Origin of the sequence: Providencia sp. M-27 (assembly GCF_011077905.1) — a bacterium.
Lineage (GTDB): Bacteria > Pseudomonadota > Gammaproteobacteria > Enterobacterales > Enterobacteriaceae > Providencia > Providencia huaxiensis.
The window spans coordinates 115,343-173,013 of record NZ_JAALBT010000009.1 but is presented as its reverse complement, the minus strand read 5'-3'; the positions used below and the strand labels follow the sequence as shown (position 1 = coordinate 173,013).

48 protein-coding genes (2 of these 48 running past the window's edge) are annotated in these 57,671 nt (G+C 41.7%); 29 read left to right on the top strand and 19 right to left on the bottom strand.

The window, feature by feature from the left end; genetic code table 11:
* From G6Q48_RS14440 to dnaA, 5 genes are all read right to left on the bottom strand, one after another.
* On the bottom strand, positions 1-1,145 hold the 5' end (the start) of the coding sequence (locus tag G6Q48_RS14440) for an autotransporter domain-containing protein (protein WP_166267180.1). 1,753 nt of this gene lie to the left of the window's left edge; 1,145 of the gene's 2,898 nt are visible here — the first part of the coding sequence; the start codon lies at positions 1,143-1,145; the stop codon falls past the left edge of the window.
* 301 nt (positions 1,146-1,446) lie between these two features.
* A complete protein-coding gene (gene gyrB / locus G6Q48_RS14435) occupies positions 1,447-3,861 on the bottom strand; it encodes a DNA topoisomerase (ATP-hydrolyzing) subunit B (RefSeq protein WP_102140054.1) in 2,415 nt (804 codons plus the stop codon).
* 18 nt (positions 3,862-3,879) lie between these two features.
* Complete coding sequence (gene recF / locus G6Q48_RS14430; protein ID WP_166267178.1) at positions 3,880-4,974, bottom strand: DNA replication/repair protein RecF; 1,095 nt, start codon at positions 4,972-4,974, stop codon at positions 3,880-3,882.
* Between the two features lie 9 nt (positions 4,975-4,983).
* Entirely contained in the window at positions 4,984-6,084 is a 1,101-nt protein-coding gene (dnaN, locus tag G6Q48_RS14425; RefSeq protein ID WP_102140052.1) for a DNA polymerase III subunit beta, read from the bottom strand.
* A 5-nt stretch (positions 6,085-6,089) separates the two neighbouring features.
* The gene (dnaA, locus tag G6Q48_RS14420; protein WP_102140051.1) at positions 6,090-7,481 is read right to left on the bottom strand and encodes a chromosomal replication initiator protein DnaA; all 1,392 of its coding nucleotides are present in this window, start codon (positions 7,479-7,481) and stop codon (positions 6,090-6,092) included.
* Between the two features lie 761 nt (positions 7,482-8,242).
* Here dnaA and rpmH point away from each other — a divergent pair.
* The 5 genes from rpmH (at position 8,243) to mnmE (ending at position 12,108) form a co-directional block, all read left to right on the top strand.
* Positions 8,243-8,386: a 50S ribosomal protein L34 gene (gene rpmH, locus G6Q48_RS14415; protein ID WP_042846776.1), complete on the top strand. Its 144-nt coding sequence runs from the start codon at positions 8,243-8,245 to the stop codon at positions 8,384-8,386.
* 21 nt (positions 8,387-8,407) lie between these two features.
* Entirely contained in the window at positions 8,408-8,767 is a 360-nt protein-coding gene (gene rnpA / locus G6Q48_RS14410; protein ID WP_102140050.1) for a ribonuclease P protein component, read from the top strand.
* Complete coding sequence (gene yidD, locus G6Q48_RS14405) at positions 8,731-8,991, top strand: membrane protein insertion efficiency factor YidD (RefSeq protein ID WP_102140049.1); 261 nt, start codon at positions 8,731-8,733, stop codon at positions 8,989-8,991. Before rnpA ends, yidD begins: the two co-directional genes overlap by 37 nt.
* 2 nt (positions 8,992-8,993) lie before the next feature.
* A complete protein-coding gene (gene yidC / locus G6Q48_RS14400; protein ID WP_004906225.1) occupies positions 8,994-10,643 on the top strand; it encodes a membrane protein insertase YidC in 1,650 nt (549 codons plus the stop codon).
* A gap of 100 nt (positions 10,644-10,743) precedes the next feature.
* A complete protein-coding gene (mnmE, locus tag G6Q48_RS14395; RefSeq protein WP_102140048.1) occupies positions 10,744-12,108 on the top strand; it encodes a tRNA uridine-5-carboxymethylaminomethyl(34) synthesis GTPase MnmE in 1,365 nt (454 codons plus the stop codon).
* 71 nt (positions 12,109-12,179) lie between these two features.
* Here the strand turns inward: mnmE and G6Q48_RS14390 are convergent, their stop codons facing one another.
* The 3 genes from G6Q48_RS14390 to fdhD all read right to left on the bottom strand — a co-directional run bounded on the left by G6Q48_RS14390 (position 12,180) and on the right by fdhD (position 14,528).
* Positions 12,180-13,145, bottom strand: a complete 966-nt coding sequence (locus tag G6Q48_RS14390; protein ID WP_102140047.1) for a nucleotidyl transferase AbiEii/AbiGii toxin family protein — start codon at positions 13,143-13,145, stop codon at positions 12,180-12,182.
* A complete protein-coding gene (locus G6Q48_RS14385; protein WP_102140046.1) occupies positions 13,132-13,536 on the bottom strand; it encodes a DUF6088 family protein in 405 nt (134 codons plus the stop codon). Before G6Q48_RS14385 ends, G6Q48_RS14390 begins: the two co-directional genes overlap by 14 nt.
* Positions 13,537-13,697: 161 nt before the next feature.
* Positions 13,698-14,528, bottom strand: a complete 831-nt coding sequence (gene fdhD, locus G6Q48_RS14380; RefSeq protein WP_102140045.1) for a formate dehydrogenase accessory sulfurtransferase FdhD — start codon at positions 14,526-14,528, stop codon at positions 13,698-13,700.
* 174 nt (positions 14,529-14,702) lie between these two features.
* Between fdhD and fdnG the strand changes: the two genes are divergently transcribed.
* The 10 genes from fdnG (at position 14,703) to G6Q48_RS14330 (ending at position 28,863) form a co-directional block, all read left to right on the top strand.
* Positions 14,703-17,750 (top strand): formate dehydrogenase-N subunit alpha, encoded by a 3,048-nt coding sequence (fdnG, locus tag G6Q48_RS14375; RefSeq protein ID WP_102140044.1) that lies wholly within the window; start codon positions 14,703-14,705, stop codon positions 17,748-17,750.
* Between the two features lie 11 nt (positions 17,751-17,761).
* Positions 17,762-18,706 (top strand): formate dehydrogenase subunit beta, encoded by a 945-nt coding sequence (fdxH, locus tag G6Q48_RS14370; protein WP_102140043.1) that lies wholly within the window; start codon positions 17,762-17,764, stop codon positions 18,704-18,706.
* Positions 18,703-19,362, top strand: coding sequence for a formate dehydrogenase cytochrome b556 subunit (gene fdoI, locus G6Q48_RS14365; RefSeq protein WP_102140042.1), 660 nt, complete (start codon positions 18,703-18,705; stop codon positions 19,360-19,362). The genes fdxH and fdoI overlap by 4 nt, the downstream gene beginning before the upstream one ends.
* 621 nt (positions 19,363-19,983) lie before the next feature.
* On the top strand, positions 19,984-21,234 hold the full coding sequence (frc, locus tag G6Q48_RS14360; protein WP_102140041.1) for a formyl-CoA transferase: 1,251 nt from the start codon (positions 19,984-19,986) through the stop codon (positions 21,232-21,234).
* 66 nt (positions 21,235-21,300) lie between these two features.
* Entirely contained in the window at positions 21,301-23,004 is a 1,704-nt protein-coding gene (gene oxc / locus G6Q48_RS14355) for an oxalyl-CoA decarboxylase (protein ID WP_166267176.1), read from the top strand.
* Positions 23,005-23,109: 105 nt separating this feature from the next.
* The gene (gene yfdV / locus G6Q48_RS14350; protein ID WP_004906833.1) at positions 23,110-24,054 is read left to right on the top strand and encodes a transporter YfdV; all 945 of its coding nucleotides are present in this window, start codon (positions 23,110-23,112) and stop codon (positions 24,052-24,054) included.
* Between the two features lie 75 nt (positions 24,055-24,129).
* The gene (gene frc / locus G6Q48_RS14345; RefSeq protein ID WP_166267174.1) at positions 24,130-25,386 is read left to right on the top strand and encodes a formyl-CoA transferase; all 1,257 of its coding nucleotides are present in this window, start codon (positions 24,130-24,132) and stop codon (positions 25,384-25,386) included.
* Positions 25,387-25,611: 225 nt separating this feature from the next.
* Complete coding sequence (locus tag G6Q48_RS14340) at positions 25,612-27,345, top strand: nitrilase-related carbon-nitrogen hydrolase (RefSeq protein ID WP_166267172.1); 1,734 nt, start codon at positions 25,612-25,614, stop codon at positions 27,343-27,345.
* Positions 27,346-27,439: 94 nt separating this feature from the next.
* The gene (locus G6Q48_RS14335) at positions 27,440-28,153 is read left to right on the top strand and encodes a potassium channel family protein (protein WP_102140037.1); all 714 of its coding nucleotides are present in this window, start codon (positions 27,440-27,442) and stop codon (positions 28,151-28,153) included.
* Positions 28,150-28,863 carry a YoaK family protein gene (locus G6Q48_RS14330; protein WP_166267170.1) on the top strand — a complete coding sequence of 238 codons (714 nt, stop codon included), beginning with the start codon at positions 28,150-28,152 and terminating at the stop codon, positions 28,861-28,863. Before G6Q48_RS14335 ends, G6Q48_RS14330 begins: the two co-directional genes overlap by 4 nt.
* A gap of 44 nt (positions 28,864-28,907) precedes the next feature.
* Here the strand turns inward: G6Q48_RS14330 and G6Q48_RS14325 are convergent, their stop codons facing one another.
* The 4 genes from G6Q48_RS14325 to manD form a co-directional block, all read right to left on the bottom strand.
* Positions 28,908-30,395 carry a mannitol dehydrogenase family protein gene (locus G6Q48_RS14325; RefSeq protein WP_166267168.1) on the bottom strand — a complete coding sequence of 496 codons (1,488 nt, stop codon included), beginning with the start codon at positions 30,393-30,395 and terminating at the stop codon, positions 28,908-28,910.
* A complete protein-coding gene (locus tag G6Q48_RS14320) occupies positions 30,376-31,785 on the bottom strand; it encodes an MFS transporter (RefSeq protein WP_102140034.1) in 1,410 nt (469 codons plus the stop codon). Before G6Q48_RS14320 ends, G6Q48_RS14325 begins: the two co-directional genes overlap by 20 nt.
* A gap of 62 nt (positions 31,786-31,847) precedes the next feature.
* Positions 31,848-32,870, bottom strand: coding sequence for a Zn-dependent oxidoreductase (locus G6Q48_RS14315; protein ID WP_102140033.1), 1,023 nt, complete (start codon positions 32,868-32,870; stop codon positions 31,848-31,850).
* A 24-nt stretch (positions 32,871-32,894) separates the two neighbouring features.
* Positions 32,895-34,109, bottom strand: a complete 1,215-nt coding sequence (gene manD, locus G6Q48_RS14310; protein WP_102140032.1) for a D-mannonate dehydratase ManD — start codon at positions 34,107-34,109, stop codon at positions 32,895-32,897.
* A gap of 282 nt (positions 34,110-34,391) precedes the next feature.
* On the opposite strand from manD, the gene G6Q48_RS14305 reads away from it, so the two are divergent.
* From G6Q48_RS14305 to G6Q48_RS14265, 9 genes are all read left to right on the top strand, one after another.
* Positions 34,392-35,138, top strand: a complete 747-nt coding sequence (locus G6Q48_RS14305) for an FCD domain-containing protein (RefSeq protein WP_004906196.1) — start codon at positions 34,392-34,394, stop codon at positions 35,136-35,138.
* 17 nt (positions 35,139-35,155) lie between these two features.
* Complete coding sequence (gene uxuA, locus G6Q48_RS14300) at positions 35,156-36,349, top strand: mannonate dehydratase (RefSeq protein WP_102140031.1); 1,194 nt, start codon at positions 35,156-35,158, stop codon at positions 36,347-36,349.
* 604 nt (positions 36,350-36,953) lie between these two features.
* Complete coding sequence (fdhE, locus tag G6Q48_RS14295) at positions 36,954-37,889, top strand: formate dehydrogenase accessory protein FdhE (RefSeq protein ID WP_166267166.1); 936 nt, start codon at positions 36,954-36,956, stop codon at positions 37,887-37,889.
* Positions 37,890-37,911: 22 nt separating this feature from the next.
* Positions 37,912-39,303, top strand: a complete 1,392-nt coding sequence (gene selA / locus G6Q48_RS14290) for an L-seryl-tRNA(Sec) selenium transferase (protein ID WP_102140029.1) — start codon at positions 37,912-37,914, stop codon at positions 39,301-39,303.
* Positions 39,300-41,168 (top strand): selenocysteine-specific translation elongation factor, encoded by a 1,869-nt coding sequence (selB, locus tag G6Q48_RS14285; RefSeq protein ID WP_166267164.1) that lies wholly within the window; start codon positions 39,300-39,302, stop codon positions 41,166-41,168. Before selA ends, selB begins: the two co-directional genes overlap by 4 nt.
* Positions 41,169-41,237: 69 nt before the next feature.
* A complete protein-coding gene (locus tag G6Q48_RS14280) occupies positions 41,238-42,902 on the top strand; it encodes an LTA synthase family protein (RefSeq protein ID WP_166267162.1) in 1,665 nt (554 codons plus the stop codon).
* A gap of 232 nt (positions 42,903-43,134) precedes the next feature.
* On the top strand, positions 43,135-44,136 hold the full coding sequence (locus G6Q48_RS14275; RefSeq protein WP_102140576.1) for an NAD-dependent epimerase: 1,002 nt from the start codon (positions 43,135-43,137) through the stop codon (positions 44,134-44,136).
* A 44-nt stretch (positions 44,137-44,180) separates the two neighbouring features.
* Complete coding sequence (locus G6Q48_RS14270) at positions 44,181-45,347, top strand: nucleotide sugar dehydrogenase (protein WP_166267160.1); 1,167 nt, start codon at positions 44,181-44,183, stop codon at positions 45,345-45,347.
* Between the two features lie 189 nt (positions 45,348-45,536).
* Positions 45,537-46,241, top strand: a complete 705-nt coding sequence (locus G6Q48_RS14265) for a lipopolysaccharide core heptose(II) kinase RfaY (protein ID WP_102140572.1) — start codon at positions 45,537-45,539, stop codon at positions 46,239-46,241.
* Between the two features lie 67 nt (positions 46,242-46,308).
* Here the strand turns inward: G6Q48_RS14265 and thiM are convergent, their stop codons facing one another.
* Together thiM and G6Q48_RS14255 are read right to left on the bottom strand one after the other, a co-directional pair.
* Positions 46,309-47,079 (bottom strand): hydroxyethylthiazole kinase, encoded by a 771-nt coding sequence (gene thiM, locus G6Q48_RS14260; RefSeq protein WP_166267158.1) that lies wholly within the window; start codon positions 47,077-47,079, stop codon positions 46,309-46,311.
* A 77-nt stretch (positions 47,080-47,156) separates the two neighbouring features.
* Complete coding sequence (locus tag G6Q48_RS14255; RefSeq protein WP_242685816.1) at positions 47,157-48,251, bottom strand: ROK family protein; 1,095 nt, start codon at positions 48,249-48,251, stop codon at positions 47,157-47,159.
* 297 nt (positions 48,252-48,548) lie between these two features.
* Here G6Q48_RS14255 and G6Q48_RS14250 point away from each other — a divergent pair, with 297 nt between their 5' ends.
* The 3 genes from G6Q48_RS14250 (at position 48,549) to G6Q48_RS14240 (ending at position 51,606) form a co-directional block, all read left to right on the top strand.
* A complete protein-coding gene (locus G6Q48_RS14250; protein ID WP_125895067.1) occupies positions 48,549-49,367 on the top strand; it encodes a purine-nucleoside phosphorylase in 819 nt (272 codons plus the stop codon).
* 68 nt (positions 49,368-49,435) lie between these two features.
* Positions 49,436-50,353, top strand: coding sequence for an EamA family transporter (locus tag G6Q48_RS14245; RefSeq protein WP_166267154.1), 918 nt, complete (start codon positions 49,436-49,438; stop codon positions 50,351-50,353).
* Positions 50,350-51,606, top strand: a complete 1,257-nt coding sequence (locus G6Q48_RS14240; protein ID WP_102140567.1) for a nucleoside permease — start codon at positions 50,350-50,352, stop codon at positions 51,604-51,606. Before G6Q48_RS14245 ends, G6Q48_RS14240 begins: the two co-directional genes overlap by 4 nt.
* Before the next feature lie 75 nt (positions 51,607-51,681).
* On the opposite strand, the gene G6Q48_RS14235 is transcribed toward G6Q48_RS14240, so the two are convergent.
* The 5 genes from G6Q48_RS14235 to G6Q48_RS14215 form a co-directional block, all read right to left on the bottom strand.
* Positions 51,682-52,305, bottom strand: a complete 624-nt coding sequence (locus tag G6Q48_RS14235; RefSeq protein WP_102140566.1) for a GntR family transcriptional regulator — start codon at positions 52,303-52,305, stop codon at positions 51,682-51,684.
* Positions 52,306-52,466: 161 nt separating this feature from the next.
* Positions 52,467-53,258, bottom strand: coding sequence for a carbon-nitrogen hydrolase family protein (locus tag G6Q48_RS14230; RefSeq protein WP_166267152.1), 792 nt, complete (start codon positions 53,256-53,258; stop codon positions 52,467-52,469).
* A gap of 9 nt (positions 53,259-53,267) precedes the next feature.
* Positions 53,268-53,915, bottom strand: coding sequence for an RraA family protein (locus tag G6Q48_RS14225; protein ID WP_102140564.1), 648 nt, complete (start codon positions 53,913-53,915; stop codon positions 53,268-53,270).
* Positions 53,916-53,959: 44 nt separating this feature from the next.
* Positions 53,960-55,270: an MFS transporter gene (locus G6Q48_RS14220; RefSeq protein ID WP_166267150.1), complete on the bottom strand. Its 1,311-nt coding sequence runs from the start codon at positions 55,268-55,270 to the stop codon at positions 53,960-53,962.
* Between the two features lie 499 nt (positions 55,271-55,769).
* The gene (locus tag G6Q48_RS14215) at positions 55,770-56,633 is read right to left on the bottom strand and encodes a YicC/YloC family endoribonuclease (protein WP_166267148.1); all 864 of its coding nucleotides are present in this window, start codon (positions 56,631-56,633) and stop codon (positions 55,770-55,772) included.
* Between the two features lie 123 nt (positions 56,634-56,756).
* Here G6Q48_RS14215 and rph point away from each other — a divergent pair, with 123 nt between their 5' ends.
* Complete coding sequence (rph, locus tag G6Q48_RS14210) at positions 56,757-57,470, top strand: ribonuclease PH (protein ID WP_166267146.1); 714 nt, start codon at positions 56,757-56,759, stop codon at positions 57,468-57,470.
* A 112-nt stretch (positions 57,471-57,582) separates the two neighbouring features.
* Positions 57,583-57,671 carry the 5' end (the start) of an orotate phosphoribosyltransferase gene (gene pyrE / locus G6Q48_RS14205; RefSeq protein WP_166267144.1) on the top strand. It continues 556 nt past the right edge of the window, so only the first 89 of its 645 coding nucleotides appear in the window; its start codon is at positions 57,583-57,585; its stop codon lies beyond the right edge, outside the window.

Here is a 57,671-nt window from a genome sequence, read left to right as displayed (position 1 = left end):
TTACCGAAATTGGCAATATCAAAGTCATTAACGTCTTGATAGACGATAAAGTTTTCATATAAATAGGAGGGACCATGATGAGCCGCAGGTAAGTTAATTAACCCCCAATAGCTATTTGGATCATTTTCTTTGATATTCCAACCCGCAATTGATTGGCTTGGATACGCAGTGCTGGCTAAAATATTGTTCCACTGTGTTTTATTCAAGTATGGGAAGCGTAATCGAAGTAAATAACCCGCCGTTTTAGGTATATTTTTAGGCTCGATCATAGATATCTTTTGCGTTTCTTTTTTTCCATAGTAACCAATATGGTCATTGGTTATAGGGTTAGATACGGTTAGACAATTTTGACTGTTATTTGAACATGACGATGAAATATCTGTACGAATATTTTTAGCCGACTCAACAATGAATTTGCTGTTTTTTTCATCGGATAGCAGCTGTGATAATAAATAATAATTACCTACACGAGAAGCGATGGTATCGGTAGCGAAGTGTGCGCCAACAATCACGCGGCTTTCACCGTATTCAATCGCTCGGTTGAACGTTTCACTGCCTTTTTCGGGGAAAATCATCGCCAATACTGCTGCTTGCTTAAAACCATTCCACGTATGGCCGCTAGGGTAAGATGAGCCCTGTATATGTGAATAACCTGCAATATAATGACCTTCGTCATCCAATACTTGGTAAGGACGACCACGCTTAAAATGGTCTTTTAGAATAAAATCAATCGACCTAGTACGTTGTTTTTTTTCATCATAAGCACGAGTGCTTGTATCATGTAACGAACGGATTTCTTTATATTGTTTATGGTCTTTTATATTAATATCCTGTTCGCCAAACAGTATCGTTTGATAACTGTTAAATAAATAATCTGAGCTTTGGGATTTATCTGCGTGTGCTAAATTTTTTCTTTCACCTGTGATATTGATGTATTCATTGCTAATAAGCCTATCTTGCTCAGCAACTTCGCTGCCTTCTTTAGGGGTATTATTAATAACATTGTGTTTTATATCCTCAAGCCATGTATTTCTTGTATCGATAATGTTTTTCTCTAATTCTAAAATATGATTTTTTGCTATTAGAGTATTTGTGAATATGAATGGTAATAAAGTTATTGATACTGATATAAAGGTTTTTCTCATTGTAATCCCGCCGATGCTATTGGTGAAAATTTCATTTGGCGGAGTTTATTTATAATATATTTATCTTTTATGACAGTTTTAAAAATAAAAAATCGTTATTAATTAAAGTGATAAGCTTTATTTTAAATTGTTTTATTTTTTATAATGTGGTTTTCTATTGACGGGTTTTATTTTTTTATTTTTTTACTACTGGTTTGATTAAATGGTGAAAGTAAAATAATAACTATAAAAAAATAATTATAAAAAAATAACCCCAAACTTTCGTATGGGGTTATTAAATATTATTCAGTTAGCTGAATAATTAAATATCAATATTCGCTGCTTTTAGGGCATTTTCTTCGATAAATGCACGACGTGGCTCAACAGCATCACCCATTAATGTGGTGAATAGTAAGTCGGTTGCGATCGCATCTTTCACTGTTACACGCATCATACGGCGCGTCTCAGGGTTCATGGTAGTTTCCCAAAGTTGTTCTGGGTTCATTTCACCAAGACCTTTATAACGCTGTACGTATAGGCCGCGACGTGACTCACGCGTTAACCAAGTCAAAGCTTCTTCAAAGTTATCGATATCTTGACGACGCTCACCACGCTTGATGTAAGCACCTTCTTCAATTAAGCCACTGATTAAGTCACCTAAATGAGTAATGCGACGGTACTCACTGCCATGAACAAAGTCAAAATCGAGATTGTAGTCGGTATCAACACCATGGGTGCGAATACGGATAGTTGGCTCGAATAATTGACGCTCACGGTTTTCGTTAACGGTATAGCTGTAAGTGCTACCGAATTGCTCGTTATCTTCTAAGCGTTTAACCAGTGTTTTTGCCCACTCTTCTACTTTCTCGCTGGCTTTTAAGTCATCTTCAGTTAAGGTTGACTGATAAACCAAGCTGTTAAGTAGAGCTTGAGGGTAAAGGCGCTCGAGGCGACGAATAATACGGTGTGCAGCATTATATTCGACAACCAGTTTTTCGAGTTCTTCGCCTTTCATGGCTGGGGCTTCGGCACTTAAATGCAGTTCCGCGCCATCAAGAGCGATAGAAATCAGGTAATCGTCCATTGCATCGTCATCTTTAATATATTGCTCTTGTTTACCACGTTTCACTTTATACAGTGGTGGTTGAGCGATAAAGATATGACCACGTTCAACGATTTCAGGCATTTGGCGGTAGAAGAAGGTCAATAGTAGTGTACGAATGTGCGAACCATCGACGTCCGCATCCGTCATGATAATGATGCTATGATAACGCAGTTTGTCTGGGTTATATTCATCACGACCAATACCACAGCCTAATGCGGTGATCAGGGTTGCCACTTCTTGTGAAGATAGCATTTTATCAAAACGCGCTTTTTCTACGTTTAGAATTTTACCTTTCAGTGGCAAAATTGCTTGGTTCTTACGGTTACGGCCCTGTTTTGCAGAGCCACCCGCGGAGTCCCCTTCCACAAGGTACAGTTCAGATAGCGCAGGGTCGCGTTCTTGGCAGTCAGCCAATTTACCCGGTAAGCCAGCTAAGTCTAACGCGCCTTTACGACGTGTCATTTCACGGGCTTTACGTGCAGCTTCGCGTGCGCGTGCAGCATCAATGATTTTACCGACAACGATTTTTGCGTCGTTCGGGTTTTCCAGTAAATATTCAACTAATTTCTCATTCATGATTGTTTCAACCGCTGTTTTCACTTCGGAAGAGACCAATTTTTCTTTGGTTTGTGATGAGAATTTAGGATCTGGAACTTTTACTGAAATAACCGCAATCAGGCCTTCACGTGCATCGTCACCGGTTGCGTTGACTTTGCTTTTCTTCTGATAGCCTTCTTTTTCCATGTAGTTATTCAATGTACGCGTCATTGCTGCACGGAAACCAGCGAGGTGAGTCCCCCCATCGCGCTGAGGAATGTTATTGGTGAAGCAGTATACGTTTTCTTGGAAACCATCATTCCACTGCATTGAAACTTCAACGCCAATACCGTCTTTTTCAGTTGAAAAATAAAAGACAGAAGGGTGGATAGGGGTTTTGTTACGGCTTAAATACTCAACAAAGGCTTTAATGCCGCCTTCATAATGGAAATGGTCTTCTTTGCCATCACGTTTATCAATGAGCTTGATAGAAACACCGGAGTTTAAGAATGATAACTCACGTAAGCGTTTTGCTAAGACGTCATATTCAAATTCAGTGACACCTTTAAAAGTGTCCATACTTGGCCAAAAACGAACGCGGGTTCCTGTTTGGTCGGTTTCGCCGACAACAGTCAGAGGCCCTTGAGGCTCACCATGTTTGTAGATTTGCTCATGAACTTTGCCATCGCGACGGATAACTAATTCTAATTTTTCAGATAAGGCGTTAACAACGGAAACCCCAACACCGTGCAAACCACCGGAGACTTTATAGGAGTTGTCATCAAATTTACCCCCTGCGTGCAGAACGGTCATGATAACCTCTGCGGCAGAGACGCCTTCTTCTTCGTGGATACCAGTAGGGATACCACGTCCATCATCCTGTACGGAGATAGAGTTATCGGCATGGATAGTGATCACGATATCATCACAAAAGCCTGCGAGGGCTTCGTCGATAGCGTTGTCGACAACCTCGAAAACCATGTGATGAAGACCTGTTCCATCGTCTGTATCACCGATATACATGCCCGGGCGCTTACGCACCGCATCCAGTCCTTTTAATACCTTGATACTTGAGGAGTCATATGTATTCGACATCAACGTTTCCTGCTCTTTCTATTCCTGAGGTTGAACTTCTATTTTGCCATGTTCTACACTAAACATCTTGCTATTTGCATCTATCATATCATTAACTTGCTCAGATGTAATGGCACTGACAAACACTTGTGCTTGTGTAGCTTTGAGACGGGTTGCCAGTAATTGGCGACGGCCGGCATCAAGTTCAGAAGCAAAATCATCCAGTAGATACAGGCATTGTTGCCCGCTCTGACGGGTGAAAAACTCACCCTGCGCTAACCGTAATGCACACATAAGCAGCTTCAATTGACCCCGCGAAAGCATATCTTCAACAGGGGTTCCATTTGCTCGAATACGCAAATCCGCTTTATGTGGCCCTGAAGCGGTATAGGTTAGTGCTCTATCACGCTCAAATTGGCGCTCTAATTGTTCTGAATAATCAATTTCTTTATCCCAACCACGTTGGAAGGATACCGAGAGTGAAAATTCGGGTAAAAATTGTTGGCAAGTTTGCTCAATATTTTCAGCAATACCTGCAATATAGTCATGGCGCCATTGGCTTATTTGCTCGGAAAGCGGTGCCAGTTGTGTGTCCCAATGACGAATTTGCTCATAACGAGTGACTTGCCGTAAAGCGGCATTGCGTTGCTTTAATAACCGTTTTAAATCTGACCACACTGAAAAAAACAGCGGGTCATTGTGAAAACAACCCCAATCAATAAAAGCACGTCGATATTTAGGGCCGCCATTTAGCAAGGTAAACCCTTCTGGGGTAATCAGTTGCATTGGCAATAATTTTGCTAGTTCTGCAATTTTATGGCCATCAGTGCCGTCTATTCGGACTTTACTATCACCATCGCGGTTTTTGCTTAAACCTAATGAAAGGTCGTTTCGCTGTTCATCTAAATGGCTCAGTTTACCATGAAGAATAAATTGTTCTTGCTCATGGCGAATAACTCGGTTCGCTTGAATGCTGCGAAAGGCACGGCCATGACCGAGTGTATATATGGCTTCCAGTATACTGGTTTTACCGCTCCCATTGGGGCCAATTAAAAAATTGAACCCATTAGCAAGGGAGAGATCCGCGTTTTCAATATTTCGAAAATCACGGATCAATAAACGCGAAAGGATCATAAATACCGATTACAAACGCATTGGCATGACAACATACACCGCTGCTTTACTATCAGCGTCTTCAATCTGCACACTGGAAACAGCGTCGGTTAACAGAAGTTGCACGTTTTCACTTTTTAGCGCATTTAAGACATCTAAGATGTAGCTGACGTTAAAGCCAATTTCCATCTCAGTACCTTGGTAGCTTACATCAACAATTTCTTCGGCTTCTTCTTGTTCTGGGTTATTAGCCGTAATGCGCAATTGGTTTTCACTGAAATACAAGCGCACACCGCGGAATTTCTCATTCGATAAAATAGCCGCGCGAGAAAAAGCTTGTTTGAGTAAATCACAGCGAGCTTCTAAGGTTTTGTCTGGGTTTTTGGGTAATACGCGACGGTAATCAGGGAAACGGCCATCAACCAATTTAGAGGTAAAGATAAAATCCCCAACGTGAGCGCGAATATTATTACTACCAATTTGCAGTTGTAGAGGGGTATCACCGCCATCTAACAAACGCATTAGCTCAATAACCCCTTTACGAGGCACTATCACTGAGTGAGAGGGTAGCGATTGACCAATATCCATCGAACAGACTGCTAGCCTGTGTCCATCGGTTGAAACGGTTCTGAGCATTTGGTCTTCGGTTTCAAATAGCATGCCGTTGAGGTAATAACGGACATCTTGGTGCGCCATTGAAAACTGAGTAGCTTCAATTAAACGTTTCAGTATTGATTGCGGAAGAGAAAATTCCACTTCGCTTTGCCAATCATCCAGGTTTGGAAAATCAGCAGCGGGTAAAGTGGATAATGAGAAGCGGCTACGCCCAGAGCGGACGAGCAGTCTGTCATCATTCAGCTCTACATGAATTTCAGAACCTTCAGGTAACCCACGCCAGATATCAAAAAACTTGCGTGCGGGCACGGTGGTTGCGCCAATTTCATGCTCCCCTGTTAGGGCAACATTGGCCATCATCTCCATTTCAAGGTCGGTTCCAGTGAGTTGGAGGGTGCCTTCTTTTACCTGTAATAAAAGGTTACCTAAAATAGGCAGAGTTGGACGCCCACCTAAAGGACCACTAACCTGTTGTAACGGTTTTAATAACTGCTCGCGTTCTATTGTAAATTTCATAGCAATTAAGATGATAATGTTCTGATTAAATTAGAAAAATCTTCTTTGATGTCATGGCTTTCTTCCCGTAATTGTTCAATTTTACGACAAGCATGTAACACCGTGGTATGGTCACGGCCGCCAAAGGCATCCCCGATTTCAGGTAAACTATGGTTAGTCAGCTCTTTTGCTAGTGCCATTGCCATTTGACGCGGACGTGCGACAGAACGAGAACGGCGCTTAGACAGTAAATCTGCTACCTTAATTTTATAATATTCAGCAACTGTTTTTTGAATATTATCAATAGTTACCAGCTTTTCTTGTAGTGCTAATAAGTCACGCAGTGCTTCTCTGACAAAATCGATAGTAATCGCCCGGCCAGTAAAGTTAGCGTTGGCAATCACGCGGTTTAACGCCCCTTCTAGCTCACGAACGTTCGAGCGAAGGCGTTTGGCGATGAAAAAGGCCACTTCACCCGGAAGTTGAATCTCATTTTCATCTGCTTTTTTCATTAAAATCGCGACTCGAGTTTCTAGCTCTGGTGGTTCGATTGCGACGGTTAGGCCCCAGCCAAAACGCGATTTTAAGCGATCTTCCACACCGTTAATTTCTTTTGGATAACGGTCGGAGGTCAAAATAATTTGTTGATTACCTTCAAGTAGCGCATTAAAAGTATGGAAAAACTCTTCTTGTGAGCGCTCTTTGTTAGCAAAAAACTGGATATCGTCAATAAGCAGTGCATCAACAGAACGATAATAACGTTTAAATTCTTCAATGGCATTGTTCTGTAAAGCTTTGACCATATCTTGAACAAAACGTTCTGAGTGCATATAAACCACGCGAGCGTTGGCTTTATGCTGCATAATACTATTGCCGACAGCATGTAATAAGTGGGTTTTACCTAAACCTGTCCCACCATAAAGAAATAATGGGTTGTAGGCACCACCTGGGTTTTCTGCCACCTGCCTCGCTGCAGCGCGAGCCAATTGGTTCGATTTACCTTCAACAAAGTTATCAAAAGTGTGCTTAGGGTTTACATTAGAACGATAAGCAACATCAGGCTGTACTTTGGCTGAATTGTCCCAACTCGGTTTCATTGGGGCTGACGGAACGGCAAATGCAGGTACTTGTTGAGCTGTACGTGCTTGTGCTGCTGCCGGTGCGACTGTAATCGGTTTATTGCCTACCTCAAAGTGTAGTGCAGGCGCGTCAGTTCCACAAAAGTCATTCAATAATTCATTGATATTATTGATGTACTTGTCTCTAACCCAGTCGAGAACGAAACGATTTGGGGCATAAAGTGCCAGTGTATTGTCGTTTAATTCAGCTTGAAGAGGGCGTATCCACATACTGAATTCTGTGGCAGGTAGTTCATCCTGCAATCGGGCAAGACATTGCTGCCAAAGCGAAAGTGACACGTTGGACTCCCCTAAACAAGGTCAATGGAACAAGAAGTACGGATGTAAACAAAGAATTTTCTCGGGCTTACGTTTAATCGCAATGACCCAAAAATGTTTTAGGTTAACTCTTACTTACTGCATATCGCTGATCGATGGATCAGAAATAGACCTGCGATCATACCGCAAAATTAGTCAGAGATCTCCATTCTTTTACACAGTTTTTATGCTTTTTATCCACAGGTAAATGTGATAAGGAACCTCTTATAAAGAAGAAATAGACTGGGCTACCTTAATTTACTGCCATTTTTCCACATGCTGGGGATAACTTTAGACGATTTACTGGAAATATTCTGTATGATCAAAAAATATTTTTAGATCTCTTGAAGATCCTTGCGCTTTGGGGCGGAGTCCGTATAATCTTCCTCCCTGTGTACAGTACAGATGTGATTTTTACACGAAACTGAGGTAAACTTGTTGGGTCATATCGCTCTATTTTAACGTTAATGTTAGGCGGGGCGGGGCAAAAAGCAGGTTTTCAGTCAGTATACGAATGTAATCATTCGTCGGCTGTCACAACATATGTCGGCAAACCGGTCAGCCAGGCTATAAATAAAAGTGGTTTGATTGCGTCATTTCATTGACGTGACCCCCTATGTTTTATTACAATCCTGCCTCTTTCTATATTGTTGCGATAGAGGCACAGGTGTAAATCAGTTTTCACTGGTTGCCAACGCGTTTACTGAATCAGTAATAAATTTTAAAGTTAGGTAGAAATCGTTATGAAACGCACTTTTCAACCGTCCGTACTGAAACGCAACCGTTCACACGGTTTCCGCGCTCGTATGGCTACTAAAAATGGTCGTCAAGTTCTGGCTCGCCGTCGTGCGAAAGGCCGCTCTAGTCTGACCGTTTCATCTAAGTAATAAAGCTAGCCCTCTATTCAAGTGGTTACGCTCGCTTTTACCCGGGAGTTACGTTTGTTAACTCCCAGGCATTTCGATAATGTCTTTAAGCAGCCGCAGAGGGCGAGTTCCCCAGAGATAACAATCCTTGGTCGCCTAAACGAGCTGGGGCATCCCCGCATCGGTCTTACCATCGCTAAAAAAAATGTTAAACGAGCTCATGAGCGAAATCGTATTAAACGATTAGCGCGTGAATACTTTCGTTTACATCAACACGACTTGCCTCCAATGGATTTTGTGTTATTGGTAAGGAGAGGGGTCGCCAATCTTGACAATCAACAGATCACGGAAGCATTGGATAAGTTATGGCGTCGTCATCGTCGCTTGGCTCAAAAATCCTGATCATGCTGATCAGAGGCTACCAACTGGCTATTAGCCCGTTGTTAGGGCCTCGTTGTCGCTTCAATCCTACTTGTTCAAATTACGGAATTGAGGCATTGCGCAGGTTTGGTATGCTAAAAGGGAGTTGGTTAACGGCGAAACGCGTATTAAAATGCCACCCTTTACACGCTGGTGGAGATGATCCTGTCCCACCTAGAAAAACTGATGATAATAGAGAATTATAACGATGGATTCGCAACGCAATCTTCTACTCATCGCTTTGTTGTTCGTGTCGTTCTTAGTTTGGCAGGCCTGGGAGAGCGATAAAGTTGCTCAGGACGTTAAAACTGTTCAAACTTCGCAACAAGCGGATATGCCAAGCAGTGATGCTCAAGCCGTAACTGGCAGTGGGCAAGGTAAGCTCATCACAGTCAAGACTGATGTACTGGATATACGCATCAATACTCGTGGTGGTGATATCGATGAGGCTGACCTGTTAGCCTATCCTGCGACCCTTCATTCGGAAAGCCCTTTCCGTTTACTGGAAACTAATCCAGGCTTTGTCTACCAGGCACAGAGTGGTTTAATTGGTCTTCATGGTCCAGACAACCCAGCAAATAATAATGGCGAACGTCCGCTGTATAGCGCAGATTCTACAACTTTCACATTAGAGAAAGGCCAAGATGTCTTGCGCGTACCAATGACATTTACTGATAACAACGGTGTTGTGTATCAGAAAACGTACATTGTTAAGCGTGGCCAATATACTGTTGAAGTTGAATACAGTATTCAAAACCCAACCGCTCAACCACTGAGTCTCGCTTTCTTCGGTCAGTTAAAACAAACTATCGAGTTACCGAAAGAGCGTGATACAGGCAGCAGCAATTTTGCTCTGCATACCTATCGTGGTGCGGCGTATTCTTCTGATGAAAACAACTATAAAAAATATAGCTTTGGCGACATCGAAGATAAAAACCTCGACTTAACCACCAAAGGTGGCTGGGTGGCAATGTTGCAACAATATTTTGCAACGGCGTGGATCCCGGCAAGTGCAGAAAAGAGCACTTTCTATACCATCGACCTTGATAAAAAATCTGCCATCATTGGTTATAAGAGTGAACCAATGACTATCGCAGCTAACGGTGCAGGTACTTATTCATCAACATTATGGGTTGGTCCTGAAATTCAGTCTGAAATGGCCGCAGTTGCACCACATTTAGACTTAACCGTTGATTATGGTTGGTTATGGTTTATCTCTCAGCCACTGTTCAAACTGTTGAAATTCATTCACGGTTTCGTGGGTAACTGGGGTATTGCCATCATCGTTATCACCTTTATCGTTCGTGGTATTATGTACCCGCTGACTAAAGCACAGTACACCTCGATGGCGAAAATGCGTTTACTGCAACCTAAACTGGCTGCAATGCGTGAGCGTATTGGTGATGACAAACAACGCATGAGCCAAGAAATGATGGCGATGTATAAAGCAGAGAAAGTAAACCCACTGGGTGGTTGTTTACCGCTGCTTATCCAAATGCCTATCTTCCTTGCACTTTACTATATGTTGATGGGTTCTGTTGAACTGCGTCACGCACCATTCTTCGGTTGGATCCAAGACTTGTCTGCACAAGACCCGTACTATATCCTACCGGTATTGATGGGTGTGACCATGTTCGTTATTCAGAAAATGTCACCAACTGCAGTCACTGACCCAATGCAGCAGAAGATTATGACTTACATGCCAGTCGTGTTCACTATCTTCTTCCTGTGGTTCCCATCAGGTCTGGTTCTGTATTATATCGTGAGTAACTTAGTAACCATTATCCAGCAGCAGGTGATTTACCGTGGTCTGGAAAAACGTGGTCTACACAGTCGCGATAAGAAAGAAAAGAAATAAATTGAATTTTAGGTGAGCCTTCTGCTCAGCTATCGATATAATATTAAGGCGGCCATTTAATGACCGCCTTAATTTTTTATAGGAATGACAGAGAAACATCATGCAAATCAACGATACTATCGTCGCACAGGCAACACCTCCCGGTCGTGGTGGTGTCGGTATTTTACGTGTATCTGGCCCGAAAGCGGCACAAGTTGCTGAAATCGTGCTGGGAAAACTCCCTAAACCGCGCTATGCGGACTACTTGCCATTTCGTGATGTGGACGGTGCTGTTCTTGACCAAGGTATTGCACTTTACTTCCCTGGACCAAATTCATTTACGGGTGAGGATGTGCTTGAATTACAAGGACATGGCGGCCCAGTTATTCTTGATTTATTGCTAAGAAGAATATTAACGATTACTGGTATTCGCATTGCGAATCCGGGAGAGTTCTCTGAGCGTGCATTTTTAAACGATAAGCTGGATTTAGCCCAAGCAGAGGCGATTGCTGACTTGATTGATGCAAGTTCAGAGCAAGCGGCTCGTTCTGCAATGAACTCCCTACAGGGCGCATTTTCTTCCCATATTCACCAATTGGTGGAAGCACTCACTCACTTGCGAATCTATGTAGAAGCAGCGATTGATTTCCCTGATGAAGAAATTGACTTCCTGTCTGACGGTAAAATTGAAGCAAAACTCAATGAAGTCGTGGCAGATTTAGAACAAGTTCGTTCCCAAGCTCGCCAAGGCAGTTTATTACGTGAAGGAATGAAAGTGGTGATTGCCGGGCGCCCAAATGCAGGTAAATCGAGCTTGTTAAATGCATTGGCGGGTCGCGAAGCTGCGATTGTCACGGATATTGCGGGTACGACGCGTGATGTGTTGCGTGAACATATTCATATTGATGGTATGCCTTTGCATATCATTGATACCGCAGGCCTGCGTGAAGCCAGTGATGAAGTTGAGCGAATTGGTATTGAACGGGCGTGGAAAGAGATTGAACAAGCGGACCACGTGCTGTTTATGGTAGATAGCACCACAACCGATGCAACTGAACCACAAGAGATTTGGCCTGAATTTATGGCGCGTTTACCCGATGAACTTCCGGTCACCGTAATTCGTAACAAAGCGGATATGACGGGTGAACCCGTTGAGTTTATTGATAATACGCGTTATCCGTTAATTCGTTTGTCTGCACGCGAAGAAAAAGGCATCGATTTGCTGCGCGATCACCTAAAAGAAGCCATTGGCTTTAACAGCAATACAGAAGGTGGTTTCTTAGCACGTAGCCGCCATTTACAAGCACTAAATGCAGCCGCCGTTCACCTAGAACAGGGTTATGACCAGTTAGTGAATGCTCGCTCCGGTGAGTTATTAGCAGAAGAATTGCGTTTAGCTCAGCAGGAACTTAGTGAAATTACCGGTGAATTTACCTCTGATGATTTATTAGGCCGTATCTTCTCAAGTTTTTGTATTGGGAAGTGATGACTATTAGCTAGTAAGATAAAAGGTACAGTGGTTAGCCAATGGGTAATAAAAATTGGCTAACTTTTAGTTTATTTATTAAGTTCTTGTTCTATATAATCCAATACTTGATGAGCTAAGCTAGTAAAAGCAATAATTGCTTCATCCCATTGAGTAGGAACTTCTGCATAAACCATAGGACTTACATAGTTATTATAACGCTCTATGAATTTTGGGGTTTCTACTAATAATTTTAGCCCATAGCGAAGTTCTGTAATAGGCGAGTCAACCAGTTGTGTATGTTGATTTCCATATCTTGTAATATCTCCATCAAGTGCTTTTTTCAGTAATTGACTTAAGAATTCAATATTAGATGGTTGGGATAGCTGTATATGAAAAGTATCATAAACATGTCGAATAAGTGTCTCATCATCTTCACGTTGGCCATTTCTTGCGACACTCGCTGTTCTTCGTAGCATCGATAGTAACTTTTCAGCTTGAGTGTCAATAATTGCCGAGCAAATCATGTTATAAATTTCGATATCAGATTCTGTAACATTTGAATAAATAGATTGAATATTCCTAGATATGGGTTCACTAAGAAGGTCTGTCTCTATAAATTCTAATTTTATAAAAGGACGTAAACATGGTGCTTGCCTGTGATCTTGAGGATAACGGATATCAAAGGAAAAATAGCGGTATTCATCTTTAACAGAAGGCGCATTATCTAAAGAAAAAATAGAATTTTGGTTAATTATTTCTTCAATAATGTTTTTTATTTCTCTTCGGGCTGTTTTTCTTGCATTTCGAGATGCTAATTCAGAATATCTTTGGTTTGGAATTAGTTTTATATCAATGTCTTCAGACATTCGATAAGTTTTGATATCCGATTTGGCGAGAGCTGTTCCTCCTGAAAAGATAGCTTGGTGATATGTAAACTGAAAGTTAGATAGGAGTTTAAGTAATTGAACAACATAATAATCTTTTTCAACTATCGCTGGGTTGCCGAGCCCTATGGCATCGGCAACATCAATAAATAAAGAGCTATCGAGTTTCATTGATACTTTGTTTCCCTACCTTAATTTTACGAGTAAATTTAGGATTTTTAGGGATGATTTTAATATTAGAAGGAATTTGTGTACTCTCACCAGACAAATTCATCAGAGATAGCTTATCAAAAGTATAATCAACATTGAGTTTTTTCATTACTTCGATAATAACGCCATCAGCACCACTTGGGTTATCTGGCATTAATTTACCAGTGATGCGATTCACTCTGGCTCTTACATAGACACCATAACCAATTCTCATTAATAAACCATTGTCTGTAAGTTTTTTGAGTATACGGCCTACTTGATCATAATCAGCTATTTTTGAAAAGTCAGAGCGTAGGAAAACAGAACGTTTAGAACGCTTTACTTTTTTTTGTATTCTGTCTTGTATTGTCATTATACCTCCTATGCGCGTTGATTATATTATAATCAAAAATACGACATTTCTCAATGGAGAAAATACGACAAAAATAATAAGTTAAAATGACAAATATTTATTATTTTTCAATTTGATATAATTTATATGATATTGCAATTATTAGATTTAATTTTTAAAAATTAGTTCCTGATACGAAAGCTATGCGTAAACACTGTCGCTTTCCCCTGACGACAGAATCCAACTAACGTCAAATTGGCTTTCTCTGCGACCTCGATAGCGAGGGCGGTAGCCGCAGAAACGGCAAATAAGATTTCAGCACCGCAACTGGCGGCTTTTTGCACCATCTCGTAACTCGCGCGGCTGGAAACTAGTACTGCGCCTTGTTGCCATTGGTTGCGATGTTTCATACCCAAAAGTTTATCAAGTGCTACATGACGGCCGACATCTTCACATCCACCGACTAATTGCCCTTCTGGAGAGATCCATGCGGCAGCGTGGGTACAACCCGTCAGTGCGCCAATTTCTTGCACTTTTTTCAATTCATGTAATGCATTATCGAGGTGCGATAAAGAAAAAGTTTGAGTAAAAGGCAGAGGGGCGATCGGTTTGAAAATTTCGTCAAGTTGCTCTGTACCACAAATGCCACAGCCCGTACGCCCTGCTAGATTACGGCGACGTTCTTTGAGTTCCATAAATCGGCGGCTAGATAATTCAACCTGTACTTCAATTCCGCGGTTGCAGCCTTCAACGATATCAATTCCACGAATTTCATCACCTGACTGTATTATTCCTTCCGAAAGGGCAAACCCGACAGCAAAATCCGCCAAATCTTTTGGCGTTGCCATCATCACCACGTGAGATATGCCATTAAAGACTAAAGCGACAGGATATTCTTCCGCAACGTAATCATTAACGGGCAAATCAAGGTTGCCTTTTTGTTGCACAGTTGTGTGGTTTAAGCCAATCATTTTGGTTAATTTGGAGTCATTTGTAGTATTTGTTTCATACATTAGATGAATTCCTAGCATTAATGATACATAATATTAATTATGGGTAAAAAGAATTTACACCATTTGCCAGGCAATGAACCTGGATACGTAAGGATAACGTTGAATAAGAAGAGTTTACCTGATTATCGCGATTGACGTTAGGTAAACATGAGCAATGTAAATGAGGAGATCCCCATGCAAGTCAGCAGAAGGCAGTTCTTTAAGATCTGCGCTGGCGGTATGGCAGGTACGACGGCAGCGGCCTTGGGTTTTGCACCCGCCACCGCGTTAGCGTCAACGCGCCAGTATAAATTACTGCGTGCGAAGGAAACCAGAAATACCTGTACCTACTGTTCTGTCGGCTGTGGGCTGTTGATGTACAGCCTCGGTGATGGCGCGAAAAATGCTAAAGAGAGCATTTTCCATATTGAAGGGGACCCGGATCATCCGGTAAACCGTGGTGCACTTTGTCCGAAAGGTGCTGGACTTATCGATTTTATCCACAGTGAAAGCCGCTTGAAATACCCTGAAGTGCGTGAGCCGGGTACGAATGAGTGGAAACGTATCACTTGGAACGACGCATTTGATCGTATCGCTAAGCTAATGAAAGAAGACCGCGATGCGAACTTTATTGAGAAAAATAAAGATGGTGTGACGGTTAACCGTTGGCTAACCACCGGTATGCTGTGCGCATCGGCTGGTAGTAACGAAAGCGGATTTGTAACGCAAAAATTCACCCGCGCTCTCGGCATGCTTGCCGTTGATAACCAAGCGCGTGTCTGACACGGACCAACGGTAGCAAGTCTTGCTCCAACATTTGGTCGCGGTGCGATGACCAACCACTGGGTTGACATTAAAAATGCAAACCTAGTTGTCGTTATGGGTGGTAATGCGGCAGAAGCGCATCCAGTCGGTTTCCGCTGGGCGATGGAAGCTAAAATCCATAATAAAGCCAAATTAATTGTTATTGACCCACGCTTTACCCGTACAGCGGCTGTGGCGGATTTTTACACGCCTATCCGTTCAGGGACTGATATCGCGTTTTTATCAGGTGTTATCAAATATTTACTGGATAATGAAAAAATTCAGCGTGAATACGTGGAAGCGTATACCAACGCCAGTTTAGTTATTCGTGAAGATTATGGGTTTGATGATGGCCTGTTTACAGGTTATGACGAAGAAAAACGTCAATACGATAAAACCACGTGGAACTATGAGATGGATGAAAACGGCCTTGCGCTGCGTGATCCAACTCTGAAACACCCTCGTTGTGTATTGAACCTATTAAAAGAGCACGTCAGCCGTTATACACCTGAAGTGGTGAATAACATCTGTGGGACGCCAATTAAAGACTTCTTACAAGTCTGTGAATACCTTGCAGAAACCAGTGCTAAAGATAAAACCGCCTCGTTCTTATACGCATTAGGTTGGACTCAACATACCGTGGGTGCGCAAAATATCCGTACCATGGCGATGATCCAATTACTGCTGGGTAATATGGGGATGTTAGGTGGTGGTGTAAATGCCCTGCGTGGACACTCCAATATCCAAGGTTTAACTGACTTAGGATTGTTATCTCAAAGCTTGCCGGGTTATTTAACCTTACCATCAGACAAACAAACGACATTAGAAAGTTACTTAGCTGCAAACACGCCAAAAGCGACGGTTGAAGGCCAGGTAAACTATTGGGGTAACTACCCGAAATTCTTTGTTAGTTTGATGAAGACGTTCTATGGCGATAAAGCGCAGAAAGAAAATAATTGGGGCTTTGATTTATTGCCGAAATGGGATCAAGGCTACGATGTGCTGCGTTATTTCGAGATGATGGATAAGGGTGAAGTGAATGGCTATATCTGCCAAGGCTTTAACCCATTAGCCTCATTCCCGAATAAAAATAAAGTTGTTAAGTCGCTGTCAAAACTGAAATTCTTGATTACCGTTGACCCATTGAATACGGAAACGTCGAATTTCTGGCAAAACCACGGTGAAATGAATGATGTGAACCCGGCAGAAATCCAAACTACTGTATTCCGTCTGCCATCTTGCTGTTTTGCTGAAGAAAATGGTTCGATTGTTAACTCAGCGCGTTGGCTACAGTGGCACTGGAAAGGCGCAGATGCCCCTGGTGAAGCGATTAGTGATGGTGAAATCCTGTCCGGTATTTTCCACCGTTTACGCCAACTGTATGCCTCTGAAGGTGGTGCGGTGCCTGAACAAGTTCTGAGTATGACTTGGAATTACTTCGACCGTGATAACCCAACGCCAGAAGAAGTTGCCCAAGAAAACAATGGCTATGCCTTAGTTGACTTGAAAGATGCTGATGGCAACGTTATTGCGAAAAAAGGCGAACTGCTGAGCTCGTTTGCTCAATTGCGTGATGATGGTACGACCGCAAGTGGTTGCTGGATTTTCGCAGGTAGCTGGACACCAAAAGGTAACCAAATGGCCAACCGTGATAACTCTGACCCAACGGGTCTGGGTAACACATTAGGTTGGGCATGGGCATGGCCTCTGAACCGTCGTGTTATTTATAACCGCGCATCGGCAGACCCAATGGGTAAACCGTGGGATCCAAAACGCCAAATCCTCGAGTGGAATGGCAGCAAATGGATAGGCATGGATATTCCTGACTATAGCAATGCTGCACCGGGTAGTGGTGTTGGTCCGTTTATCATGCAGCCAGAAGGGATGGGGCGTCTATTCGCACTGGATAAAATGGCCGAAGGCCCATTCCCAGAGCACTACGAGCCGATTGAAACGCCACTGGATACGAATCCATTGCATCCAAATGTGGTCTCAAACCCTGCTGCACGCGTGTTTAAAGACGACTGGGCGCAAATGGGTAAAGCGACAGAATTCCCTTACGTGGGAACGACTTATCGCTTAACCGAGCATTTCCACTATTGGACAAAACACGCCTTATTAAATGCCATCATTCAGCCACAGCAGTTCATTGAAATTGGTGAACGTTTAGCGAATGAGAAAGGTATCAAGCAAGGCGATACGGTGAAAGTTAGTTCCAAACGTGGTTACATCAAAGCGAAAGCGGTGGTGACCAAACGTATTCATACGCTGAAAGTGGCTGGAAAAGATATCGATACTATCGGTATTCCAATTCACTGGGGCTTTGAAGGCTTGGCTGTGAAAGGCTTTATTGCCAACACATTAACCCCGTATGTGGGTGATGCGAATACTCAGACACCGGAATTTAAATCATTCCTTGTCAATGTGGAAAAGGTGTAAGGAGATAAATTATGTCAATGCAATCTCAGGACATTATTCGTCGCTCTGCCACCAATTCCCTGACTCCCGCGCCTCAAGTGCGGGACTATAAGGAAGAAGTTGCAAAGCTTATCGATGTGACGACCTGTATCGGCTGTAAAGCTTGTCAGGTCGCGTGTTCCGAATGGAACGACATCCGTGACAAAATCGGCACTAACGTTGGGGTATATGATAACCCAACAGATTTAACCGCTAAGTCATGGACGGTAATGCGCTTCTCTGAAGTGGAAGAGAACGATAAATTTGAATGGCTGATCCGTAAAGATGGCTGTATGCACTGTGCTGACCCGGGCTGTCTGAAGGCGTGTCCTTCAGAAGGCGCAATAGTTCAGTACAAAAACGGTATCGTTGATTTCCAATCAGAGCACTGTATTGGTTGTGGTTATTGTATCGCGGGTTGCCCGTTTGATGTACCGCGTATCAACCCAGAAGATAACCGCGCATACAAATGTACGCTGTGTGTTGACCGCGTTGAAGTCGGTCAAGAACCTGCATGTGTGAAAACCTGTCCAACAGGCGCTATCCATTTTGGTAGCAAAGAGGACATGATTAACATGGCTGGCGAGCGTGTTGATGAGCTGAAAACACGTGGTTATGCAAACGCAGGTTTATATGACCCTGAAGGTGTTGGTGGTACGCACGTGATGTACGTTCTGCACCATGCAGATAAACCTCAGCTGTATCACGGATTGCCGGAGAACCCGACAATCAGCCCAACAGTGACTTTCTGGAAAGGTATCTGGAAGCCGTTAGCAGCGGTTGGTTTTGCTGCAACATTTGCGGCGGCCATCTTCCACTATGTGGGTATTGGTCCGAACCGCGTCTCCAAAAAAGATGAAGAAGAGGCTTTAGAAGATTTGCATAATGCAATGTCATCTGACACTTCGAAATCAAAAGAAGGGGAGGATCAGAAATGATGCCAGATGATAACGACAAAATTATCCGCCATAAACCGATTGAAAGGATCAATCACTGGGCGGTTGTGATTTGCTTTTTGTTCACCGCAATCAGTGGGCTAGGGTTCTTTTTCCCTTCACTAAACTGGTTTATGAACATTTTAGGCACGCCACAGCTGTCGCGAATTTTGCATCCATTCGTGGGGACGGCGATGTTCTTGCTGTTCGTATTTATGTTTTTCCGTTATTTCCACCATAACTTCATTAATAAAGAAGATATCAAGTGGGCAAAAAATATCGGTAAAGTACTGAAAAACGAAGAAGCGGGCGATGTTGGCCAATATAACCTCGGTCAAAAAGGGGTGTATTGGGTGGTGACTATCTGCTTATTGGCGCTGGTGGTCACAGGAGTGATCATGTGGCGTCCTTATTTCGCCGATTACTTCCCAATCCCTGTTTATCGTGCGGCGATCCTTATTCACTCGCTCTCTGCAATTGCGCTGATTATCATGATTGTGGTTCACGCTTATGCGGCGATCTGGGTGAAAGGCTCAGTTCGTGCGATGGTTGAAGGTTGGGTTACCCGTGGCTGGGCAAGAAAGCACCACCCGCTGTGGTACCGCCAACTTCTTGAAAAAGAAAAGCAACAAAAGCAAGAGCAAGAAAAGAATACATAAAGGTATTTAGCAAACGGTATATGTTTGTTAAAAATCTAAAACCCACAAAGTCGACTTTGTGGGTTTTTTTTTACTATAATAGTGCTTATTTTAAGCTGCTACTATTTTTATATTTAATTTCAATATAAAAAACATTTTTTAGAACTAATCGTTTTCAACATTGAACTGATTTTTGCATTTTAATTATTAGAAATAACTCAATAAAATCGCGGTTATTATTGAATTATTTCTAATAATGGTTTTTTTTACATTTTATTTTTCTATCTGTTTGTTATTTATTTGTTTTTTGTGTTTTATTGTTTGTCTTTATTCGATGGGTTAAATAAAGTCTAATTAAGAGCATCTAAATAATACATAGATTATTTGGTTTTATCATTATTCATTTATTGAACAGTAATAAAATTAATTGCTGTATTTTATTTTATTTTAGGGCTATTGAGTTAAAAGTAAATTTAATTAGTTAATTACTGGACATCGATAGTGATATTTAATACAAATAGTTGATAATTATTGAATATAATTTAATGGAGTGAATTGTTATTGTATTTAAAATAATTCAAATTTTCTATTAAATATAATTCATTCCATTCCATATACGATGGCTAAATAAAGAGGTAATACATGGATCTTCCTTTACAAGGTATAAAAGTGCTCGATTTTACTGGAGTACAATCAGGACCATCTTGTACTCAAATGTTAGCATGGTTCGGTGCGGATGTTATTAAGATTGAGCGTCCGGGAGTTGGAGATGTCACGCGTAATCAATTAAGGGATATCCCTGATGTGGATGCGCTGTATTTCACGATGCTTAATAGTAATAAGCGTTCAGTGGAATTAAATACAAAGACACCTGAAGGCAAAGAGGTTATGGAGCGGCTGATTAAGCAGGCCGACGTCCTCGTTGAGAACTTCCACCCAGGTGCGATTGACCATATGGGTTTTACTTGGGAGCACATTCAAGAACTAAACCCTCGCCTGATTTTTGGCTCTATCAAAGGCTTTGATGAAGACTCGCCTTACGCAGATGTTAAAGCTTATGAAAACGTTGCTCAGGCAGCAGGTGGCGCCGCCTCTACTACAGGTTTTTGGGATGGCCCTCCATTAGTGAGTGCCGCTGCGTTAGGTGATAGTAATACGGGTATGCATTTGTTGATTGGCTTACTTGCCGCGCTATTACATCGCGAGAAAACAGGAAAAGGCCAGCGAGTGACTATGTCGATGCAAGATGCTGTTCTTAACTTGTGCCGTGTCAAACTTCGCGACCAGCAACGTTTAGAGAAAATTGGTTACCTTGAAGAATACCCGCAATATCCAAATGGTACGTTTGGTGATGCTGTTCCTCGTGGTGGTAATGCAGGCGGTGGTGGGCAGCCAGGTTGGATCTTAAAATGTAAAGGCTGGGAAACTGACCCAAATGCTTATATTTATTTTACTATCCAAGAACAGGACTGGGAGCAAACCTGTGTCGCTATTGGTAAGCCTGAATGGGCAACTGACCCTGCTTACAATACACCAAAGGCTCGTCAGCCTCATATCTTTGATATTTTTGCTGAAATTGAAAAATTCTTAGCGGATAAAGATAAACATGAAGCGGTCGAATATTTGAGTAAATACGGTGTACCTTGCGCCCCTGTACTCAGTATGCGTGAAATTGCACGAGACCAATCTCTGCGTAAGAGTGGAAGTATTGTTGAAGTTGAGCAGCCAAAACGCGGAACTTACTTGACGGTGGGTTGCCCGATGAAATTCTCTTCCTTTACACCGGATATCAAAAGTGCGCCATTACTGGGTGAGCACACCGAGCAAGTTCTAACTGAACTAGGTTATAGCGCAGATGAAATTGCAGCTATGCGTACAAACAAAGCGATCTAACTTTAAAAATTTGGGAGTGATAAATCGCTCCCTTTAATCTTTCAATCAGTTAATTATGAGGTAGACATGTCTGCTGATCAAACCCAAAACCTGACTGATGGTATGCATATCATTGTCGATGCACTTAAAAAAAATGGCATTGATACAATCTACGGTGTTGTTGGAATTCCAGTAACGGACATGGCAAGGCATGCGCAAGCTGAAGGCATTCGCTATATTGGATTTCGCCATGAACAATCCGCGGGTAATGCTGCTGCAATTAGTGGTTTTATTACCCAGAAACCGGGTATCTGTTTAACAGTTTCAGCGCCGGGTTTTTTAAATGGCATGGTGGCACTCGCGAATGCAACCACCAACGGTTTTCCAATGATCCAAATCAGTGGTTCGAGCGATAGAGCGATAATTGATTTGCAGCAGGGTGATTACGAAGAATTAGACCAAATGAACACGGCAAAACCTTTTGTAAAAGCGTCTTATCGTGTGAATAAACCTGAAGATCTTGGTATCGCACTCGCTCGAGCTATTCGCGTTTCGGTATCAGGCCGCCCGGGTGGGGTTTATCTGGACTTAACAACGGAAGTTTTATCTGCTGTGATGGATAAAGACGCTGCGGATAAAACCATTTTTACCGTTGAAGACCCTGCACCAAGACAAATTCCATCACCTGATTCAGTAAATAAAGCCCTTAAGTTGCTGGCATCGGCTAAGCGGCCATTAATTATTTTGGGTAAAGGCGCAGCTTATGCCCAAGCGGATGACAATATTCGCCAATTTATTGAAACAACCGGTATCCCTTATTTACCGATGTCAATGGCAAAAGGGCTGTTACCAGATACACACCCACAGTCAGCGGCATCTGCTCGCTCATATGCCTTATCCAGTGCGGATGTTGTGGTGTTAATGGGCGCACGCCTTAATTGGTTGCTTGACCATGGTAAAGGTAAGCACTGGTCACCAGAAACGCAATTCATTCAGTTAGATATTGAACCTTCCGAAATTGATAGTAACCGGCCAATAACCGCCCCCGTTGTTGGTGATATTTATTCAAGTATTGAGTCTTTATTGGCAGGGCTTAAATCAACCCCTGTTAAATCCCCAACGGAATGGCTCGCTAGTATTGATGAGCACAAGAAAATTAATGTCGAGAAAATGGCAGTTAAGTTAAACACTGACACTTCTCCGATGAATTACTTCAATGCGTTACGTGCAATCCGAGATGTGCTGGTCGATCACCAAGACGTTTATGTCGTCAATGAAGGCGCTAACACGCTTGATAATGGACGAAATATTATTGATATGTACCAACCGCGCAAACGCTTAGATTGTGGAACATGGGGCGTGATGGGCGTTGGAATGGGTTATGCAGTCGGTGCCGCTGTAACCAGTGGTAAGCCGGTTGTGGCGATTGAAGGCGATAGCGCATTCGGTTTTAGTGGTATGGAAATTGAAACGATTTGTCGCTACAAATTGCCTGTCACTATTTTGATTTTCAATAATGGCGGAATTTACCGTGGTGATGGCGTAAATCTCCATGGTGACCAAGACCCTTCTCCTACCGTTTTAATGGGCGGCGCTCGTTATGACAAAATGATTGAGGCTTTTGGTGGCATTGGCTATCAAGCAACAACGCCTGCAGAAGTACAGGAGGCTTTGAAGGCCGGTTTAACATCGGGTCATCCAACCTTGATAAATGTTGTTATTGACCCTGCAGTTGGAACGGAAAGTGGCCATATTGGTAATTTAAATCCGAAGTCTGTCGTAAAAAATTAACGTAGTATAACGTTAACTAACAAAGATAACCCTACGCGGCTCATTTTTAATGAGTGGCGTACGGGGTCTTATTGCCAAAAATAGGTGGGTCTTATGGCTGATTTTATGTATAAGATTTTTATGAGCGACCTATTACCTATCATTATTATTATGGTATTAGGTTATGTGAGTGGTAAAAGAAATGTGTTTACCAGTGACCAAGCAAAAGCATTTAATAAGTTGGTATTAAATTACGCATTACCTGCTGCATTATTTGTTTCTATCGCTCGCGCAAATCGAGAAATGATATTTGCAGACGCTAAATTGACTATTATTTCATTTGTAGTCTTACTTGTTTGTTTCTTTTTCTCATTCTTTAGCTGTAAATATATTTTTAAACATAGTCGTGGCGAAGCCGCAGTATGTGCATTAATTGCAGGTTCTCCAACAATTGGTTTCTTAGGGTTCGCGGTTTTAGACCCTATTTATGGTGAAACCGTTTCAACGGGGTTAGTTGTTGCCATTATATCCATCATCGTTAATGCCATTACAATTCCGATTGGCTTATTCTTACTGAACCCGTCTGATGCGGAAGGTAAAAAGGGCGGTGGCGGTATGGATGCATTAATATCAGCCTTTAAAGAACCTGTCGTATGGGCCCCAGTACTTGCGACTGCACTGGTACTGGTTGGTGTGAAAATCCCAACGGTTTGGGACCCGACATTTGATTTAATCGCGAAAGCAAACTCAGGTGTTGCGGTATTTGCTGCCGGTCTGACATTAGCCGCGAATAAGTTCGAATTCGATGGTGAGATTGTCTATAACACGTTATTAAAGCTAGTGTTAATGCCAGGATTAATGTTGCTGGCGGGTATGATGTTTAATATGGGAACAGAGCAACTGCAAATGATGGTATTAGCCGGAGCGTTACCACCTGCTTTCTCTGGGATCATTATTGCAAGTCGCTTTAATCTGTATACCCGCACAGGAACAGCGTCGCTGGCGGTGAGTGTACTTGGTTTTATCATTGCTGCTCCAGCGTGGATCTACATCTCTCGACTCGTTTCATAGAAAGAGTCAATGGGGCAAAATGAGTTGCCATGGCGTGAGAGATTACGTCATGGCAGTTTTGTAAAAAGGTGAATTATGACTTCTTCAAAACCGCTTGATGGGATACGCGTTCTTGATTTTACAGGGGTTCAGTCAGGCCCATCTTGTACACAAATGCTTGCCTGGTTCGGTGCCGATGTGATCAAAATTGAACGGCCAGGGGTTGGGGATGTGACGCGTAATCAATTGCGAGATATCCCTGATGTGGATGCACTGTATTTTACGATGTTAAATAGTAACAAACGCTCTTTAGAGCTTAATACCAAAACGCCAGAGGGAAAAGCCGTAATGGAGAAGCTAATACGTCAATCTGATGTATTAGTTGAAAATTTTCATCCGGGGGCTATCGACCATATGGGGTTTACGTGGGAGTACATCCAAGAGCTCAACCCACGGTTAATTTTTGGTTCGATAAAAGGGTTTAATGAGAACTCGCCGTATGCGAATGTGAAAGCCTATGAAAATGTTGCTCAATCTGCTGGTGGTTCAGCATCGACAACGGGTTTTCCTGATGGCCCTCCAACGGTAAGTGCTGCAGCATTGGGCGATAGTAATACGGGCATGCATTTATTGATTGGCATACTGACGGCACTGTTGCACCGAGAAAAAACAGGTAAAGGCCAACGTGTGACGATGTCGATGCAAGATGCGGTACTTAACCTATGCCGTGTGAAACTGCGTGACCAACAACGGCTAGAAAAGCTGGGTTTTCTTGAAGAGTATCCACAGTATCCGAATGGTACATTTGGTGATGCGGTTCCCCGCGGCGGTAATGCGAGTGGGGGAGGACAACCAGGAACGATGCTTAAGTGTAAAGGCAGTGATACCGACCCAAATGCTTATATTTATTTTATTAATCAAGACCATAATTGGGAAAATACCTGTGATGCCATTGGGCGTCCCGAGTGGAAAACTGACCCTGCTTTTGCCACTACACAGGCACGCGCAAGCCATATCCAAGATGTATGGGATGCAATCGAAGAGATCGCCAAAGACAAAGATAAACATGCGCTAACCGATTATTTTGATCAGTTTGATGTGCCATGTTCTGCCGTATTAAGTATGAAAGAAATTATGGATGACCCTTCTTTGCGTCGTAGTGGCTCGATTGTTGAGGTTCAACAACCAAAACGAGGCTCATATTTAACGGTGGGTTGCCCAATGAAGTTTTCAGCCTTTATTCCTGAAATTAAAAGTGCTCCATTGCTAGGGGAACATAATAACGAAGTATTAAAAGAGCTTGGTTATAGCGATGAACAAATTATAGAAATGACAAAAAGTAATGTTATTTAATTAATAACATTAAATCCGCTCTTAATATAATTTTCTAAAAAAAGAAAATAAATATTGGCGGCTATATTTAGATGTTCGATACATTCAAATATAGCCGCTACACTCAGGCTATTATGACCTAAATGACTTGGAATTATAGATATATATTTCCTATTTAATATTTATTTTTATCAATAGCAAAAAATTATTTATTTACTAATAAATTCTTTGAATAAGGATTATTGTATGAGTATTGCTGAAATAAAAAAAAGCAGTAAAGTAGCAGCCGTTGATTTTATTCCTGCATGGGGAGATTTAAATGGAAATATTCAACGTTTAGTCGAAGCGACAGAAAAAGTGGCCGCTCAAGGGGTTAATTACGCTGTATTTCCAGAAACGGCGGTGAGTGGTTATTTATTTTCTGACTCTACGGAATTAGCGCCTTATTTAGATACCATCCCTGGCAAAACGACAGCGGCAATACTGCCTATATTGGCTCGTACAGGGATGTATATGAGTGTCGGTATCGCGGAGCGGGATAGCGAAACAGGGCTAGCCTATAATTCCGCTATTTTGATGGGGCCAGAAGGCATTATTGGTAAATATCGTAAAATAGGCCTGAATTCTCAAGATCAAAAAGTGTTTGCACCAGGTAATACCGGTGTTAAAACCTTTGAAACACCGATTGGCCGTATCGCCCTATTGATTTGTTATGATGATACTTACTGGCAATATGTTCGATTAGCTGCATTAGAAGGGGCGCAAATCATTGGTTGGCATTCCGTATCCGACCGTATGATGCCGAATGCGACTCTTGCCGAAATGCTTGGCGATCACTCAACCGTTGCACATGTGCAGCATATGAGTGCTTTTAACGGTGTCTGGGTAATTTGTGCAACACGTAGTGGAATTGAAACCAATCCAATTACTAAAGGGCAGCTTTATTATAATGGTGGTTCGAGCATATGGGCGCCATCAGGACATAAAGTGGCTCAATCTCCAGTGCTTAGCCCGCTAGAGCTAGAACCCGGGCTAAATGGTATATATAGTGCGACAATTGATTTAGATGAAGCAGATACACAACGCGATGCATTACTGGCGAAGCGTCGCCCTGAATTATATTTCCCAACACTCGCTTTTCATCGCAGCCCAACAGATATCAATGCCACGTCAACAATAACACAAACGACGCTTATTGCAGCGCAGTGGGAAAAATCGGTTTCTAAACTAGACTCAATTCAAGTGGGGGAAAACGAGCTTCTGGTGCTTCCTGAGCTTTCCGCACTACCTTATACCAACGATCCCAACATTGTTTTGTCTTATGCTGAAAAACAAGGTGGCATTTTCGAGCAAACATTGTGTAAAGCCGCTCAAAAAGGGAAAGGGTATATTGTTGGAAGCTACCCTGAAATTGAAACGGATAGATTGTTCCATACGGTAGTACTTGCAGGGCCGTTAGGAGATATATTAGCGCGCTATCGTGTGACACATCTTAATGAGCGGGATAGTGGCTGGGCAACAGCGGGTAGTTCTGTGAGTGTGACAGCAACGCCAATTGGCCGTATTGCGCTGGCAGCCGCACATGAATTAGACGTACCTGAGTTAGGGGGGTTATATAGTACGTTACGCGCCGATATTCTTGCTGCGCCAGCGGGTATGCCGAGTGATTTAAAAGTGGAGATTGATAGCCATCTTTTTTCGGTTGAAGAGCCACCGACAGGGCGTGCCGATTTTATTCCTTATGCTATCGCTACATTAAACCAGTTATGGGTGGTTTGTGGCGGGCGAAACGAACGTGATTCTACGTCAGCCGCGATTTATGGGCCAGAGCCTGTCGTGCTTACTCCAACATTGATAGCACAACGAGGGGCTGAAGATGTACGTTTGCAAGCTCAGGTACCCGCTCCTTTTACTTGGATTAACCAAGAACGGTTGGTGAGTGGTCAGCAAGCTATTTGGTTTCCCCCACTAACACAGTAATGTTTATATCATCCCGTTGTTATTAAAAAGATAGCAACGGGATCTTATCACGAATAAGAGCCCTATTAATGGCTTCAATATTTAGATTATTAATATGCTGACTTTTCGACAGTTTGGTAGTCAAGAAACATGGATTAAAACACTCCACTTTTTAGGGGTTGTTGCCTCGTTGATTTTAATTGCGAGTATTTCTATTGAAACCTTTAATCATGACCCCTTTCTCAAGCGATCAATCTATTTTGATATTCAATTTTGGATCTGCATCTATTTTACCTGTGATTTTTTTATCTTTTTATTTATTTCAAAAAATAAAAAAAAGTTTGTTAAAAAATACGCGATTATTGTTCTGTTATCTATTCCATATTTGACTATATTGGATAACACCGCGATAAAATTTACTGAGGAGCAAATTTATCTTATTCGGTTTATTCCTTTATTTCGTGGTGGTGCAGCGTTTGTCATGCTTATGATGATGGTTGTTAAGCGAAATACGACAGCACTATTTTTATCTTATATGATTTTACTCTTTTCAACGGTTTATTTTATTAGCTTAATTTTTTATATTTTCGAACGGGGTCTTAATGTTGATGTTAAGACGTATGGGGACGCCATTTGGTGGGCCGCAATGACGGTTACCACGCTGGGTTCAAATATTATTCCAGTGACGAGTGCAGGGAAAGTGATTACAACTATTTTGGCAGCCACGGGTATGACCGTTTTTCCTATTTTTACGGTATATATCACTTCGATTATTAGTCGACTAAGTCAGTCAGAAAAAGAATCATCAAGACAGGTAAGTAAACTATGATTTCCTCTCCAAAAGTTCCTTTTATGCAGTTACCTACGATCGCATTTTTATTAGCTATTGCGTCAGGAATGCTCGATGGATATGCCTTCTTTACGACTAAATCATTCGCTACTTTTCAGTCAGGCAATATTATTATGTTAGGTTATGAGTTTGCTAAGCATGGCCTAACCGCAGTGATGCCTTATATTGTTTCCATTATTTCCTTTGGTGCGGGGGCAATGCTGTTGGCATGGATCCGCTACCGCTATAATACCGATGAAAAAACATGGACATTTACATTATTATCACTGGAAATTGTCCTTTTATTATTACTCATTGTTTATATTTTTTTCTTTAATGTTCACTCTAATGGGTTTCATGCTGTTTGGGCTCTTTCTTTTATTGCCGGAATGCAAGGTAATGCGTTTCATAAGATTAATGGCATGCTATATGGCAATATTGCGGTTACTTTGAATGTACAACTAGGCTTTAGTTCATTGGCAGAGTCCATCGCATTTAAAGGCCAAGAAAGAAAAAGTGCGTTATATAAAAGTTATTGTTACTTTTTGACGCTATTGGGTTTTGCTGGCGGGGCTTTCATGATGGTGTTATTGGCTGATTATGTAAAGGAATATGCTTTATTTGCCACATTAATCCCACTATGTTTGATATTTTTCTTTGGCCACCAGTTTTCGAAAGAAAATAAAGGAATGCCAATAGATTCTAACTAGTTTGGGTGAAAGAGGCGGGGAGAGCCCCGCCTGCTAAGATGTTGTTACAAGGCGTGTTGGTGGTTGAGTGCTTCAACCGTTTTCTTGGCACCGTTATCACGTAGTGAAAGGTAGAATGCTGTCACCTTTTCAGTAAACAACGAATTATTAACCAGTTCTTCGGTGAACAAACTGTTGAGAGAAAGCAGTGCGCGAACACGGCTTTCATCATCAGTACTATTTGCAACGAGCTCAGCTAATTTTACTGCCTGTGGGTCGCTGATTTGAATTTCTGCACCATGATCATCTTTTCCGCTGACATAACGCATCCATCCTGCAACCGCTAAGGCTAAATAATCAAATGATCGGCCGTTTTTAAGATGAATTTGGATAGAGTCGAGTAAACGTTGGGATAATTTCAACGTTCCATCCATCGCGATTTGCCAAGTACGATGTTTCAACCCCGTATTTTTGAAACGCTCAATCAGGGCATTGGCATAGGCGGGTAAATCCACATTTTTGATGGATAACGTTGGTGCCTGCTCATTGACCATCAGGTGATAAGCGGCTTTTTCATACGCGCTATCCTGCATGCATTCATTTATGTATTGGTAACCAGCTAAATAACCTAAATAAGCAAGGAAAGAGTGGCTACCATTTAACATGCGTAGCTTCATTTCTTCAAATGGAATGACATCTGTAACTAACTGAGCGCCTGCTTTTTCCCACTCAGGACGACCCGCGACAAAATTATCTTCAATCACCCACTGGCGAAATGGCTCACAGGCAATGGCGACTTTATCGACGATAGGGCCCAGTTGAGATTGAATTTTCTCTGCAGTGTCTGGTGTCATGGCAGGCACAATTCTATCCACCATGGTAGAGGGAAAAGTGACATTGGTTTCAATCCAATTTGCCAGTGCGATATCCTGTTTTGCAGCCATCGCTAAAATGACATTTTTCGTGATATGGCCATTTTCAGGCATATTATCACAGGACATGACTGTAAATGGTGCAATACCCAGTGCTTTACGGCGTTTTAAGGCTTCAACAATCAGGCCCGGTAATGATTTCGGGGCATTTGGTGAGGCTAAATCATGTGCGATTGCGGGGTTAGCAAAATCAATCGAGCCTGTCGCAGGTACATAGCAATAGCCTTTTTCAGTAACCGTCATGGAAACGATGGCAATGTTAGGGTCTAACATACGATTGATAACGGCATCAATTCCATGAATAGTCGGGTGTAATGCTTCTTTTACCACCCCCACCGTACAGGTTTGCCAGTTATCACCTTGCATTTCAACTACGTTATAAAGGCAATCTTGAGCGAGTAAATCCTCAATTTGTTGCTCACCACCGACTAAATTGACCTCACAAAAACCCCAGTCACTCTGCTGTTCTGTGGCTAAGATATCTGCAAAGATGGCTTGGTGGGCGCGATGGAACGCGCCGAAACCTAAGTGAAGCATTTTTACCTTTACCTGTTCCCTATCATAGCTTGGTACTTTGATAGTGGCGGGTAATTGGTTTAGGTTATTGGTTGACAGTTGCATATTTCACTTTACCTTTTTGTTGTTCAGCCTCTTCAACTGCATCCAACGTGCTGGTTAAATCACGATCTTTCACTTCAGGCATGATGATGGCACTGATTAATGAAATGGCGGAGTAAATGATGATCATGATAGCAATCGGCCACCAGCTTCCGGTGATGCTACAGAAAATACCTGCGAGAACTGGGCCTAAACCAGAGGCAATTAAGCCGCCAATTTCTTTGGCCACAGCCATACCGGTGAAGCGGTTACGTGAGTTGAACATTTCAGCCATCGTAATATTTTCTAAGGCAAATAATCCGAGTACTGAACAGTTATGAACGATAATAATACAGATGGTAATCAAGCTAACGCTGTTTGCGCCGTCCACAATGACAGATAACATCGGATAGGCGAGCAACATGGCAGATAAGCTAAGAATAATATAAGGAATACGACGACCAAATTTATCGGATATCAGACCAATAACAGGAATAGTCAGGAAACCGACAACCGAGCTGATCATGATTGCATCAGTTGGAATGCTTTTATCAAACAATAGGCTTTGAACTAAATACCCCGCTAAGAAAGTTTGAATTAACCCAGAGTTACCTGCTTGACCGAAACGAATACCAGTCGCTAACCAAAATGCTTTAGACTTGAACATGGCAAAGAAACTTTCTTTCGGTGGTGCTTGTACTGCAGTTTTGGCTTCTTGTTCTTCCGTATTTTGCACTTTCTCAAATACAGGGCTTTCTTTCAGGTTCAGTCGTAACCATACTGCAAACAGCATTACCACGAAGCTTGCCAAGAATGGTACACGCCAGCCCCACGCCAGTAAGTCTGATTTGTCTAACCAGAAGAACATAACCGCCCAAATCGCAGTGGCGCTTAATGTGCCGCAGTTTGTTCCCAGACCTACTAATGAAGCCACAATACCACGACGGCCTTTTGGCGCATATTCTGCCAGCATGGTTCCTGCACCTGAAATTTCAGCGCCTGCTCCTAAGCCTTGAATTATTCGCAAAAGAACTAATAATAGCGGGGCGAGGATACCTACCTGTGCGTAGGTCGGTAATACCCCGATTAGTGTAGTACACACCCCCATCATGGTGATGGTGATAAAGAGTACTTTTTTACGACCAATCCGGTCGCCCATTTGACCAAAGAAAACCGCACCAACAATACGTGCGACATATCCGGCACCGTAAGTTCCCATCGCAAGAATTAATGCCATTGAAGCGGATTGTTCAGGGAAAAATATTTCATGGAAAACAAGTGCTGCGCCTAACGAGTAAAGCTGGAAATCCATAAACTCTAGAGCGGTTCCTAGCCAGCCTGAAACGGCAGCTTTGGTCAGATCGCCAGAGTTGCGTTCCACTTTCCCTGATGGGTCAATTGACTGAGTATTCATATTATTATCCTATTAATCACGTAGGGTAGTATCCAAAATCGGATTTAGTTTTTTTAATTAAATTAAAAGGTTAAAAGAATTTTACAGCAGGTCTTCTGGTCTTTTTCAAAGGTTAAGATTGCCTCTTGCGCTTCAGTGAATGGGAACTGATGTGTCAAGATTTTCGTTGGGTCAATTTTTTTAGATTCTATCCAGCTAATCACCTCTGGGAATTTTTTGGCATTCAAGCGTGAAGAAAACAATGAAATCTCTTTGCTGGTGATACTTTGCTGTGTAACGGCACTTGCTTCACTTGAAAAGCCCATAATCGAAACTCTTGCTGCGGGGGACGCAATCAAGATGGCTTCTTGTAAGATAGCGGGGTGGCAAGCTGCATCAAGTACTAACGTTGGGCGAAGCCCCAGTGCTTTGAGTTGCTCTGGTAATGGGGTTTGTGAGTTATCAATGACAATATCAGCACCACAATCTTTTGCTCTTGCTAATCGCTCAGCCACGCGGTCAACCATAATTAAGGTTTTGACTTGGTAAACCCCTTTGAGAACCTGCGCACAGGTTAAGCCAATTGTACCTGCACCATAGACTAATGCGACATCATCTTGAGTTGGATGAACATGGGAAGTCACGTTGGCGGCAATAGAGTATGGCTCAACGGTAACAGCACATTCATCGCTGATTGAATCAGGAATGGTATAAGCATTGGCTGCAGGGACATTGACATATTCAGTGAACCCACCATCAGTATGAACACCTAATACTTCTAGTGTTTCACACACATTTGGTTTACCAATTGAGCATGGGTAACAATGACCACAGCTAAGGACCGGGTCGATAGAGACACGTTCACCAACGCGTTTGCTATCTACGTCTGAACCCACTTTTTCAATGACACCAAAAAATTCATGGCCAATCACACGTGGATACTTTGCAAATGGGTTATGGCCACGGTAGATATGGCTGTCAGAACCACAAATACCGGCTAAGCGAACTTTTACTCGTACTTGGTTTTCAGCCGGTTCAGGAACTGAACGTTCTTCAATCAATAACGTATTGGGTTCTTTAATTACTACCGATTTTACAGCTTTCATATTTGACTCCGAATAAAATAAAAATTACCAGTTCCACAACGTGCCGTCTTCGAGACGAGCGACTGGAAGATAAGCTGGGTTGTATGGGTATTTCGCTGCCAGTTTTTCATCAAAATCGATACCTAAACCGGGCTTATCACTTGGGTGCATATAACCATCGTTGAACGTCCAGTTAGTCGTAAATACGGACAACATTTCTTCGGAGTAGCCCATAAACTCTTGAACACCGAAATTGGGTACCCATAGATCAAAGTGTAAGGCGGCAGCATGGCAAATTGGGGATAGGTCAGATGGACCATGAGAACCGGTTCTGACTTGGTAAAGTGAAGCGAAATCAGCAATCCGGCGCATACCTGTGATCCCGCCAGCATGCGTGATTGTGGTGCGGATATAATCGATGAGTTGCTCTTCAATCAATTGTTTACAATCCCAAATGCTATTAAAAACTTCACCTACAGCGATTGGGGTGACGGTATGTTGACGAATTAATCTAAAACAAGCTTGGTTTTCCGCTGGTGTTGGGTCTTCCATCCAAAATAATCGATAATCTTCAATACTTTTACCGAAGCGAGCCGCTTCAATAGGGGTCAAGCGATGGTGCATATCATGTAAAAGGTGCTCATTGAAGCCATATTTGTCCCGTACGGCTTCAAACAGTTTTGGCATAAAGTCGAGATATTTTTCGGTTGACCAAAATTGCTCTTCAGGGTGATGGCCTTTTGTCGCTGGTTCGTAAGCAAGATTTTTCCCTTTGCTTTGCCCATATGTGGTTGCCATTCCTGGGATGCCGCACTGCACACGGATCGCTTTAAAACCTTTTTCTTTATATTTTGCGTAGTTATCTAGTGTTTCGGCAATATCGGTACCCGTGGTGTGGCAATAAACCATCACGCCTTCACGAGAAGCGCCACCGAGTAATTGATAAACCGGAAGGTTGGCAACTTTGCCTTTAATATCCCAAAGTGCCATATCAATCGCAGAAATAGCGGACATCGTAACTGGGCCTCTGCGCCAATAGGCTCCCTTATAGAAAAACTGATAAATATCTTCGATTTTATGTGGATCACGGCCTATCAACTGAGGACAGAGGTGATCTTGAAGATAGGATGCCACTGAGAGTTCTCTCCCGTTAAGGGTGGCATCACCTAGCCCATATACGCCTTCATCGGTGGTAATTTTTAATGTGACAAAATTACGACCGGGGCTACATACAAAGACTTCTGCTTTTATGATTTTCATTTTGGCCTAAATCCCTATTACTTGTTAACCAACTGATCAACCAAATTACCCATAATTACGCAAGCTGGTTTATCCATTGGTTAACCAAATTTTCTTTTTTTCACTCTATCAATCGATAAATTAAAAAACAATGGCTAAAAAGACGACAATAAGTGAATCTGATCACAAATTGGTTAACTAATTTTGCGGAAATAGTGGATAAATTGGTTGACCATTGAGGTGAGGGACGATAATCTACAATGGAAGAACTAAATTTAATTCGACAACGCGTTGTACATATATATGAAAACTCAATACCGCTCGTACCAATACCTAGGTCAGCAGTTAAAAGAGCTCATTGCATCTGGTGAATATCCGATAGGAAGTCGTTTAATGCCGGAGCGTGAGATCGCTAAAAAATATGATGTTAGTCGCTCATTGGTACGTGAAGCACTCATCATGTTGGAAATTGAAAAATTGGTTTCTATCAAGAAAGGTTCTGGTGTTTATGTCATCAACCACCCAGATCTGTTAATTGATGAAGTTAAAAGTTTAGACCATGGCCCTTTTGAAATACTGCAAGCTCGCCAAGTGATTGAAAGTGCGATAGCTGCATGTGCTGCTTTGTCAGCAACAAAAGCCGATATCCAAGAGATCCGCGCATTATTAGAAGATGAGCGAATCAAAGTCGCGAATAATGAAAGTGACGATGCTAATGATCATAAGTTTCATGTGTTGATTGCTCGCGCAAGCAAGAACGACATGATGGCGAAGATTATTGATGATATCTGGGCTGTGCGGTTACAAAGCCCTATGTGGGATAAACTACATGAGCATATCGACAATACGACTTACCGGAAGAAGTGGTTGATTGATCATGAAAATATTTTAAATGCACTACAAAAACGTGATCCTGAATTGGCTAAAAAAGAGATGTGGCAGCATTTAGAGAATGTCAAAAATACGCTAATGCAGCTTTCTGATTTTGATGACCCCAATTTTGATGGTTACCTATTTGAAACAATTCCTTATCAGACTATTTTTGAATAATCGAAGGAGAAGTACTCATGGAGCATACGTGGCGTTGGTACGGCCCTAATGACCCTGTTTCTTTAAGTGATGCTAGGCAAGCAGAGGCGACGGGGATCGTCTCTGCGCTCCACCATATTCCTAATGGTGAAGTTTGGAGTGTCGAGGAGATTTTAAAGCGTAAGGCTATCATTGAAGATGCTGGGTTAGTTTGGTCTGTCGTGGAAAGTATTCCTGTTCATGAAGATATTAAAACTCAACAAGGTAATTTTGATCTCTATATTCAAAATTACCAACAAAGTATTCGTAATTTAGCATCCTGTGGTATTAAAACTATTTGCTATAATTTTATGCCAATTCTAGATTGGACGCGTACTGACCTTGCTTATACCCTACCGGATGGCTCCAAAGCGTTACGGTTTGATAATATTGCTTTTGCTGCGTTTGAAATTCATATTTTAAAACGTGAAAATGCGACGGCGAGTTATTCAGAACAAGAAGTTAAAGAAGCGGCAGAGTATTATGCCAATATGTCATCTGATGATATCGAAAACCTGATTAAAACCATCATTGCAGGGTTACCAGGTGCGGAAGAAGGTTATACATTAGACCAATTCCGTGAGCGCTTGGCGCTGTATAATGATATTGATGAAAATCAGTTACGTGAGAACTTAGGTTATTTCTTGCAGAAAATCGTCCCTGTCTGTGAAGAAGAAAATGTGGTTTTAGCTATTCACCCTGATGACCCTCCACGACCAATTTTAGGTTTGCCTCGTATTGTTTCTACCATTGAAGATATGCGGTTTATTAAGCAAAGCTGCGATAGTATTCATAATGGGTTTACTATGTGCACAGGTTCTTATGGCGTAAGAGCCGATAACGACCTAGTAAAAATGATTAATGAATTTGGTGATCGTATTCATTTCACACACTTACGTTCAACGGTGAGAGAAAACAACCCAAATACCTTCCATGAAGGCAATCATATTGCAGGTGATGTCGATATGTTTGAAGTGGTTAAAGCCATTTTAGCGGTTGAACAAAAACGCCATGCTGCGGGGCTTGCACCGATTCCAATGAGACCAGACCATGGTCACCAAATTTTAGATGATTTGAAAAAAGTGACCAATCCAGGCTATTCCGCCATAGGTCGCTTGAAAGGTTTAGCGGAAGTTAGAGGTTTAGAGCTCGCAATTAAACGTATGTATTACCCTGAATTACTGAAAGTCTAAAGACTATCTCGTTATTAACGATATCTGCTTTTCATTTGGTATTTTGATTGTACCAAAGGGACTGTTATACCCCTAAAGAAGCAAAACTGTTATTTCATTATTACGCGACTAAATAGTATTTGGTCGCGTATTTTATTGACTATAAATGCTTTTTATATTTATCTTTATCTAAAAGACACAGTAGATATGGCATTAAATATATTTATGTTTTTATTTCTTTCTTATTGAACAATGACAATAAAAAACACCTTGAGATAAGGGGGCAATACCCATTCCTGTTGTAAATAAAAGGCTGTTTGCATCATAAGCTTGCAGTCATAATCACTTCAAACGTCAACTTCACTATTTTTATCCTAGTGATAACAATTTATTTATATCAAATAAAACAATCATCATCCTGATTTACATTTACCTTGATCTACTACGGGTTAATGGAATGGATAATTCAGGGGCTAGAGTAGCCTCAAGGTGACTTTTGTTTTATCCTGAACGTTAGAGAACCGCTTTCGCGGATATAAATATGATGAGCAAAAACGCTTTCGAGAAAATAAATAGCCTTTTCTCGGGAATTGTCGTTATAAAAAAATAGAAAAGAGAGAACGCAATGGGTATTCGTATCGTTCCTAAAGAAGAGTTAGGACAAGAAAGATTGAAAGAAAAGGGAATTGGTTTTATTCCACCAGTTCTGTTTCCTAACTTAAAAAGCTTATATCAGCGCCGTGCTGAGCGGCTCAAAGAACTTGGTGCGGGAGAACATCCTTTTGCAGATTATCTGAATTTTGCTGCTGAAGTGGCAACTGCCCAAAATAATGCGCAGCATGATAATCCATTAGAAATGGATATGGCATCTATCCTTGAGCGCTCAACAAATACCAATAATTCGCCATTAGATGCAAAAACATTTCCGCGTACAACACATTGGCACAAACTATTGACGGCAATTATTGCCGAATTAATGCCAGTTGTGCCTGAGTCTGTACGTCCTGCATTAGAAAACCTGAATAAAGCCTCTGAAACCGAACTTGAAGCCATGGCAACTGCGTTGCTAAATGAAGAGTTTGAAAAAGTGCCTGCGGATAAATCGATGTTTATTTGGGCTGCATTATCGGTGTATTGGGCGCAAATGGCTGCAAATATCCCTGGTAAGGCACGTGCGGAACATGGCGATCATCGTCATTTCTGCCCTGTATGTAATAGCATGCCAGTGTCGAGTATTGTGCAAATTGGCACCTCACAAGGTTTACGTTATTTACACTGTAATTTATGTGAAACCGAATGGCATATGGTGCGCGTAAAATGCAGTAACTGTGAGCAAACAGGTAAATTAAATTATTGGTCATTAGATGATGAAAATGCAGCAGTTAAAGCTGAAAGCTGTGGTGATTGTGGTAGCTATCTGAAAATTCTTTATCAAGAAAAAGAAGCCAAAGTTGAAGCTGTTGCTGATGATTTAGCATCAATTATTTTAGATGCTCGCATGGAAGAAGAAGGCTTTGCGCGTAGTAGTATTAATCCGTTCTTGTTCCCTGGTGAAAAATAAGCGGTAAAAGAGAATTGTGACTATGGCTGAATCAGACTTGGCTTTATATCGTCAACTTCCTGCTATTGATAAATTATTGCAGCTCGATGAAGTGCAGATATTGGTTGAACAATCAGGGGCTCATTGGGTCACTGCATGTTTACGTGAGATGCAAGAGCAAGCTCGAACCTGTATTGCACAGGCAGGGAAATTACCTGCTTGGCAAGAAGATTGGGTAAAAGAGTTAGCTCAACGCCATCAAGCTTTAGGGCAAAGCGCGCTAAAAAACGTGTTTAACTTGACCGGTACGGTGCTACATACCAATTTAGGTCGTGCGGTAATGTCAACCACAGCGGTAAATGCAGTTAGCCAAGTGATGAGTTCGCCTGTCACATTAGAATATTCTCTAGATGGTGCGATGCGTGGGCACCGTGACCGTGCGATTGCTGATTTGCTGTGTGAGCTCACTGGCGCCGAAGATGCCTGTATTGTTAATAATAATGCGGCAGCCGTTTTATTATTGCTAGCAACGGTTGCAAATGGTCGACAAGTTATTGTTTCTCGTGGTGAATTAGTTGAGATTGGTGGGGCTTTCCGTGTGCCTGACGTGATGGCGCAGGCTGGCTGCCAATTAGTTGAAGTGGGGACAACGAATCGGACTCACTTACGTGACTATGAGAATGCGATTAATGATCAAACTGCACTATTAATGAAAGTGCATACCAGCAATTACAGCATTGAAGGATTTACGGCTGAAGTTGAAGGTGAAGAACTCGCAGAGTTAGGTCGAAAGTACCAATTACCTACAGCAATTGATTTAGGTAGTGGCTCGATGATTGATATGACGGCTTATGGACTACCCGCAGAACCGATGCCACAAAATTACCTTTCTCAAGGAATTGATTTAGTTTCAATTTCTGGAGATAAACTTCTTGGTGGCCCACAAGCAGGGATCATTTTAGGGAAGAAAAAATGGATTGATGCAATTCAAAAACATCCATTAAAACGTGCTTTACGGGTTGATAAAATGGTTTTAGCTGCGCTTGAAGCGACACTAAAGCTGTATCTAACTCCCGAGAAACTCACAACAGATTTACCCACATTGCGTTGGTTGACCCGAGACCCGGAGACGATCCGTGGTAGTGCAGAAAGCATTGTTGTTGCTCTACAAGCCTTTTACGGTGATAAATTTATTGTTGAAGTGGAGCCTTGCCTCTCACAAATAGGGAGCGGCTCACTTCCCATCGACCGGCTTCCTAGCTTTGCGGTAACATTTACACCGCTAAATGGAAAAGGTAGCACATTAGAGCAACTCGCTACGCAGTGGCGCCAGTTACCTCAACCTGTGATTGGGCGTATGAAAGAAGGTAAATTGTGGCTTGACCTGCGCTGTCTTGATGATGAACACGCATTATTACAGGCCTTACTTTCATGATTTTTGCGACAGCTGGCCATGTTGACCATGGTAAAACTTCTTTAATTCAAGCCATTACTGGCGTAAATACCGCGCACCTTCCTGAGGAAAAAAAGCGCGGTATGACCATTGACCTAGGGTATGCCTACTGGCCACAGCCAGATGGAAGCTCTATTGGTTTTATCGACGTTCCAGGACACGAAAAGTTTTTAGCCAATATGTTGGCTGGGATTGGTGGCATAAACCATGCACTTTTGGTTGTTGCCTGTGATGATGGAATAATGGCGCAAACCCTTGAACACCTTTCTATTTTAAGGCTAGCGGGTTGTGAAAATGTCAGTGTCATATTGACGAAGGCGGACAGAGTCGATCATCTGCGAATTGAACAAGTGATTGAGGAAGTCACCTCAGAGCTGTCTCAGCAAGGTTGGCCTGACGCAAAATTATTTATTACTTCTATCGAAGATGGCCGTGGTATTGATGCGCTGCGGTTATACCTACAACAGCTTCATCAGCAAAGTGGTTCACATCCCAATATCCAACGTCGTTTTCGTTTAGCCATTGACCGCGTGTTTTTGGTAAAAGGCGCAGGGGTTGTGGTGACTGGCACCGCGTTAGCGGGAAAAATTCAGGTTGGCGAGTCACTTTGGGTGACTGGAGCGGATAAGCAAGTTCGTGTCAGAGGTATTCATCGGCAAAACCAAATATCTGAATTCGCTGTTGCAGGTGATCGCGTAGCCTTAAACTTGGCGGGCGACATTGATAAAGAAAATATTACCCGAGGTGATTGGTTACTTGCAGAGCAACCTGCGTTTATTGCAACACGGGTTATTGTCGAATTGGAATGCGATACATTAATTAAGCACTGGCAGCCTGTGCATCTCTATCATGGTGCAAGTCATATCACTGGGCGAGTGTCATTATTAGTGGAGCAAGGGGAAACCCCCGTGCTTGCTGAGTTAATTTTAGATACCCCATTATGGTTAGTAGAGAATGACCGGTTAATCATCCGTGATATTAGTGCTCGGCAAACGTTAGGTGGGGCTCGCGTGATACGTTTGGTTTCCCCACGCCGAGGTAAAAGGCTCCCAGAGTTTTTGGATTGGTTATCTAGGCTTTGCCGAGAACAAGACGAACTGGCTCACTTTAAGTTACAGCTTCCCCAAGGTGAACTTAATTTACGGGATTACAGTTGGGCGCGGCAACTCACCCATGATGCATTAGATAATTTATTGGCACAAATGGATGTGGCGCGTGTGGGCAACTATGTTTTATCCATATTTAAAGCGCAAATAGCGAAAGACCGTATCGTTCAAGCACTTGAACAATTTAATGAAATACACAGTGACCAAATCGGTGTGGGCAAAGCACGTTTGAAACGTATGGCTTTGCCTTCAATGAGTGAGGCGTTAACATTTAAATTCATTAATGACCTAATTGATGAAAACGTTATTAAGCAAACTCGAGGTTGGTTACATATGCCTCAACATGGGCTGGTATTTGATGCGCAACAGCAGTTAATTTGGCAGCAAATACACCCATTATTTTCACGTAATGAGGCGTGGTGGGTTCGTGATTTAGCATTAGAAAGTGGCCATGAAGAAGATACGATACGTCGAGTTCTAAAAAAGGCGGCGCAAATGGGATTAATTACAGCGATAGTTCGTGACCGCTATTATAGCCATGAGCAAATTAACTATTTTGCTTCACTGATTCATCGTTATTGCTTAGAAAATGAGGTCATTTTTGCCGCTGATTTTCGTAACGAACTAGGGATTGGCCGGAAACTCGCCATTCAAATTCTTGAGTTTTTTGATAAAAGCGGTTTTACTCGTCGTAAAGGCGATGGTCACCATTTACGAGACAAAGGTATTTTCGTTGAATAAATTGAGTGTTTGGATCCGTTATAGTAGTGCCTCATAGCAACCTCCAATATTAAACTTGTGGTAAAACTGATGAAGAAAACGTTATTTGCAGGCTTTTATCTGGCATTGATCTTTATTGGCTCCCTTTTCTTAGTTTTTGAAAAAGGCAGCGTAATGTATCCTGCACTCATATCGGTCAGTGTATATGCCGTTTTATTCGGTATTTTAATGGTGTTAACAGCTCGCTGGTTATTTTCTGCGGTGATCACCAGTACATTATTTATCACCATAAAATTCCTGAATCAGTTAAAAGTTCATTATTACAAAGAACAACTCTTCTTTAGTGATATCAACATCATGACGGACACTTCCAATATGGGGACTTTAGGCCACTATTGGTTAGCGGGTGTCGCCTTGGTTGGGTTGCTTATATTATTAGTCATTAATGGGGTTATTAGCTGGCGGTTGCTCAAACCGAGTCAATCAAAAATTACTCGCGTCATTGGTGTTGTTCTTATTGTTGCAGGTTACTTCGGTATTAACTTAACAAGCTCACATTATTATGACAGATGGTCTCAGACGTTGCCAAAAGGCCGTGGGACAGTGACCAATATTATTATGTCGGCACAGAATGCGAGTTATCAATCCCCTGAGTTTGCAGGTTCAGCCGATTATTTTGTGGAAAAAGCAGCGGCAGTTTCCTTAGAAAATAATGCGGTATCAGAAAAACCAGACATCGTTTTATTATTGCAAGAATCTACCGTTGACCCACATGTTTATGATTTACCTGAAGGAACCAAGCTTCCTGATTTATTCATGTTCCAGCAAGATAGTGGCGTGAGTGCGCATAGTCAGATGCGGGTGCAAACTTTTGGCGGTGGGACTTGGTTATCTGAATTCTCAGCGCTAACTGGTTTAAATAGCGATGATTTCGGTGCGCAAAAAAGTGGTGTATTTTATTTTATCGTTGACCACCTTAAAAATAGCCTATTCAAAGAAATGAAGGCTAATGGCTATTATACAGTGGTACTTACCCCCTTTAATAAAGGTGCTTACCACTCAGGCCATGCTTATGAAACGCTTGGGGTTGATCGAATTATTCAACCACAAGAACTCGGCTATCCAGGTAAACTACAAGATAACTTATGGACGATCAGCACCGATGACATGCTGAAATACGTGAAAGAAATCTTATCTAAAGAAACAGATAAACCCGTATTTATTTTCTCTCTTACAATGTATGAGCATGGCCCTTACAAAGAGAGTCACAGTGATGACTATGGCATAAAAGACAAAATTAAAAACCCCGATGCTGCAGGCGAATTTAGCCATTATATGGACAAAATCGTAACCTCAGATACATCAATACGTGATTTTGCTGAATTTATTGAAAAACGTGAGCGCCCGTTGATGTTTTTATACTTTGGTGACCATCAGCCAGGCATTAGTTTAAATCAGTATAATTCTTCATTTTCATCACCTGCTTATCTAACACAATTTACTTTGCGAGATAATTTGAAATCAGGGGCTGCGATAAAAACGGGCCAGTTAACGGATATTTCCTTCTTAGGCGGAATTTTATTAGAAAGGGCAAATCTAAAAATCTCCCCATTTTATGAGGCCAACATCAAAATGCGTCACTTATGTGACGGTAAGTTGAATGATTGTGAAGATCAAAAGCTACTTGATAGCTACCGTAACTATGTTTATGGAACTTTAGACGCAGCCAATGCGAATAAAGGTGATATTCAATAGAATGTTATTATCAGCCGTAGGTATTTATGATATTTACGGCTGATCCCCTCTTTTTTGCTATTCCCTACCTTAAATCTTAATATTTTCTTAAAAACTATTATTTTTTTACGCTTTCTAGTTTTAATAATAAAACCATTCGTTGTTTTTTTTGTCTTAATTTTAGTTAATTTTTCTGTGAAATTAGGTGCTCATTTAGAGCTTTAGAATAGTTTAACGCTAGAAGACAATGAATATGAAATATTTGGTCACGGGAAGTGCAGGTTTTATTGGTTTTAAGCTTTGCCAACGTTTATTAGAGAATGGGCATGAGGTTGTCGGAATCGATAACTTAAATGCGTATTATGATCAGGGGCTTAAGCAATCCCGCTTACATTTACTGGAACAGTTTCCTTTATTTCGTTTTATTCATCTTGATCTTACTGATCGTGAAACTGTTCGGGTATTATGTACCCAAGAGCAATTTGACCGAGTCATTCACCTAGCGGCACAAGCGGGTGTCCGTTACTCATTGGAAAACCCATTTGCTTATGCAGATAGTAATTTAACTGGGCACTTAGCCATTCTAGAAGGCTGTCGCCAAGCAAAAGTAAAACATTTGGTCTACGCCTCTTCAAGTTCGGTGTACGGCGTAACTGATAAGACGCCATTTACCACTGACATGGCAACCGATCACCCGATTTCCCTCTATGCGGCGACAAAGAAAGCCAATGAATTAATGGCGCACTCCTATTCACATTTATACCAGCTACCGACCACAGGGCTGCGATTCTTTACGGTTTATGGCCCTTGGGGACGCCCAGATATGGCTTTATTTAAGTTTACGAAAGCTATTTTGGCGGGCGAGCCTATTGATGTCTATAATAACGGCAATCTCAGTCGTGATTTCACTTTTGTTGATGATATTGTCGAAGGTGTGATCCGTATTTCAGATATAATTCCACAAGCAAACCCGAATAATCATTCGGCATCACCGGCAGAAAGCAGCGCGCCATATCGAATCTATAATATTGGTAATGGGCAGCCCGTTAAGTTGATTGAATTTATTTCTGCATTGGAAAAGGCACTGGGTAAAGAAGCGATTAAAAACTTTTTACCGATGCAAGCGGGTGATGTGTACACCACTTGGGCAGATACGGAAGACTTGTTTAATGTGACAGGTTATCGCCCACAAGTTTCTATTGAACAGGGTGTTCAGGCATTTGTTGATTGGTACCGTTCTTATTATCATCAATAATATCAATAAGCTGTAACATCTTTAGCAGGATTTGAGAGGCAAGTTTGAAAATAGCAATCGCAGGAACCGGCTACGTTGGCCTATCTAACGCCATGTTGCTGTCACAACACCACGAAGTGGTTGCGGTGGACATCATCCCTGAAAAAGTGGCGATGTTAAATAACCATCAATCACCCATTGTTGATGCTGAAATTGAGCAGTTTTTAACGGAAAAGACCCTCAATTTTCGCGCAACAGAAGATAAAACTGAGGCCTATACAGGGGCTCAATATGTGATTGTGGCGACACCAACCGACTATGACCCAAAAACCAATTACTTTAATACTCAATCGGTTGAGTCTGTTATTCATGATGTGAATACAATCAACCCTGAAGCGACGATTATCGTAAAATCCACTATCCCTGTGGGCTTTACTGCACGGTTACGTGAAGAATTTGGCTATACCAACGTAATTTTCTCTCCTGAGTTTTTACGTGAAGGCCGTGCCTTGTGGGATAACTTACATCCTTCCCGTATTGTGGTGGGAGAGCGTTCAGAGCGCGCGAAAATTTTTGCAGATTTGCTGCTGGAAGGTGCGATTAAAAAAGACGTTCCCGTGTTATTTACCGATGGCACCGAAGCCGAAGCGATAAAACTGTTTGCCAACACTTACTTAGCGATGCGTGTGGCGTACTTTAATGAGCTCGACACCTATGCAGAAAGCCGCGGTTTAAATGCACGCCAAATTATTGAAGGGGTCTCTTTAGACCCACGTATTGGCAGCCATTATAACAACCCCTCATTCGGTTACGGTGGTTATTGTTTACCGAAAGATACCAAACAGTTGCTGGCAAACTACGATGATGTGCCGAATAACTTGATTAACGCCATTGTGGAATCGAACCGTACCCGCAAAGACTTTATTTCCGATGCAATTATTGCTAAAGCACCGCGTAAAGTCGGTGTTTATCGCCTAGTGATGAAAGCAGGGTCAGACAACTTCCGCGCCTCTGCAGTGCAAGGCATCATGAAACGCATCAAGGCCAAAGGCATTGAAGTTGTCGTTTATGAACCCGTAATGAAAGAAACCGAATTTTTCCGTTCTAAAGTAGTCAATGACTTAGCGGAATTTAAAGATCAATGCGATATCATCTTAGCAAATAGAATGGTACCTGAGATCGAAGATGTAGCCGATAAAGTCTATACTCGCGATTTATTTGGTAACGATTAAAACGCGTTTATGGGGTAGGTTGGCATCGTGCTAACCTACCTCTGTATATTAAGACCTAATAACCTTATCTATTTTGTGCCATAGTGCACAAGTTACCTATTTTTAAACGCTACTCTGCAACAATCGCTAAGAAATGTTGTTTGCCATTTGCTAGCATCCGTCAATTGATTAAAAATTGGCTATTTTGTTATGCAGAAAATCATAAAAAAACAAAGAGACGGTTTTATCACCTTTCAAAAAGAAGGTGAGATAGATTTTTGGCAAATTGTTAATGATTATATTGATGGGAAGATCACGGGTAAGAATTTAAGTAGCGGAAATATCGATAGAAGCGTTGCTCGCATTCAAGTTAATGGGCAAAATTTTATTATTAAATGTGAGAAAGAACGTGATAAGCGTTTTGAAAAACGGTTGATGCGTATTATTTCAGGCCCTTTTTATTCACAGTTATTAATGCGGTTAGTCTCTGCTCAAAATAAAGGCTGTGTGGTAACCAATGACATCTATTTCGTTGCTGAAAAAATGGTCGGTCGTGAGTCAGTAGAAACATGGATTATTGCTGAGTATGTAGAAGGAACTGTTTTATCTGAAATTGATGATATCAAGCCTTACTATACAGAGATGAAAGCCATTATAAACCAATTACATAGATATGGTTTATCTTCTAATGATATCCATGCAGGGAATTTTGTTATAACCAATGAAGGGCTTAAGGTTATTGATTTATCAGACTATGGTAATTTTGCTATTTGCAAAGCGAATGATTTAATTGCATTACAGCGTTTTTACGATATCGAACCCGATAGTAAAAATTTTGCTTATCGATTTATTCGTTTCAGAGATAACTTCCGTCATTGGTCAAGAAAAGTAAGAGGGAAGAAAACTCGGCTCTAGTGTGTTATGCCAAGTTTTCATTACAATAAAGTTATCGAAACAGCAAAAGCTATCGATCACAACAAAACTATTGATAAAGCGCATCTAAAAATTCAGGGATAAAACTGCCCGTCCCATGGCAACGCTGGGTTGCGGCTTCTCCGGCTTGTTTCATGATAGCGCAAGCCGCGGCAACATTCTGCAGCCTATCACCCGGTAGAGCGCAACATGCAGCAACCACTGCAGAAAGAGCACATCCTGTACCGACGACTCGAGTCATTAAAATATGGCCGCCAGTAACCGCGAAGGTGCGTGTTCCATCAGTGATGTAATCCACTTCCCCGCTTATCGCAACAATTGTCTCAGCTTGTCTCGCTAATAATTGTGCAGCGGGAAGGGCGTCATCAGTGGTGTTAAGGGAATCAACGCCTCTGCCGCCAGCACTGCTTCCTGCCAATGCCATAATTTCAGAGGCATTACCGCGAATAGCAGCAGGCTTGAGAGCCAGCAATTCATGGCAAAAATGGGTGCGAAAGCTGAGTGCACCTGCGGCAACAGGGTCAAGTACCCAAGGTTTTTTCGCCTGCTCCGCACTGTTAACGGCACATTTCATTGCATATCGGCGCTCAGTGGTTAATGTGCCGACATTAATTAGTAAGCCATGGGCGATAGCGGCAAACTGCTCCGCTTCTTCAGGTTCAATGACCATGGCTGGGGAGCAGCCGAGTGCTAACAGGACATTGGCAGTGAAGGTCTGAACAACGTCGTTTGTCATGCAATGAATCAGAGGGGATTGAGATGCAAGTTGCTGTAGTACCAGTGATTTCGTCGTGTTGCTGATGTGTTCAAATTCTAACATGATCCCCTCATTGATAGTGATAGAGTATAGATTCGTTGATTTATTCTACACTCTATCCGCTTTAATGAAAGAACGGCTTAATCTGCGAGGTATTTCTCCATGACCATTCCACCGGCTCCTTGAGCAACAATTTCGTATGAATCATTGGCGGGATAAATACGTGTCTTAATGTGAGGAAAAATAGAGAGTTTTTCCTCAATAGACTTTTTGGTCATCTCAAAAAAGTGATTTTTAGGGGTTAGGGTTCCACCGCACACCACCACATCTGCTTGAGTCGTTAAAATCGCATTAGCGATGGCAATACCATAATAATAGGCCGCTTCGCCAAGCGCTTCGAGACACAAGGCATCGTTCAATGTAAGTGCTTGGAAAATAGTATGGTAACTAATTTCAGACTCATTATTAACTAATTCATTGATTATTGAGCTTTTACCTAATCTCAGTTGCTGGATCACGCGTGACTTAATCGCAGACAGTGAACTATATTGCTTTAAACAGCCAAATGACCCACATTCGCAGCGTTGGCCATTTATATCAATTGTCGTATGGCCAAAGGCTTGAGCAGTACTAATGGGAGCCGGAGCGTATTGGTTGTTGATGATGGTACAACTGCGAATATCAGTATCACAGGTTGTGAATAAAAACCTTTGGCTATCAGAAGTATAGCGTAAACGATACTCAGCAAAAGCGGCAAAACTAATCCCGCTCCCGAGTAATACAAAGCAAGGGACTTTATTGGAAATATAGTCGTGAAGTTCTTTTATTCGTGAGTGATATTGATGATATGGCAGTTTATCACGTTCTAAAATATGGTCGATGGCGATTCCTATACCCAACAAACTTTTTACGTTAAGTCCATGTTCAGCTAATAAAACGTCTAATTTATTAAGCAGATGGTCCACCATGTTTTCTGCGGTTTCTAGGTGCTCATATTTCACTTTTACTATCCCTAAAATATCTAACTTTAGGTTTTGTAAAACAATCGTTGAGTATATATCACTCATTTCAATGCCAATCAGGTAACCATCCGCAGAATTAATGCTGTAGAGGATAGGTTTACGACCTCCTGTCGACTCCCCGAGTTCAGAGGTCGAAATTAAGTGGTTTTTACCCAGTTCATCAAGTAACCGAGCGCAAGTTGCAGGTTTCATGCTGGCAAGTGATGTCAGCATTTCTGCCCTAATGGGGCCGTGGTTTAAAATTAACCGGTAAAGAGTTTTTAGTTTTTGTGTTTTTGAATTTTTTGAGGTGCGAAATTCATTTAATAGTGTATGTAACAAGCGCCTCACTCCTTTTCATTCCGATTCTTGCGCTAAAGATTAGCAAATATACGCATAAGATTCTGCTTCTTGTGACACATCATAGCTAAAATCTTTTTCTTAAAATGAGATTAAGATCGCTGTTCTGTTTTTAAATTGCTTTATGATCGATTTTAACAATTTTTAGCCGATGTCAATTTGGAGACAACCATGCATCATACAAAAGATATTCTAGAAAGCTTGAGCTTTATTCAGTCTCGCACAGATATTAAACCAACAGTGGGTATTATTTTAGGCTCAGGACTAGGCCCGTTCGCGGATACATTAGAAAATGCCGTCCATATTCCTTATAGTGAAATTCCACATTTTGCCAAATCTGAAGCCGTAGGGCATGCCAATGAATTGGTGATCGGCACTATCGCAGGTAAAAATGTGGTTGCCATGAAAGGCCGTTTTCACTACTACGAAGGCTTTTCCCTTGACCAAGTCACTTTCCCTGTGCGTTTGATGAAAGCATTGGGTGTCGAAAAATTGATTATCACCAACGCCTGCGGTGCAGTAAATACTGACTTCAACCCGGGTGACCTGATGATTATTACCGATCATATTAATTTAACGGCAAATAATCCATTGATGGGGCCAAACAACCCTGAATTAGGTGTTCGTTTCTTAGATGTTAGTGAGGTGTATAACAAAGAATTACGCCAAACAATCAAAGATGTAGCGGCTGAACAAGGTGTCTCTGTTCGTGAAGGTGTTTATGCATGGTGGACTGGCCCAACGTATGAAACCCCTGCTGAAATTCGTATGATCAGAACCTTAGGTGCAGACGCTGTCGGTATGTCTACTGTGCCAGAAGCGCTAGTTGCCCACCATTCACAAATTAAAACCGTCGGTATTTCCTGTTTAACCAATATGGCTTGCGGTATTTTAGAGCAGCCACTTAGCCATGACGAAGTTATTGAAACAGCAGAAAAAGTTAAAGCGACTTTCTTGAAACTAGTGACTGGCGTGATTGCTCGTTTCTAGTTTTATAAGTTCTTTTTCTCAAAATAATATAAAGATGTCCATAACGCTAAAGTAAGGTGAATATTGAGATGAAATTTAAAGGTCTGATTTTAGTTTCTTTAGGCGCTTGTAGTTATGGCATTCTTTCAACGCTTGTGGTGTTGGCTTATCGTGCAGGGTATTCCTTGAATGATGTCATCGGTAGCCAGACAGTATTAGGTGCGATTTTACTGTGGTTTTTTGTTGTTACGGGTGCATTGGTAAAAAAAGCGCGCCTAGTATGGCCAACACGCAGGCAAGGCCTATTAATGTTACTCGCTGGGACGACAACAGGGTTAACCGGGCTTTTGTATTATGCATCATTGCAGTATTTGTCTCCGGCACTTGGTGTTGTCTTATTTTTGCAATTTACATGGATGGGGGTTGCAATTAACGCATTTATTAGTCGCCAAATACCCCCCGTGATGACCATGGTATCTGTTGTGGTGATATTAATCGGAACAGTATTAGCGACAGGTTTGTTAAATAGTTCCGGGATCGTATTTCACTGGCTTGGTGTGTTATTAGGATTATGTGCAGCGTTATCAAATGCTATTCGTGTTTATGTCAGTGGTGCATTAGCGGTTAAAACAGATCCTATGATGCGTTCTGCAATCATGGTAACAGGAGGCGCAATTTTGACATCAATTGTCGTTCCGCCAACATTCTTACTGAGTGCATCAACGTTTCAATCTCTATTTTTCTCATATGGATTACCTCTGGCTTTCTTTGGTTCTTTCTTTGGCATGTGGATGTTTGCTAAAGGAACCCCGCTAATCGGTACCAGTTTAGCGACCATTGTTAGCTCAATGCAGCTGCCCGTCACGATTTTATTATCCGTGACAGTATTGCAGTTACCCCTTGAATTAATTCAGTTTGTTGGTGTTGCTGTCATCCTCATGGGTGTTGCCATTGCTGAGTTGAAAATAAAAACAAATAAATATAACTCCAAACGGAGCTTTGTATGAACATTAAATCCCGCTTGAAAATCATGCTTTTCCTGCAATATTTTGTTTGGGGAAGTTGGTTAGTCACACTCGGTTCCTACATGATGAAAACATTGAGCTTTTCAGGTGCAGAAGTCGGTATGGTGTATAGCTCAAAGGGTATTGCTGCCATTCTAATGCCCGGGCTTATCGGAATCATTGCAGATAAATATATTCCAGCAAATCGTTTATATATGATTTGCCATTTAATTGGGGCTGCTGCATTGTTTTATGCCGCAACAGTCACGAGTTCAACCGTTATGTTCTGGGTGATGTTAATTAATGCAATGGCCTTTATGCCAACGATTGCGCTTTCAAATAGCATCAGCTACTCATCATTAAGCCAATATCAGCTCGACTCAGTGAGTAACTTCCCACCTATCCGGGTATTTGGTACGGTTGGCTTTATTGTTGCAATGTGGAGTATTAGCTTATTGAAATTTGAGCTAAGTAGTATGCAACTTTATATTGCAGGTGGTAGCTCATTACTTTTAGCGCTTTATTCATTAACTTTGCCAAAAATTGATGTGAATAAAAAAGCAATTTCAAGTAGTTGGATCAGTAAGCTCGGTTTAGACGCTTTAGTGTTATTCAAAAAGCCCATTATGGCAGTGTTTTTCTTATTCGCTATGTTACTTGGCGCGGTTTTACAAATTACCAATACGTTTGGTAACCCATTCTTGCATGACTTCGGTCTGAACCCGTTATACCAAGATAGCTTGGTGGTTCAGTATCCATCGATACTGTTATCGATTTCTCAGATGGCAGAAGTGTGTTTTATCTTAGCAATTCCATTTTTCTTGAAACGCTATGGCATTAAAACTGTCATGTTATTAAGCATGTTCGCATGGACACTACGATTTGGCTTCTTTGCATTTGGTGACCCGTCTGCCATCGGGCTGATGTTCTTGATCATGTCGATGATTGTTTATGGCTGCGCATTTGATTTCTTTAATATTTCAGGTTCCATCTTTATTGAAAGAGAAGTGGATACGCGTATGCGCGCGAGTGCCCAGGGCTTATTTATGACGATGGTTAACGGTGTTGGTGCCTATTTCGGGGCGATACTTAGTGGGTTGGTTGTCGACTATTATACGGTGGATGGTATTAAAGATTGGCAAATGATTTGGTTAGTTTTTGCTTCTTATACCGTAGTCTTAGCAATAATTTTCCAATTTACGTTCCATTATCACCACGATAAAGACGCAGCATTGAAAGAAGCCAAATCTAGCTAAGATAAGTCGTTAGAAATAACATTCAATTTAAGGGAAAACCATCAATTTGGTTTTCTCTTTTTTTGGGTTTCAACGCTAAACATAATTACGTTTGCCGCGCAAAATATGCTCAGTTAGCGTTTCTTCCGCAAGGGTAAATTCTTTTGCTTTGAGTTGTTCAATTAATTGCTGATGTTGGCGTGTAGACTCATAATAATATTCATTGCGATAAATAGGGTCAGGCTGAAAATAGACTCGCTGGCGAATATTATCCGCTAAATCTAAGAAAACCGAGTTATCCAGTAATTCCAAGAAGAAACGGTGGAATCGTTCATCTTCTTTTATCCAACCTTGATAGTCATTTCCTTTCAATAATTCATCTTGCCGTTCAATAATAGCCTTTAAGATAGAAAAATGTTCATCAGTTAAATATTCACGAACTAATTTAATTGCATGGGACTCAATTGCTAAGCGTAAATCATAATTATCTCTGGTCTCTTTTAACGATAGTTTCTGAATAAAAACACCTTTACGAGGGATAATTTTGACTAAGCCTTCATTCTGTAATTGATATAAGGCTTCGCGAATTGGAGTACGACTCATACCGAGTTCCTCAACTAAGCTATTTTCAGAGGTATAACTTTCCTCTCCAAATTGCTTACTGAGAATTTTATGTTTAATTGCAGTATAGGCTTGTTGGCTTAGTGGTTTATCTTTCATCAGGATCTTGTGTTAACAATAGAAATTTTAGTGAGTATAGAAAGGAATAGATTGGTATACAAGTAATACACTAGTTTTATATTATTTAGGATGTTGTTAAATTTTGGTGGGTAATTGAACTTAACTTGTTGAATAAACCGGCATCCTTGCCAGTTTCTAGACTAATACAACTCAGGACGCCGGTTTTGCATACAAGGTAATTTCTCTCGTGTCTCTGCGGTATGCTGTGTTGATATTTCAGCAAAAAATAGTGTCTCATCGTAGCCAGCAGATGCGATAGTTACGCCAAGTGCATCACAAACAAGGCTGCGACCAATAAAAATATTACCCGTTTGGTCGCATGCGCAAACAGGGATCGTGTTCTCCAAAGCGCGTGCTTTAACTAATGTTTGGTAATGCTCTTCTTTTAGTGGCCCGCTTACCCATGCTGTGGGAACGAGTATAAGGTCAGCGCCAGCTAAGGTTAGTTTTCGAGCAACTTCAGGGAAACGCAGTTCATAACAGACTAAAACGCCAATTTTGCCAAATTCAGTTTCCACAGGTTTTAATTCATTATTACTTTGAATGATATTAAGGGATTCCTGATATGAAAAGGCATCGTATAGGTGGGTTTTTTGGTAGTGATAGATAAGCTCACCTTGGCGGTTCAACATAATTGTCGTGTTGAATGCTCTTTTCGGCTCATTCGGGGCACTTTCATAAATTCCACAAGTCACATAAATACCGCATTGTTGGGCAGTTTTTGCCAACTGAGAGACAAAAGGGCCATCAACAGCTTCTGCGACATCAGCATAGCTAATACCACTATCCGCTGGAACAAAAGCCATAAACATTTCCGGCAATAGGACGAGGTTGGCACCACCTTGAGCGGCTTTTTGTATAGCTTCGCATGCTTTTTTTAAATTTTGAGCTTTATCTGGACTACTGGCTAGCTGAGCAATTGCAATCTTCATAGAGTCTCCTTATTCAAAAAATTTCGCAGCACCTGAAATTGCCGCTAATGTTTCACCAGCATCAATGCGCTTTTTAACATCAATTTCAGCATGTTGAGCATTAAGGGCTCGTTGGCGATACTCTTGCAGAGTCACTTCATCAGCGACTAAAATGCCATCGCCATCTGCAATGATTAAATTACCAGGATGGATCGTTACGCCGTCTATACTAATCGGCACATTAATTGCGCCTTCAATACCTAAAATTCGCGTTGTTAACGGACTCACTTTACGTGCATAAATAGGAACGCCAATCTCACGTAATGCTTTGATGTCGGTGACACAACCATCAATAACCGCGCCGGCAATTTTCTTTGCCCGTGCCATATAAGAAACCATCTCGCCCCAACAAGCGCGATCATAATCCCCTGACATATCGATACAGACAACGTCGCCTTCTTGCACGATGTCGAACACCTTATGTACAGCAGATGAGTCCATATGTGGAATACGTACTGTTACAGCATTACCAATAAATTGGCATTGTTCAATTTGTGGGCGTAATGTTTTGAGAAAACCGAAGTCAGTCATATGTCCGATAGTTGACGGGCAAACATCACGGCAACTTTCGATAATTTCAGGGCTAAAACAGGCAACACGAGGATTTAATGTAAACATAGGGACACCTTTATTTATTGAATATAATGTGCTTTGGGTGAAAATTAGTCAGGGTTAACAGCAGCTGCTAAAGGTTTATCTGGCTGAATAAAAAACCAGCAAATAATCGCTAAACTGATAGGTATCACATTGAAAAGTAAAGCGACGGTCCAACCAAAATGCTGTGCAAGCCAGCCACATAGAATGGGGGAAATAACACCACCGAGATTGCCCCATAAATTCATCCATCCACTGACAGAGCCTGCATATTGGCGGCCCTTATCCGCAGCGATTGCCCAAGAGGTCACAACTGGCAATCCTAGAGAACCGAGTGCGAGGGTGAGCCATGCAACACTTGCAATGGCACTTTCAGTTTGAGCCGCACCGCAAATACCCACGATAAATAGAATAAAACCGGTAATGGCGATATATCCCCTCGCGACTAACTGTGAGTATCCTTTGTTGAGTAACCAATCAGAAATTGAACCTGCAGTGAGTACTGCGATACAAATTGCTAACCAAGGAAAGCTGGCAGCAATACCCATTTCGGTTAATGAGAAGCCACGAGCCTCTTGTAAGTAGGTGGGGAGCCAAATCATAAATAAGGTGGTCATATAGGCGACAAAAAAGTATTGGAAACCAACCGCCCAGAACGGACGTTCTTTCATAAATTTTCGCCAAGGGGCTTTAACATCAGCACCGCCTTGCTCACTAATTGTTCGGCCTCCTTGGATAAACGCAATTTCACTTTGAGAAATTTTAGGATGTTGTTCAGGTTTATTTCTGGCAAAGAAATACCAAACCATACCGATAAGAATACCAATCACACCGAAGATATAGAAAACGGCATGCCACCCGAATGAAATCATAATAAATACGGTAAGGGTAGGGGCAATCACAGGCCCAAAATAGGAACCAGCAAGTAAGAAACTAGCTGCCCGTGCCTTTTCATTTTGGCGAAACCACCATGTATTAAAGACGGCATTTGCAGGGTAGAGCGGCGCTTCTCCAACACCAAATAGGAAGCGTACGATGCATAACCAAATATAGGTAGGGGCAACGACCGTTAATATTGTGAATGCGGACCAAATGTAAAGGCTAATAGTTGCGATAAGCCTGCTACCAAACCGTTCTGCAAGTATGCCGCTTGGAATTTGGGCAAGCGCATAGCCAAGTGAAAATAGCGCACCCAAAAAGCCAAATTGAACTTTGCTCATTCCTAAATCGGTCATCATATGTTCGGCAACAATGGAAATATTTGCGCGGTCCATATATGCAATCAAACCGATAATAAAAAATATTGCTGCTAATCCCCAACGTAAACGCCCTGGTGAGTCTTTTGTTGCTGGTGTTACAACAGAATCATTATGTGACATAGAGTTACCTTTTTATTGGTTTGTCGAGGTAATCAACCTTATTGTATTTATATTGAATTCAACTTGTATACAAGATAGATGTTAATAAGCAGTTATTGTGGTGTCAAAGATCTGTTTTGTTATCTGTGATTGAACTCAAAACATTTGATTGATTTATGAGCGAGATCTTATTTTTGGAAAAAACAGGGAGGAAATTAAATTTACGATTAAAAATCAAGTTTTTATGTGATTTTTGTAGGGGTTGATTTAATCGATATTATTCATTATTTGGAAAAGTATAATTAATACTGTGGCAGTAGTTCATTTTTCTCCTAATACTGCTTGGATAAAAAAATTTTAATATCTTTGAAGGGTTATTGTGGAATATAAGCCCAAAGTTCATGAAAATTGGTACCTATTTCGAGTTAGTTTGAAGATCTTTTCAAAGAGAAAAGCCAAACGATCAATAAGATTACTTCATCGGTTGGCTTCTTTATAGATTAAAACCGTTACAGAGTGATTATTCGATGTTCTGAATTTGTTCTCTCATTTGTTCGATTAATACTTTGAGTTCAACTGCTGAAGTTGTGACTTCGCTATTAATTGATTTTGACGCTAATGTATTTGCTTCACGGTTAAATTCTTGCATCATAAAGTCAAGACGGCGGCCAGTTGCCTCTTTTTTCTTCAAGATATTACGTGTTTCTTTAACGTGTGCTTCTAAGCGATCTAACTCTTCTGCAACATCAACACGTTGCGCTAATAAAATAAGCTCTTGCTCTAAGCGGTTGTTATCCACTTGGATTTCAGCCTCTTCTAACTTGTTTTGTAAGCGTTCACGTTGCCATTGTAGAATTTCTGGCATGTGTTGACGTACTTTGGCGACTTCAACTAAGACGCCATCAAGGCGCTGTTCGATGAGCGCATGCAATGAAGCACCCTCAGCTTCACGGCTTTGAATGAAAGCATCAATCGCTTCATCTAAACCCGCCATTAATTGTTCGCTGATGACATCTAAATCTTGTTCGCCAGCTGACATCACTCCAGGCCAACGCAAAATTTCTAATGGGTTGATTTCACCTTCATGGCTGTAATTTTTAACCCAATTCGCTGCACTGATTAACTGGCGTGCTAATTGCTCATTTAGGATTAATTCACCACGATTTGCACCGTCTAACTCAAAGCGTAGACTACACTCCACCTTTCCACGTGTTAAGCGAGAACGCAGGCGCTCACGAATGACGGGCTCAAGGCTTCTAAATTGCTCAGGTAAGCGAATATACGTTTCTAAATAACGTTGGTTTACGGAACGCAGCTCCCAGGCCGCATTCCCCCATTCACCCTTGATATCCCGACGGGCAAAAGCGGTCATACTACGGATCATAATTCGTTCCCATTATCGTAAAAATTTAGGGGATTATAACGCTATGCAGGATGACAGGATAGGCATTATCGCTTGAACAACGTATAATGCGTCCCAATTTGAGTTGATAATGGAGATAACACCATGCGCCCAGCAGATAGACAAGCAGACCAAATGCGCCCGATTACCATCACGCGCAACTATACTAAGCATGCAGAAGGCTCTGTTCTTATTGAGTTTGGCGACACGAAGGTGTTATGTAATGCAACTGTTGAAGAAGGCGTTCCTCGCTTTTTAAAAGGGCAGGGGCAAGGTTGGGTTACCGCGGAATACGGCATGTTACCGCGTGCAACAAACTCACGTAATCAACGTGAAGCTGCGCGAGGCAAACAGACGGGTCGTACGATGGAAATCCAACGGTTAATTGCACGTTCTTTGCGTGCCGCGGTTGACCTTAAAAAATTAGGTGAGTACACAATTACTTTAGACTGTGATGTTATCCAAGCGGATGGCGGCACGCGTACAGCAGCGATTTCTGGTGCATGCGTAGCGCTAGTTGACGCACTGAATAACATGGTTGAGCAAGGTAAAATTGCAAAAAGCCCACTAAAATCAATGGTCGCTGCCGTCTCTGTTGGAATTGTCAATCAAGACGCTCTATGTGACCTTGAATATGTTGAAGATTCTGCGGCTGAAACTGATATGAATGTTGTCATGATGGATGATGGTCGAATGATTGAAGTGCAGGGCACAGCAGAAGGCGAACCATTTAGTCATGAAGAGCTATTGGCTCTATTGGCGTTAGCTAAAACAGGTTTAGATACCATTTTTGAAGCTCAGCGAGAAGCGCTGAAGTAAGTTAATCATTAATTAGGCGGCTGAAAAGTCGCCTTTTTTATGCCTGCTGGTTCATCAATCAATTAGCCAGCCTTGAATATAGATAAACAATCATCAACGAGGAGAATGACCAATGAAAGCCTATCAGCGCGATTTTATCGAACTTGCCATGAAAAAACAGGTACTTAAATTTGGTGAGTTTACGCTGAAATCAGGTCGTAA

What these genes read in the sequence shown, in the direction of transcription:
- gyrB (WP_102140054.1), bottom strand. Translation starts at nt 3,861, where the DNA reads ATGTCGAATACATATGACTCCTCAAGTATCAAGGTATTAAAAGGACTG.
- recF (WP_166267178.1), bottom strand. Translation starts at nt 4,974, where the DNA reads ATGATCCTTTCGCGTTTATTGATCCGTGATTTTCGAAATATTGAAAAC.
- dnaN (WP_102140052.1), bottom strand. Translation starts at nt 6,084, where the DNA reads ATGAAATTTACAATAGAACGCGAGCAGTTATTAAAACCGTTACAACAG.
- rpmH (WP_042846776.1), top strand. Translation starts at nt 8,243, where the DNA reads ATGAAACGCACTTTTCAACCGTCCGTACTGAAACGCAACCGTTCACAC.
- yidD (WP_102140049.1), top strand. Translation starts at nt 8,731, where the DNA reads ATGGCGTCGTCATCGTCGCTTGGCTCAAAAATCCTGATCATGCTGATC.
- yidC (WP_004906225.1), top strand. Translation starts at nt 8,994, where the DNA reads ATGGATTCGCAACGCAATCTTCTACTCATCGCTTTGTTGTTCGTGTCG.
- mnmE (WP_102140048.1), top strand. Translation starts at nt 10,744, where the DNA reads ATGCAAATCAACGATACTATCGTCGCACAGGCAACACCTCCCGGTCGT.
- G6Q48_RS14390 (WP_102140047.1), bottom strand. Translation starts at nt 13,145, where the DNA reads ATGAAACTCGATAGCTCTTTATTTATTGATGTTGCCGATGCCATAGGG.
- G6Q48_RS14385 (WP_102140046.1), bottom strand. Translation starts at nt 13,536, where the DNA reads ATGACAATACAAGACAGAATACAAAAAAAAGTAAAGCGTTCTAAACGT.
- fdhD (WP_102140045.1), bottom strand. Translation starts at nt 14,528, where the DNA reads ATGTATGAAACAAATACTACAAATGACTCCAAATTAACCAAAATGATT.
- fdxH (WP_102140043.1), top strand. Translation starts at nt 17,762, where the DNA reads ATGTCAATGCAATCTCAGGACATTATTCGTCGCTCTGCCACCAATTCC.
- fdoI (WP_102140042.1), top strand. Translation starts at nt 18,703, where the DNA reads ATGATGCCAGATGATAACGACAAAATTATCCGCCATAAACCGATTGAA.
- frc (WP_102140041.1), top strand. Translation starts at nt 19,984, where the DNA reads ATGGATCTTCCTTTACAAGGTATAAAAGTGCTCGATTTTACTGGAGTA.
- oxc (WP_166267176.1), top strand. Translation starts at nt 21,301, where the DNA reads ATGTCTGCTGATCAAACCCAAAACCTGACTGATGGTATGCATATCATT.
- yfdV (WP_004906833.1), top strand. Translation starts at nt 23,110, where the DNA reads ATGTATAAGATTTTTATGAGCGACCTATTACCTATCATTATTATTATG.
- frc (WP_166267174.1), top strand. Translation starts at nt 24,130, where the DNA reads ATGACTTCTTCAAAACCGCTTGATGGGATACGCGTTCTTGATTTTACA.
- G6Q48_RS14340 (WP_166267172.1), top strand. Translation starts at nt 25,612, where the DNA reads ATGAGTATTGCTGAAATAAAAAAAAGCAGTAAAGTAGCAGCCGTTGAT.
- G6Q48_RS14335 (WP_102140037.1), top strand. Translation starts at nt 27,440, where the DNA reads ATGCTGACTTTTCGACAGTTTGGTAGTCAAGAAACATGGATTAAAACA.
- G6Q48_RS14330 (WP_166267170.1), top strand. Translation starts at nt 28,150, where the DNA reads ATGATTTCCTCTCCAAAAGTTCCTTTTATGCAGTTACCTACGATCGCA.
- G6Q48_RS14325 (WP_166267168.1), bottom strand. Translation starts at nt 30,395, where the DNA reads ATGCAACTGTCAACCAATAACCTAAACCAATTACCCGCCACTATCAAA.
- G6Q48_RS14320 (WP_102140034.1), bottom strand. Translation starts at nt 31,785, where the DNA reads ATGAATACTCAGTCAATTGACCCATCAGGGAAAGTGGAACGCAACTCT.
- G6Q48_RS14315 (WP_102140033.1), bottom strand. Translation starts at nt 32,870, where the DNA reads ATGAAAGCTGTAAAATCGGTAGTAATTAAAGAACCCAATACGTTATTG.
- manD (WP_102140032.1), bottom strand. Translation starts at nt 34,109, where the DNA reads ATGAAAATCATAAAAGCAGAAGTCTTTGTATGTAGCCCCGGTCGTAAT.
- G6Q48_RS14305 (WP_004906196.1), top strand. Translation starts at nt 34,392, where the DNA reads ATGAAAACTCAATACCGCTCGTACCAATACCTAGGTCAGCAGTTAAAA.
- uxuA (WP_102140031.1), top strand. Translation starts at nt 35,156, where the DNA reads ATGGAGCATACGTGGCGTTGGTACGGCCCTAATGACCCTGTTTCTTTA.
- fdhE (WP_166267166.1), top strand. Translation starts at nt 36,954, where the DNA reads ATGGGTATTCGTATCGTTCCTAAAGAAGAGTTAGGACAAGAAAGATTG.
- selA (WP_102140029.1), top strand. Translation starts at nt 37,912, where the DNA reads ATGGCTGAATCAGACTTGGCTTTATATCGTCAACTTCCTGCTATTGAT.
- selB (WP_166267164.1), top strand. Translation starts at nt 39,300, where the DNA reads ATGATTTTTGCGACAGCTGGCCATGTTGACCATGGTAAAACTTCTTTA.
- G6Q48_RS14280 (WP_166267162.1), top strand. Translation starts at nt 41,238, where the DNA reads ATGAAGAAAACGTTATTTGCAGGCTTTTATCTGGCATTGATCTTTATT.
- G6Q48_RS14275 (WP_102140576.1), top strand. Translation starts at nt 43,135, where the DNA reads ATGAAATATTTGGTCACGGGAAGTGCAGGTTTTATTGGTTTTAAGCTT.
- G6Q48_RS14265 (WP_102140572.1), top strand. Translation starts at nt 45,537, where the DNA reads ATGCAGAAAATCATAAAAAAACAAAGAGACGGTTTTATCACCTTTCAA.
- thiM (WP_166267158.1), bottom strand. Translation starts at nt 47,079, where the DNA reads ATGTTAGAATTTGAACACATCAGCAACACGACGAAATCACTGGTACTA.
- G6Q48_RS14255 (WP_242685816.1), bottom strand. Translation starts at nt 48,251, where the DNA reads ATGCTGACATCACTTGCCAGCATGAAACCTGCAACTTGCGCTCGGTTA.
- G6Q48_RS14250 (WP_125895067.1), top strand. Translation starts at nt 48,549, where the DNA reads ATGCATCATACAAAAGATATTCTAGAAAGCTTGAGCTTTATTCAGTCT.
- G6Q48_RS14245 (WP_166267154.1), top strand. Translation starts at nt 49,436, where the DNA reads ATGAAATTTAAAGGTCTGATTTTAGTTTCTTTAGGCGCTTGTAGTTAT.
- G6Q48_RS14240 (WP_102140567.1), top strand. Translation starts at nt 50,350, where the DNA reads ATGAACATTAAATCCCGCTTGAAAATCATGCTTTTCCTGCAATATTTT.
- G6Q48_RS14235 (WP_102140566.1), bottom strand. Translation starts at nt 52,305, where the DNA reads ATGAAAGATAAACCACTAAGCCAACAAGCCTATACTGCAATTAAACAT.
- G6Q48_RS14230 (WP_166267152.1), bottom strand. Translation starts at nt 53,258, where the DNA reads ATGAAGATTGCAATTGCTCAGCTAGCCAGTAGTCCAGATAAAGCTCAA.
- G6Q48_RS14225 (WP_102140564.1), bottom strand. Translation starts at nt 53,915, where the DNA reads ATGTTTACATTAAATCCTCGTGTTGCCTGTTTTAGCCCTGAAATTATC.
- G6Q48_RS14220 (WP_166267150.1), bottom strand. Translation starts at nt 55,270, where the DNA reads ATGTCACATAATGATTCTGTTGTAACACCAGCAACAAAAGACTCACCA.
- G6Q48_RS14215 (WP_166267148.1), bottom strand. Translation starts at nt 56,633, where the DNA reads ATGATCCGTAGTATGACCGCTTTTGCCCGTCGGGATATCAAGGGTGAA.
- rph (WP_166267146.1), top strand. Translation starts at nt 56,757, where the DNA reads ATGCGCCCAGCAGATAGACAAGCAGACCAAATGCGCCCGATTACCATC.